At 59.2% G+C, this 56,749-nt stretch carries 55 protein-coding genes (1 of these 55 cut by a window edge); 27 read left to right on the top strand and 28 right to left on the bottom strand.

The annotated features are described in order from the left end of the window. Positions 1-102, top strand: the final stretch of a protein-coding gene (locus GIW69_RS15130; RefSeq protein WP_236483482.1) for an SbcC/MukB-like Walker B domain-containing protein. 3,540 nt of this gene lie to the left of the window's left edge; only the last 102 of its 3,642 coding nucleotides appear in the window; the start codon falls outside the window, past its left edge; it ends in the stop codon at positions 100-102. Next, entirely contained in the window at positions 99-695 is a 597-nt protein-coding gene (locus GIW69_RS15125) for a glutathione S-transferase (protein WP_236483481.1), read from the top strand. The genes GIW69_RS15130 and GIW69_RS15125 overlap by 4 nt, the downstream gene beginning before the upstream one ends. Positions 696-729: 34 nt before the next feature. Here GIW69_RS15125 and GIW69_RS15120 read toward each other — a convergent pair whose 3' ends face one another. From GIW69_RS15120 to GIW69_RS15085, 8 genes are all read right to left on the bottom strand, one after another. After that, positions 730-987 (bottom strand): hypothetical protein, encoded by a 258-nt coding sequence (locus GIW69_RS15120; protein WP_236483480.1) that lies wholly within the window; start codon positions 985-987, stop codon positions 730-732. Then, positions 984-1,196, bottom strand: a complete 213-nt coding sequence (locus GIW69_RS15115) for a hypothetical protein (RefSeq protein ID WP_236483479.1) — start codon at positions 1,194-1,196, stop codon at positions 984-986. The genes GIW69_RS15120 and GIW69_RS15115 overlap by 4 nt, the downstream gene beginning before the upstream one ends. 250 nt (positions 1,197-1,446) lie before the next feature. Continuing rightward, a complete protein-coding gene (locus tag GIW69_RS15110; RefSeq protein ID WP_236483478.1) occupies positions 1,447-1,626 on the bottom strand; it encodes a hypothetical protein in 180 nt (59 codons plus the stop codon). A 156-nt stretch (positions 1,627-1,782) separates the two neighbouring features. Then, complete coding sequence (locus GIW69_RS15105) at positions 1,783-2,958, bottom strand: lactonase family protein (RefSeq protein WP_236483477.1); 1,176 nt, start codon at positions 2,956-2,958, stop codon at positions 1,783-1,785. Then, on the bottom strand, positions 2,945-3,238 hold the full coding sequence (locus GIW69_RS15100) for a DUF5629 family protein (protein ID WP_236483476.1): 294 nt from the start codon (positions 3,236-3,238) through the stop codon (positions 2,945-2,947). The genes GIW69_RS15105 and GIW69_RS15100 overlap by 14 nt, the downstream gene beginning before the upstream one ends. A 149-nt stretch (positions 3,239-3,387) precedes the next feature. Further along, positions 3,388-4,968, bottom strand: a complete 1,581-nt coding sequence (locus tag GIW69_RS15095) for an aldehyde dehydrogenase (NADP(+)) (protein WP_236483475.1) — start codon at positions 4,966-4,968, stop codon at positions 3,388-3,390. 9 nt (positions 4,969-4,977) lie between these two features. After that, positions 4,978-5,970 (bottom strand): AraD1 family protein, encoded by a 993-nt coding sequence (gene araD1, locus GIW69_RS15090; RefSeq protein WP_236483474.1) that lies wholly within the window; start codon positions 5,968-5,970, stop codon positions 4,978-4,980. Between the two features lie 159 nt (positions 5,971-6,129). Continuing rightward, complete coding sequence (locus tag GIW69_RS15085) at positions 6,130-7,452, bottom strand: MFS transporter (RefSeq protein ID WP_236483473.1); 1,323 nt, start codon at positions 7,450-7,452, stop codon at positions 6,130-6,132. A 193-nt stretch (positions 7,453-7,645) separates the two neighbouring features. Here GIW69_RS15085 and GIW69_RS15080 point away from each other — a divergent pair, with 193 nt between their 5' ends. Together GIW69_RS15080 and GIW69_RS15075 are read left to right on the top strand one after the other, a co-directional pair. Continuing rightward, entirely contained in the window at positions 7,646-9,382 is a 1,737-nt protein-coding gene (locus GIW69_RS15080) for an IlvD/Edd family dehydratase (RefSeq protein ID WP_236483472.1), read from the top strand. 118 nt (positions 9,383-9,500) lie between these two features. Then, positions 9,501-10,220: a FadR/GntR family transcriptional regulator gene (locus GIW69_RS15075; RefSeq protein ID WP_236483471.1), complete on the top strand. Its 720-nt coding sequence runs from the start codon at positions 9,501-9,503 to the stop codon at positions 10,218-10,220. Between the two features lie 178 nt (positions 10,221-10,398). Here the strand turns inward: GIW69_RS15075 and GIW69_RS15070 are convergent, their stop codons facing one another. Together GIW69_RS15070 and GIW69_RS15065 are read right to left on the bottom strand one after the other, a co-directional pair. Further along, on the bottom strand, positions 10,399-12,783 hold the full coding sequence (locus tag GIW69_RS15070; protein ID WP_236483470.1) for an efflux RND transporter permease subunit: 2,385 nt from the start codon (positions 12,781-12,783) through the stop codon (positions 10,399-10,401). A 28-nt stretch (positions 12,784-12,811) separates the two neighbouring features. Next, a complete protein-coding gene (locus GIW69_RS15065) occupies positions 12,812-13,840 on the bottom strand; it encodes a YCF48-related protein (protein WP_236483469.1) in 1,029 nt (342 codons plus the stop codon). Between the two features lie 362 nt (positions 13,841-14,202). Between GIW69_RS15065 and GIW69_RS15060 the strand changes: the two genes are divergently transcribed. Genes GIW69_RS15060 through GIW69_RS15030 form a run of 7 tightly spaced genes read left to right on the top strand, consistent with a single transcriptional unit; the run spans position 14,203 to position 19,478 of the window. Beyond that, positions 14,203-14,793, top strand: a complete 591-nt coding sequence (locus GIW69_RS15060) for an amino acid synthesis family protein (RefSeq protein WP_007968626.1) — start codon at positions 14,203-14,205, stop codon at positions 14,791-14,793. A 45-nt stretch (positions 14,794-14,838) separates the two neighbouring features. Further along, positions 14,839-15,672 (top strand): alpha/beta fold hydrolase, encoded by an 834-nt coding sequence (locus tag GIW69_RS15055; protein WP_236483468.1) that lies wholly within the window; start codon positions 14,839-14,841, stop codon positions 15,670-15,672. Further along, a complete protein-coding gene (locus GIW69_RS15050; protein WP_236483467.1) occupies positions 15,669-17,150 on the top strand; it encodes an aldehyde dehydrogenase in 1,482 nt (493 codons plus the stop codon). Before GIW69_RS15055 ends, GIW69_RS15050 begins: the two co-directional genes overlap by 4 nt. A 12-nt stretch (positions 17,151-17,162) precedes the next feature. Continuing rightward, on the top strand, positions 17,163-17,648 hold the full coding sequence (locus tag GIW69_RS15045) for a flavin reductase family protein (RefSeq protein ID WP_236483466.1): 486 nt from the start codon (positions 17,163-17,165) through the stop codon (positions 17,646-17,648). A 52-nt stretch (positions 17,649-17,700) separates the two neighbouring features. After that, on the top strand, positions 17,701-18,090 hold the full coding sequence (locus GIW69_RS15040) for a carboxymuconolactone decarboxylase family protein (RefSeq protein ID WP_024013190.1): 390 nt from the start codon (positions 17,701-17,703) through the stop codon (positions 18,088-18,090). Positions 18,091-18,148: 58 nt separating this feature from the next. Next, a complete protein-coding gene (locus tag GIW69_RS15035) occupies positions 18,149-18,913 on the top strand; it encodes a GntR family transcriptional regulator (protein ID WP_236483465.1) in 765 nt (254 codons plus the stop codon). Position 18,914: 1 nt separating this feature from the next. Continuing rightward, entirely contained in the window at positions 18,915-19,478 is a 564-nt protein-coding gene (locus GIW69_RS15030) for an NUDIX hydrolase (RefSeq protein WP_236483464.1), read from the top strand. 146 nt (positions 19,479-19,624) lie between these two features. On the opposite strand, the gene GIW69_RS15025 is transcribed toward GIW69_RS15030, so the two are convergent. Then, positions 19,625-19,918, bottom strand: a complete 294-nt coding sequence (locus tag GIW69_RS15025; protein ID WP_236483463.1) for a DUF1330 domain-containing protein — start codon at positions 19,916-19,918, stop codon at positions 19,625-19,627. A gap of 70 nt (positions 19,919-19,988) precedes the next feature. Here GIW69_RS15025 and ribBA point away from each other — a divergent pair, with 70 nt between their 5' ends. From ribBA to GIW69_RS15000, 5 genes are all read left to right on the top strand, one after another. After that, a complete protein-coding gene (ribBA, locus tag GIW69_RS15020) occupies positions 19,989-21,098 on the top strand; it encodes a bifunctional 3,4-dihydroxy-2-butanone-4-phosphate synthase/GTP cyclohydrolase II (protein ID WP_236483462.1) in 1,110 nt (369 codons plus the stop codon). A 241-nt stretch (positions 21,099-21,339) separates the two neighbouring features. After that, positions 21,340-22,365 carry an ABC transporter substrate-binding protein gene (locus GIW69_RS15015; RefSeq protein ID WP_236483461.1) on the top strand — a complete coding sequence of 342 codons (1,026 nt, stop codon included), beginning with the start codon at positions 21,340-21,342 and terminating at the stop codon, positions 22,363-22,365. Beyond that, positions 22,362-23,306, top strand: coding sequence for an ABC transporter permease (locus tag GIW69_RS15010; protein WP_236483508.1), 945 nt, complete (start codon positions 22,362-22,364; stop codon positions 23,304-23,306). The genes GIW69_RS15015 and GIW69_RS15010 overlap by 4 nt, the downstream gene beginning before the upstream one ends. A 6-nt stretch (positions 23,307-23,312) precedes the next feature. Further along, the gene (locus GIW69_RS15005) at positions 23,313-24,122 is read left to right on the top strand and encodes an ABC transporter permease (RefSeq protein WP_236483460.1); all 810 of its coding nucleotides are present in this window, start codon (positions 23,313-23,315) and stop codon (positions 24,120-24,122) included. Positions 24,123-24,139: 17 nt separating this feature from the next. Beyond that, positions 24,140-25,294, top strand: a complete 1,155-nt coding sequence (locus tag GIW69_RS15000; RefSeq protein ID WP_236483459.1) for an ABC transporter ATP-binding protein — start codon at positions 24,140-24,142, stop codon at positions 25,292-25,294. A 138-nt stretch (positions 25,295-25,432) separates the two neighbouring features. Here the strand turns inward: GIW69_RS15000 and map are convergent, their stop codons facing one another. The 3 genes from map to GIW69_RS14985 form a co-directional block, all read right to left on the bottom strand. Next, entirely contained in the window at positions 25,433-26,224 is a 792-nt protein-coding gene (gene map, locus GIW69_RS14995; RefSeq protein ID WP_236483458.1) for a type I methionyl aminopeptidase, read from the bottom strand. Further along, positions 26,221-26,448 (bottom strand): ParD-like family protein, encoded by a 228-nt coding sequence (locus GIW69_RS14990; protein WP_236483457.1) that lies wholly within the window; start codon positions 26,446-26,448, stop codon positions 26,221-26,223. The genes map and GIW69_RS14990 overlap by 4 nt, the downstream gene beginning before the upstream one ends. Positions 26,449-26,542: 94 nt before the next feature. Further along, on the bottom strand, positions 26,543-28,336 hold the full coding sequence (locus tag GIW69_RS14985) for a thiamine pyrophosphate-requiring protein (protein WP_236483456.1): 1,794 nt from the start codon (positions 28,334-28,336) through the stop codon (positions 26,543-26,545). Positions 28,337-28,520: 184 nt separating this feature from the next. Here GIW69_RS14985 and GIW69_RS14980 point away from each other — a divergent pair, with 184 nt between their 5' ends. After that, the gene (locus tag GIW69_RS14980) at positions 28,521-29,423 is read left to right on the top strand and encodes a hypothetical protein (protein ID WP_236483455.1); all 903 of its coding nucleotides are present in this window, start codon (positions 28,521-28,523) and stop codon (positions 29,421-29,423) included. Between the two features lie 129 nt (positions 29,424-29,552). Here GIW69_RS14980 and catA read toward each other — a convergent pair whose 3' ends face one another. The 8 genes from catA to GIW69_RS14940 form a co-directional block, all read right to left on the bottom strand. Next, the gene (catA, locus tag GIW69_RS14975) at positions 29,553-30,479 is read right to left on the bottom strand and encodes a catechol 1,2-dioxygenase (RefSeq protein WP_236483454.1); all 927 of its coding nucleotides are present in this window, start codon (positions 30,477-30,479) and stop codon (positions 29,553-29,555) included. 45 nt (positions 30,480-30,524) lie between these two features. Next, complete coding sequence (catC, locus tag GIW69_RS14970) at positions 30,525-30,815, bottom strand: muconolactone Delta-isomerase (protein WP_236483453.1); 291 nt, start codon at positions 30,813-30,815, stop codon at positions 30,525-30,527. Between the two features lie 20 nt (positions 30,816-30,835). Then, positions 30,836-31,957, bottom strand: coding sequence for a muconate cycloisomerase family protein (locus GIW69_RS14965; protein WP_236483452.1), 1,122 nt, complete (start codon positions 31,955-31,957; stop codon positions 30,836-30,838). 22 nt (positions 31,958-31,979) lie between these two features. Beyond that, entirely contained in the window at positions 31,980-32,741 is a 762-nt protein-coding gene (locus GIW69_RS14960) for a 1,6-dihydroxycyclohexa-2,4-diene-1-carboxylate dehydrogenase (RefSeq protein ID WP_236483451.1), read from the bottom strand. Between the two features lie 48 nt (positions 32,742-32,789). Beyond that, the gene (gene benC, locus GIW69_RS14955) at positions 32,790-33,803 is read right to left on the bottom strand and encodes a benzoate 1,2-dioxygenase electron transfer component BenC (RefSeq protein WP_236483450.1); all 1,014 of its coding nucleotides are present in this window, start codon (positions 33,801-33,803) and stop codon (positions 32,790-32,792) included. A 68-nt stretch (positions 33,804-33,871) separates the two neighbouring features. Next, the gene (gene benB, locus GIW69_RS14950; protein WP_236483449.1) at positions 33,872-34,360 is read right to left on the bottom strand and encodes a benzoate 1,2-dioxygenase small subunit; all 489 of its coding nucleotides are present in this window, start codon (positions 34,358-34,360) and stop codon (positions 33,872-33,874) included. Further along, a complete protein-coding gene (benA, locus tag GIW69_RS14945) occupies positions 34,357-35,715 on the bottom strand; it encodes a benzoate 1,2-dioxygenase large subunit (protein WP_236483448.1) in 1,359 nt (452 codons plus the stop codon). Before benA ends, benB begins: the two co-directional genes overlap by 4 nt. A gap of 300 nt (positions 35,716-36,015) precedes the next feature. Next, positions 36,016-36,972 (bottom strand): AraC family transcriptional regulator, encoded by a 957-nt coding sequence (locus GIW69_RS14940; RefSeq protein ID WP_236483447.1) that lies wholly within the window; start codon positions 36,970-36,972, stop codon positions 36,016-36,018. A gap of 365 nt (positions 36,973-37,337) precedes the next feature. Here GIW69_RS14940 and GIW69_RS14935 point away from each other — a divergent pair, with 365 nt between their 5' ends. The 4 genes from GIW69_RS14935 (at position 37,338) to GIW69_RS14920 (ending at position 41,339) form a co-directional block, all read left to right on the top strand. After that, positions 37,338-38,954 carry an arylsulfatase gene (locus tag GIW69_RS14935; RefSeq protein WP_236483446.1) on the top strand — a complete coding sequence of 539 codons (1,617 nt, stop codon included), beginning with the start codon at positions 37,338-37,340 and terminating at the stop codon, positions 38,952-38,954. Between the two features lie 72 nt (positions 38,955-39,026). Next, positions 39,027-40,295, top strand: a complete 1,269-nt coding sequence (locus GIW69_RS14930; RefSeq protein WP_236483445.1) for an outer membrane protein transport protein — start codon at positions 39,027-39,029, stop codon at positions 40,293-40,295. A 52-nt stretch (positions 40,296-40,347) separates the two neighbouring features. Continuing rightward, complete coding sequence (locus GIW69_RS14925) at positions 40,348-41,022, top strand: DUF3313 domain-containing protein (RefSeq protein WP_236483444.1); 675 nt, start codon at positions 40,348-40,350, stop codon at positions 41,020-41,022. Positions 41,023-41,081: 59 nt separating this feature from the next. Beyond that, positions 41,082-41,339, top strand: a complete 258-nt coding sequence (locus GIW69_RS14920; protein WP_236483443.1) for a hypothetical protein — start codon at positions 41,082-41,084, stop codon at positions 41,337-41,339. Between the two features lie 10 nt (positions 41,340-41,349). Here GIW69_RS14920 and GIW69_RS14915 read toward each other — a convergent pair whose 3' ends face one another. The 4 genes from GIW69_RS14915 to GIW69_RS14900 form a co-directional block, all read right to left on the bottom strand. Beyond that, positions 41,350-42,003, bottom strand: a complete 654-nt coding sequence (locus GIW69_RS14915) for a response regulator transcription factor (protein WP_236483507.1) — start codon at positions 42,001-42,003, stop codon at positions 41,350-41,352. A gap of 92 nt (positions 42,004-42,095) precedes the next feature. Continuing rightward, positions 42,096-42,662 carry a lecithin retinol acyltransferase family protein gene (locus GIW69_RS14910; RefSeq protein ID WP_236483442.1) on the bottom strand — a complete coding sequence of 189 codons (567 nt, stop codon included), beginning with the start codon at positions 42,660-42,662 and terminating at the stop codon, positions 42,096-42,098. Between the two features lie 100 nt (positions 42,663-42,762). Then, positions 42,763-48,237 carry an ATP-binding sensor histidine kinase gene (locus GIW69_RS14905; protein WP_236483441.1) on the bottom strand — a complete coding sequence of 1,825 codons (5,475 nt, stop codon included), beginning with the start codon at positions 48,235-48,237 and terminating at the stop codon, positions 42,763-42,765. Positions 48,238-48,461: 224 nt separating this feature from the next. Next, positions 48,462-49,394, bottom strand: a complete 933-nt coding sequence (locus GIW69_RS14900; protein WP_236483440.1) for a LysR family transcriptional regulator — start codon at positions 49,392-49,394, stop codon at positions 48,462-48,464. 331 nt (positions 49,395-49,725) lie between these two features. Here GIW69_RS14900 and GIW69_RS14895 point away from each other — a divergent pair, with 331 nt between their 5' ends. The 5 genes from GIW69_RS14895 (at position 49,726) to GIW69_RS14875 (ending at position 54,505) form a co-directional block, all read left to right on the top strand. Further along, positions 49,726-50,124, top strand: coding sequence for a response regulator (locus GIW69_RS14895; RefSeq protein ID WP_236483439.1), 399 nt, complete (start codon positions 49,726-49,728; stop codon positions 50,122-50,124). 189 nt (positions 50,125-50,313) lie between these two features. After that, positions 50,314-51,516, top strand: coding sequence for an FAD-dependent oxidoreductase (locus GIW69_RS14890; RefSeq protein ID WP_236483438.1), 1,203 nt, complete (start codon positions 50,314-50,316; stop codon positions 51,514-51,516). A gap of 42 nt (positions 51,517-51,558) precedes the next feature. Then, positions 51,559-52,530 (top strand): MBL fold metallo-hydrolase, encoded by a 972-nt coding sequence (locus GIW69_RS14885; protein WP_236483437.1) that lies wholly within the window; start codon positions 51,559-51,561, stop codon positions 52,528-52,530. 141 nt (positions 52,531-52,671) lie between these two features. Further along, on the top strand, positions 52,672-54,003 hold the full coding sequence (locus GIW69_RS14880) for an amidohydrolase (protein WP_236483436.1): 1,332 nt from the start codon (positions 52,672-52,674) through the stop codon (positions 54,001-54,003). A 61-nt stretch (positions 54,004-54,064) separates the two neighbouring features. Further along, positions 54,065-54,505, top strand: coding sequence for a thiol-disulfide oxidoreductase DCC family protein (locus GIW69_RS14875; RefSeq protein WP_236483435.1), 441 nt, complete (start codon positions 54,065-54,067; stop codon positions 54,503-54,505). A 58-nt stretch (positions 54,506-54,563) separates the two neighbouring features. On the opposite strand, the gene GIW69_RS14870 is transcribed toward GIW69_RS14875, so the two are convergent. Continuing rightward, entirely contained in the window at positions 54,564-55,433 is an 870-nt protein-coding gene (locus GIW69_RS14870; protein ID WP_236483434.1) for a LysR family transcriptional regulator, read from the bottom strand. Between the two features lie 143 nt (positions 55,434-55,576). Between GIW69_RS14870 and GIW69_RS14865 the strand changes: the two genes are divergently transcribed. After that, positions 55,577-56,551 carry a hypothetical protein gene (locus tag GIW69_RS14865; RefSeq protein WP_236483433.1) on the top strand — a complete coding sequence of 325 codons (975 nt, stop codon included), beginning with the start codon at positions 55,577-55,579 and terminating at the stop codon, positions 56,549-56,551. 17 nt (positions 56,552-56,568) lie between these two features. Here the strand turns inward: GIW69_RS14865 and GIW69_RS14860 are convergent. After that, positions 56,569-56,749, bottom strand: a 181-nt coding sequence (locus GIW69_RS14860; RefSeq protein ID WP_236483432.1) for a hypothetical protein, incomplete at its 5' end; no start/stop codon positions are given.

The raw sequence follows: 56,749 nt of genomic DNA, 5'->3' as shown, positions 1-56,749 counted from the left end.
GTTGCGGTGATTTCCCACGTGCAGGAAATGCACGAACGGATACCGGTGCAGATTCAGGTGCAGCGCCAGGGCAATGGTTTGAGCACGCTGGAGGTGAAATGAACACGCTGTATTCCTTCCGGCGCTGCCCTTACGCCATGCGCGCGCGAATGGCTTTGCGCTATTCGGGCGTGGCGCTGAATATCGTTGAGGTCAGCCTCAAGGCCAAACCTGCCGAGATGCTCGCGCTGTCGCCCAAAGGCACGGTGCCGGTGCTCGATGCGAGTGGTCAGGTGCTGGAGGAAAGTCTGGAGATCATGCGCTGGGCGCTGGCGCAACATGATCCGGATGATTGGTTGCTCAAGGACGATCCGCAGGGAATGGCCCGCATCAATGGATTGATCGAAGCCAACGACCAAGCGTTCAAGGTGCACTTGAATCGCTACAAATACGCCGAGCGCTATCCAGAGCAACCGATGCAGGTGTATCGCGCTGAAGGTGCGTTGTTTCTCAACCAACTCGATGAACGATTGAGCGGTCATGACTACTTGCTGGGCGATCAACCCTGCCTGGCGGATGTGGCATTGATGCCCTTCATCCGTCAATTCGCCCACGTTGATCGCGACTGGTTTGCACAAACGCCTTACCTACGTTTGCAGGCCTGGCTGCAGCGCTATATCGAATCCGACCTGTTCACGTCCATCATGAAAAAATAGCCACCGTGTAGGGGCTGCCGAAGGCTCGGGGGGTTCAGGCTAAGGCGGCGCACATGTTCAGCGCGCCGCAATCGATTTCGAACGGGCCGAGGAATGGGGCCGACGCCCTGCACGGCGGATTGCCCGACAGCATCGCCGACGCGTTGGCCCGCTCGATGTCATGAGCAATGGTGTGCCTGGCTTCGATGGCCCGAGCCAGTGATCCGACCGAGCCCTGGCCAATCCCCAGCAGCGCCGTGCCGTTGGTGATGAAGGCGAGCGTCGCGATCACCCAGAGTCTGTACCCTTTCATACCCCGAGTGCTTCTGTGAGTTCAGCGTGATCGACCGCTGCGTTTTGCGTGCGGTGTTCAAACTGGATGCCGGGGCTTGCGACGTCTATCGGCGCGTTGAAGCTGTGTTCGAGCTGGGACGAAATGCTGACAACCACGACCAGCGCCAAATACAGACCGATGGCCACATAGGCGCCGCGTTTGGCGGAAGTGATGAGTGCGCTGGCCATGATCTTCTCCATTGGCGGGTTGCGATGGCCACAGAATCGATCAAATAAGCGGAACGAACCACTCAGCGTTTCCCATACCAAGTATCAGCTTCGTTAATCATTAAGCGACACTATCCGGCCGCTAAACAAAACCTATCGCCCTCAATCGCACGCGCGTGTAAGGGCTGCCGAAGGCTGCGATCTTTTGATTTCATAAGATCAAAAGATCGCAGCCTCCTGCAGCCCCTCGGGGAGTGCGGATTCGGTCATTTCAGTGTTGGATTTTGTGATCCAGCGCGGCATAGAAGTTCGCGCTCTGTTGCAGGTATTTTTGGGTGTAGCTTTGCGCGTGGGATTTTTTGCTGCTGACTTCAACGCTGGCACTGGCTGGCAGAGCGACGGTGGCGGAGATGGCGGAAGCGGCGATAACGGAGAAAAGATTGAAGTTCATGGCGGTAACCCTCGTGTTCGTTTGGTTTGCTTGCCCGTTTGGGCCGTGGAGCAAACGTAACGCTCGAGGGTTGGTTGCCTGAAATGCTTTGAAACACTAGCGATTATCAGCGTCATCGATACACCGCTTCAGGCCCCGTAAACCGGGACCTGCGGCTCATTGACGCACGATAAACTTCACATCGCTCGGCGCGTCCATCGGCAACTTTTGCACGGTTTTACCGAGCAGACCGGTGTTGGCATCGCGCTCGACGACGACGATCTGGTTGCTCTTCTGGTTGGCAATCAGCACAAAGTTGCCGCTCGGATCGAGGCTGAACTCACGGGGATGATCGCCTTCAACGGAGCGTCGCTGCAGCTCTTTGAGCTGACCGGTCGCCGGGTCGATGGCGAACACCAGCATCTGGTTGGCGGTACCACGGTTACTCACATAAAGGAATTTGCCGTCGCTCGATGTGTGCAACGCGGCGGCTGCCTTGTCCGAGGTCGGCTGGCCGGCGGCGAGGTCGACCATTTGGGTCTGCTTCAGCACGCCGTCGTTGTAATCGAACACTGCCACCTGCGCGCTCATTTCCATGGTCAGCCAGGCGTGTCTGCCATCGGCGCTAAACAGCAAATGACGCGGGCCGCTGCCCGGCGGCAAGGCTACAAACGGTGTTTTCGCCGGGGTCAGCGGCAGATCTGGATTGGCTTGCGGGTCGAGTTGGTAGATGAACACCTTATCCGCGCCGAGATCGTTGGAGAACACGTAACGGCCGTCCGGCGACGATACGGTCGAGTGAACATGGTTCGACGCCTGGCGTTCGGCATTCACGCGACTCGCCGGGTGAGCACTCATCTGCACCACAGGCTTGAGTTTGCCGTCACCACCCACCGGCAACACTGCGAGGGTGCCGCCCGGATCTTCCACTACAGAGTAGTTGCTGACGAACAAATGGCTCGCATCGCCGCTCAGACTCGAATGGGTGGGTTCGTTACCCAGGCTTTGTACTTGATTGATCAGGCTGATCTCGTGTGTTTTCGGGTCGATCGCATAGCTGCTGACGCGGCCGACCGGATCTTTCTGGCCCGGGCCGTTTTCGTTGACCACGAATAGCCGTTGCTGATCCCGGGACAGGGTCAGCCAGGACGGATTTCCGCTCTTAATCACTTGCAGCGGCTTGGCGTCGATCTGTCCGGTGGCGCTGTCGAAATTCATTCGATAGATGCCCTGACTGGTGTTGGCGGTGTAGGAGCCGACCAGCAGTTGAAAGCTTTCGGCGGATGCGCTGGAAATACCCATCGCGCCGACGCTGCCGGCCATCAGCAGCGGCCAGAATTTACGCATTGTCATTGTGTTCTTCCTCGTCGTCATCACTGCCGCCGAAGGCCTCAATCAGCACCAGGCGATGTTCGCCAAACTCGCCGACAATCACCCAGCTTTGCAGGTCGTTGTCGAAGGTGGCGGCTCTGACTTGTTCGGGGGTGAATTCCCAGTGTTTCGACAAGCGACCGTCCATGAGTTCGATGTGCAGCCCGTCGTCTTCATAGAGGGAGAATTCAAAGGCGTGCAAGCCATCGATTTCGACCATGTCGCAGTGTTCGAGGGCTTGGAGAAGTGTGGTGGCAGTCATGGCAGTCGGTCTTTCAGGGGGAAAGGGCCAATGATAGCTCAATGTGACCGCCGCCCCTCTGGACGGGCGGCCGCAGGCTGCGATCTTTTAACGCCGAGCGTTCCGAAATGCATTCCCACGCGGCGCGTGGGAATGCTCACCGGTTGGGGTCAGAGGGCTTCGCGTGACGGCTTGCCGTCGACGAGGCGCTGGATCTGCAACGGATTAGCGTTTTTCAGCGGTTCCGGCAGCAGGCTGTCGGGGTAGTTCTGGAAACACACCGGACGCAGGAAGCGGTCGATGGCCAGCGTGCCCACCGAAGTGCCACGGGCATCGGAGGTTGCCGGATACGGCCCGCCGTGGACCATCGAATCACAGACTTCGACACCGGTTGGGTAACCGTTGAGCAGGATGCGCCCGACTTTTTGCTCCAGCAGTGGCGTCAGTTCGGGGAACTGCTCGAAATCTGCCGGCTCGCCGATGATCGTCGCCGTGAGTTGCCCGTGCAGGCCGTGAAGCGCGGCGCTCAGTTGCGCCTGATCCGCCACTTCGACAATCACCGTGGTCGGGCCGAACACTTCTTCCTGCAACGCTTCGTCGCCATTGATCAGCAGACTGGCGTCAGCCTTGAACAACTGCGGCTGCGCCTGATTGCCCTGTTGCGGATTGCCGGCCAGATGCTCAATGCCGGAATGCGCCAAAAGTTTTTGCAAGCCTTTGCCATAGCTGCCGAGGGTGCCGGCGTTGAGCATGGTTTGCGCAGGCTGGTCGCCGATCAACGAGGCAACTTGCTCAACGAATGCGGTGAACTGCGGCGAGCGAATGCCGATGACCAGGCCCGGGTTGGTGCAAAACTGGCCGCAGCCTTGCACCACCGAAGCGGTCAGGTCGCGGGCAACGGTTTCGGCCCGGGCAGCCAGGGCTTGAGGCAGCACGATGACCGGATTGATGCTCGACATCTCGGCGAACACCGGAATCGGTTGCGGGCGTGCGGCGGCCATGTCGCACAGCGCGCGGCCACCCTTGAGCGAACCGGTAAAACCAACAGCCTGAATCGCCGGATGCTTGACCAGCCATTCACCGACGCCACCGCCGTAAATCATGTTGAACACACCGGCCGGCATCGCGGTTTTTTCCGCTGCGCGAATGATCGCATCGGCGACCAGCTCCGCCGTCGCCATATGTCCACTGTGGGCCTTGAACACCACCGGGCAACCGGCGGCCAGCGCCGACGCGGTATCGCCTCCGGCCGTGGAAAACGCCAGCGGAAAGTTACTCGCGCCGAATACGGCGACCGGGCCGAGGCCGATACGGTATTGGCGTAGATCCGGACGCGGCAGCGGCTGACGATCCGGCAACGCTAGATCAATACGTGCTCCGTAGAAATCACCGCGACGCAGCACTTTGGCGAACAGGCGCATCTGCCCGCTGGTGCGGCCGCGTTCGCCCTGAATACGCCCTGCTGGCAGTGCGGTTTCGCGGCAGACCACGGCAACGAAGTCATCGCCCAGTGCGTCGAGCTCATCAGCGATGGCGTCGAGAAATTGCGCGCGGCGTTCAGCGCTGAGGCTGCGATACGCTGAGTAGGCAGACGCGGCGGCTTTGGCGGCGGCGTCGACTTCTTCGGCAGTGGCCTGGATGAAATCGTGGGGCAGCTGCTCGCCGGTTGCGGCGTCAACGCTTTGCAATTTGGTGGTACCGGCCGCGCTGCGCTGCCCGCCGATGTAGTTGTGACCGAGAATCTGAGTCATGGGATCTCCTTAAAGGGTGCCGATGCTGTCCGGTTCAAATGCCGCTGCAACCGGGACGATGCCGTTGACCAGCGGTGCGCCGAATTCAGCCTGGCTGATTTCGAACACATCGCCCGGTTGCGTGCGGATGCCATCGGCGAACGACAGGGTCGCGGTGCCGAAAAAGTGAATGTGCACGTCGCCCGGGCGCAGGAACTGGCTGTATTTGAAGTGGTGATATTCGAGGTTCGCCAAACTGTGGCACATGTTCGCCTCGCCACTGAGGAACTCGTTTTGCCACAACACTTCGCCGTCGCGCAAGATGCGACTGCTGCCTGCCAAGTGTTGGGGTAGCTCACCGACGCGAAGTTCCGGACCATAACTGCAACTGCGTAATTTCGAGTGGGCCAGGTACAGGTAGTTCTTGCGTTCCATCACGTGGTCGGAGAACTCGTTACCGACCGCGAAGCCCAGCCGATAAGGCTTGCCGTCGTTGCCGATGAGATACAGGCCGGCCATTTCCGGCTCTTCGCCGGCGTCTTCGGCAAACGGCGGCAGCGGGAACGGTTGGCCCGGACGCACGACGATGCTGCCATCACCTTTGTAGAACCATTCCGGTTGCACACCGGCTTGCCCCGCCGCCGGTTTACCACCCTCCACGCCCCATTTGAAAATGCGCATGGTGTCGGTCATTGCCGCTTCATCACCGGCGTGCTGGTGCATTTTGTCCCGCGCCGAGGCACTGCCCAAGTGGGTCAGACCGGTGCCGCTGACCAGCATGTGCGCCGGATCCGGATGATCCAGCGGTGGCAGAATGCGCAGGTTGGCGAGCAGCTCGGCGTAATCATGGCTGATGCCCAGACCGAGGGATTGCACTTGCTGCGCCAGGCTATTGCCGGCCTCGATGGCGGCCAGGGCCAGATCGCGCACGGTATGGGCGTCCTGGACTTCGCGAACCGACCCACCCTCGACCACACCAACGCGGCGCTCGCCATTACTCAATTCGAATTGAACCAGATGCATTGAATTTTCTCCCGTGAGCAAAATTTCTGAACCCCGAAGAACTCTGTGGGAACTGGCTTGCCAGCGATGGTGGCGGCACATCCAGAACAAATGTGTCCAACAGATGGCTATCGCTGGCAAGCCAGCTCCCACAGGTCCGGTGGTGATGGATGTCTTGTGTCAGGTTCGGGTCGCGCCTCGTGCGCTCGCGGCAAATTGGTCGGTCGGCAGCACGTGTTTGCGTTCAAGCACGCGATAGACGACGCCGGTCAATATCAACCCGAACACCATCACCCCCGACAAGAAGTACAGCCCCGAGGCCAGAGTGCCGGTGTATTCCTTCAACGCACCGATCACGAACGGACCGATGTAACCGCCGAGGTTGCCCACCGAATTGATCAACGCGATGCCTGCCGCCGCACTCGCACCGGCAAAGAACCGCCCCGGCAACGTCCAGAACACCGCCGTGCAGGAAAAGAGCGCGAACGCCACCAGACACAGCGCCGCCAGTTGCGCGACCGGCAGCGACAGCCAGGCACTGAGGAACAAGCCGATGGCGCCCAACACATAGAGCACCGCCAGATGCCCATATCGGTCATTCAGCCGGTCGGAACTGCGCGGGATGATCAGCAGACCAATGATCCCGAAGATGTACGGCACCGAAGACACGAAACCGGTGGTCAGGTCGCTGCCGCCGAATTGTTTGATCAGCGTCGGCAACCACAATCCCAGGCCATAAATACTCAGGGTCACCGGCAGATAAAACAGCGCCAGCAGCAACACGCGTTTGTCTTTGAGCGCATGCAATGGATTGCCATGGCGGGTCTGCCCGTATTCCTGCAGATCCTTTTTAAGCTCGCCCGTCAGCCAGTCCTTTTCCGCCTGATCCATCCATTTCACCTGGTGCGGGCCGTCCGGCAACCAGCGCAGTACCGGCCAGGTCAGCAGGATCGCCGGAGTGCCGATGACGATGAACAGCCACTGCCAGCCGTGCAGGCCGAGTACGCCGTCCATACCCAGCAAACCACCGGATACAGGCCCGGTGATCATCATGGCAATCGGTTGCGAAAGGATGAACAGTCCGAGGATCTTGCCGCGATGGCGCACCGGAAACCATTGAGTGATGTAGTACAGAACGCCGGGGAAGAATCCCGCCTCCGCCGCGCCAAGCAGAAAGCGCATGACATAGAAGCTGTACGGCCCCTGGACGAACGCCATGCCGATGGTGATCGCGCCCCAGGTGATCATGATCCGCGCGAACCAGCGCCGTGCGCCGAAGCGTTCGAGCATCAGGTTGCTGGGGATCTCCAACAGAAAGTAGCCAATAAAGAACAGCCCGGCACCGAGGCCATAGGCGGCATCGCCGATGCCGATGTCGGCGCCCATGTGCAACTTGGCGAAGCCGACGGCGGAGCGATCCACATAGGCGATCAGGTACAGCAAGATCAGGAAGGGAATCAGTTTGAGGGTGATGCGACGAATAAGCCGCAGTTCCTGGCTCATGAGATCGGTCTCCGATTGTTGTTGTTATAGAACCTCGGGGGACGCCTCTCGCGAAAATCGCCAGGGCCAATCCCTCCGTTGAAAACGACTATATAGTAATACTATTTGAGCAACAACACTTCCAAAGCGGCGAATTTGCGCTTATGTTAAGCCACAGCTCGAACACTATAGTCATACAATAAGAGAATCGATCATGACTGATAAGAAACCCACCCTGCGTTCCGCCCAATGGTTTGGCACGGCCGACAAGAACGGCTTCATGTACCGCAGCTGGATGAAGAATCAGGGCATCGCCGACCACCAGTTTCATGGCAAGCCGATCATCGGCATCTGCAACACCTGGTCGGAACTGACCCCGTGCAACGCGCACTTCCGTCAGATCGCGGAGCACGTCAAACGCGGGGTGATCGAGGCCGGTGGCTTCCCGGTGGAATTCCCGGTGTTCTCCAACGGCGAATCGAACCTGCGCCCGACCGCCATGCTCACGCGCAATCTGGCGAGCATGGACGTTGAAGAAGCGATTCGCGGCAATCCGATTGACGGCGTGGTACTGCTGACCGGTTGCGACAAAACCACGCCGGCACTGTTGATGGGCGCCGCCAGTTGCGACGTCCCGGCCATCGTCGTCACCGGCGGGCCGATGCTTAACGGTAAGCACAAAGGCAAGGACATCGGCTCAGGCACCGTGGTCTGGCAGCTCAGCGAACAGGTCAAGGCCGGCACCATCACCATCGATGATTTCCTCGCCGCCGAGGGCGGCATGTCCCGTTCGGCGGGCACCTGCAACACCATGGGCACCGCGTCGACCATGGCTTGCATGGCCGAAGCACTGGGCACTTCGCTGCCGCACAACGCGGCGATTCCAGCGGTGGATGCACGCCGTTATGTGTTGGCGCACATGTCCGGCATGCGCGCGGTGGAAATGGTGCGCGAAGATTTGCGCCTGTCGAAGATTCTGACCAAGGAAGCCTTCGAAAACGCCATTCGCGTCAACGCGGCCATCGGCGGTTCGACCAACGCGGTGATCCACTTGAAAGCCATTGCCGGTCGCATCGGCGTCGAGCTGGATCTGGACGACTGGACGCGCATCGGTCGCGGCATGCCGACCATCGTCGACCTGCAACCGTCCGGGCGCTTCCTGATGGAAGAGTTTTACTACGCCGGTGGTTTACCAGCGGTGCTGCGTCGTCTCGGCGAGGCCAATCTGATCCCGAATCCGGACGCGCTGACGGTCAATGGCAAATCCCTCGGCGAGAACACCAAGGACGCGCCGATCTACGGCGAAGACGAAGTGATCCGCACCCTCGACAACCCGATCCGCGCCGACGGCGGTATTTGCGTGCTGCGCGGTAACCTCGCGCCATTGGGTGCAGTGCTCAAGCCGTCCGCCGCCACTGCCGAACTGATGCAACACCGTGGCCGCGCTGTGGTGTTCGAGAACTTCGACATGTACAAGGCACGGATCAACGATCCGGAGCTGGACGTTGATGCCAACTCGATTCTGGTGATGAAGAACTGCGGGCCGAAGGGTTATCCGGGCATGGCCGAAGTCGGCAACATGGGCTTGCCGGCCAAATTGCTGGCACAAGGCGTGACCGACATGGTGCGTATCTCGGACGCGCGGATGAGCGGCACGGCGTACGGCACCGTGGTTTTGCACGTGGCACCGGAAGCCGCAGCCGGCGGGCCTTTGGCGACGGTCAAGGAAGGCGACTGGATCGAGCTCGACTGCGCCAGTGGCCGTTTGCACCTGGACATTCCGGACGCGGAACTGGCGGCGCGCATGGCCGATCTGAAGCCGCCGCAGCAGTTGCTGGTGGGCGGTTATCGTCAGCTGTACATCGACCATGTGCTGCAGGCGGATCAGGGTTGCGATTTTGACTTCCTCGTCGGTTGCCGTGGGGCTGAAGTGCCGCGCCACTCCCACTAACCCCGTCGACTGATCGTTCCCACGCTCTGCGTGGGCACGATCATCGTTGCCCCTCCAGTTTGGTCGCGCCTGCTATGATGCGCGGCATCTTCATCGCCTCAGGATCGCGCCGTTCCCCATGGATTACCGCAAACCGTCCGACCGCAAAAGCATGCACTCGCGCATCGTCCAGGAACTGGGCATGCAGATCGTCTCCGGACGCTTCAAGCCCGACGACAAACTGCCCGCCGAAGCCTTGTTGTGCGAAGAGTACGCAGTCAGCCGGCCGGTGTTGCGCGAGGCCACCCGAGTGCTGGTCGCCAAAGGCCTGGTGTATTCGCGGCCTCGGGTCGGCACGGTGGTCAAGGCGCGACGCGAGTGGCACATGCTCGATCCGGATGTGCTGCACTGGTTGATGCAAAGCAGCCCGCAGAATGAATTCTTCAACGTGCTGACCAGTGTGCGCAGCATCATCGAACCCGCTGCGGCCGCCCTCGCCGCCCAGTTCGCCACCGACGCGGACATCGCCTCCATCAACGAAGCCTACCAACGCATGGAAGCCGCCCCGACCCCGGAGGCCTTGCTGCAACCGGATCTGGATTTCCACAGCCGGATTGCCGACGCGACCCACAACGACTTGCTGGCCAATCTGTGCAACATGCTGTCGGTGGCAATTGCCGAAGCGTTGAAGCATTCGAACCAGCGGCCGAATTTGCATGAGTTGGCGTTGCCACGGCACAAGGCGATCCTGACGGCCATCGAGAACCGTGATGCGCTGGGGGCAAGACATGCAACGCTGGTGCAACTGGATGATGCGCGCAGTGCACTGAGTGATGTGCTCGGCGCCGAGCTCTCCTGAACGACAAAAAACCTGTGGGAGCTGGCTTGCCAGCGATGGCGGCTTAACATTCAACATGGGTGTTGGCTGTTAGTCCGCTATCGCTGGCAAGCCAGCTCCCACAAGGTTTATATGATCCTTCAAATGTAAAAAGCCGCGACCTCTCAAGGTTGCGGCTTTTTCATTTCAGCTCGGCAGATCAGTGGGCAAACAACGAATTCCCCTTCTGCCCCGCCAACTTCTCCGGCTTGATCAAGAACTTCGCCAGCGCCGGCAGCAGCCACAACGCACCGAACATGTTCCACAGCAGCATAAAGGTCAGCATCAGCCCCATGTCCGCCTGGAACTTGATCGCCGAGAAGATCCACGTGCACACGCCGATTGCCAGGCACAGACCGGTGAACAGCACGGCTTTACCGGTGGATTTAAGCGTCTGGTAATAGGCTTCCTGCAACGGCAACCCGGCCCGCAGGAAAGTTTCCAGTCGGCTGTAGATGTAGATGCCGTAATCGACGCCAATCCCCACGCCCAGCGCCACCACCGGCAACGTCGCGACTTTCACCCCGATGCCCATGAACGCCATGAGCGCGTTACCCAGCACCGAGGTCAGCACCAGCGGCAGGACGATGCACAGGGTCGCCGCCCAGGAGCGGAAGGTGATCATGCACATGGTCGCGACGCAGATGTACACCAGGATCAGGATGGTGAGTTCCGATTCCTTGATGACTTCGTTAGTGGCCGCTTCGATCCCGGCGTTACCGGCAGCGAGGATGAATTCCAGGCCGTCCCGGTTGTGTTCCTTGGCGAATTCCTGCACGGCATGCACCGCGCGATCCAGGGTTTCGGCCTTGTGATCGTTGAGGAACACCAGCACCGGTGCCAGTGAGCAACTGTTGTTGTACAGGCCATCGGCCCGGGCGATGGAATTGTTCAGCACGTCCGGGTTACGCGACAGGGTTTCCCATTTCAGGTTGCCCTCGTTCATGCCCTTGATCATTTGCTTGGACACGGTCACCAGCGAGATCGCCGACTGCACGCCCTCGGTGTTCTGCATCTTCCACATCAGCTCGTCGATCGGCGCCATTGCCTCGTAGCGCGAGCAGCCTTCGGACTGGGTCTTGACCATCACCACCAGCACGTCGGAACTGGTCGAGTAGTTGCTGATGATGAAGTTGTTGTCCTTGTTGTAGCGCGAGTCTGGACGCAGCTCCGGCGCACCTTGGTCAAGGTCACCGATTTTCAGGTTCTGGCTGTACCAGAGGCCGCCGCCGAAGGCGACCAGCGCCAGGGCAATGGAGATCGGTGCGACTTTCGGGCTGGCGAAGGCCGACAGCAGGCGCCAGAACGGATGCTCGCGGGTTGCATCTTTTTTGCTCTTGGCGATGGCGCGCTTGCTGATGCCGACATAGGAAATCGCCACCGGCAGCAGGATCAGGTTGGTGAATACGATCACCGCCACGCCGATGGACGCACCGATGGCCAGCTCGCGGATCACGCCGATGTCGATAATCAGCAGCGTGATGAAACCGACAGCGTCCGCCAGAATCGCGATCATGCCCGGCAAAAACAACTGCCGGAACGTGCGCCGCGCCGCTGTCAGTGCGTTATCCGCCTCGCTGGATTGCAGGGCAATACCGTTGATCTTCTGTACGCCATGGGAAATGCCGATGGCAAAGATCAGGAACGGCACCAGCATCGAATACGGATCAAGCCCGAAGCCGAAAAAGTGCATCAACCCCAGCTGCCAGACCACCGCCACCAGCGTGGTGCTCAACACCGCGATGGTGCTGCGCAGGCAGTTGGTGAACCACAGCAGCAGGATCAGCGTAATGACGAAGGCGATGCCGAAAAACATCACCACCATCACCAGACCGTCGATCAGGTCACCGACCTTTTTGGCGAAGCCGACGATGTGGATCTTGACGTTAGGGTTCTGCGCTTCGAACTTGTCGCGGATTTTCTCTTCCAGGTCGTGGGAGAACTTGCGGTAGTCCAGTGGCAACAATTTGCCCTGATCCTGCGGATCCGGGTAGGACTCCAGCAGCGGAATGTCGACAATGCTCGACTTGAAGTCGTTGGCCACCAGTCGCCCGACCTGTCCGGACTTGAGCACGTTGTTGCGCAGCAGATCGAGGCTGTCCTGGGAGCCGTTGTAGCTCTGCGGGATCACTTCGCCGCCTGCAAAACCCTCTTCGGTCACTTCGGTCCAGCGTACGCTCGGACTCCACAGCGACTTGAGCCCGGAACGGTCGACGCCGGAGATGTAGAACACTTCGTCGTTGATCTGACGCAGGGTCTCCATGTACTCCTTGGAGAAGATGTCGCCATCCTTGGCTTCCACCGAAATACGCACGGTGTTGCCAAGGTTCGCCAGGTCGTTGCGGTGCTCCATCATCTTTTCAATGAACGGATGCTTGAGCGGGATCATTTTTTCGAAGCTGGTGGACGGACGGATCAGCGTCGCCTGCCAGAACAGGAAGATGCTGACCAGCAGGCAGATGACGATCACTGCCGGGCGGTTATTAAAGATCAGGCGTTCAAGAAACGTCGCCTTGTCCTGGTGATGAGTGCTCAAGGAAGTCATAGCTGCGCCTTCTTATTATTGATCCGGCTCATTTGCCCAACTCGGCGCCGTTTGGCGAAGTCGTCCGCACACCGCCCTGCCCGGTCAGGATCAGGTTGCCGTTGCCGGCGGCGGTGACCGACGACAGGGAAATACGATCCGGACGGTTGAAGACACTGAAGCTTTCGCCGTTGTCACTGCTGCTGATCACCGAGCCGCCGTTGCCGACAATCACGATGGAGCCGTCGTCGAGCAGGGTTGCGCCGGACAGGCCGAATTCCAGCGCACCGCGTGTAGCCTTGAGCTCGACCTGCTCCCAAGTGCTACCGAAATCGGTGGAGCGGTAGAGGTTACCGCGCAAGCCGTAGGCCAGCAGGGTCGAGGGTTGCGCCGTGCCGATCACGCCAAACAGCGAGCCTTCGTAAGGGCCTTCGATTTTTTCCCAAGTCTGGCCTCCGTCAGCGGAGCGGAACATGCTGCCCGACTCGCCGACGATGAACAGCCCGGCGTCCTTCACCGCTGCGATGGCGTTGAGGTGGAATTGATCTTCGTTGTCGAGGCGGTCACTGACGTCTTGCCAGTTTTTGCCGCCGTCGGTGGTTTCCAGCAATGCACCGTAAGCGCCCACGGCGAAGCCGCTGCTGACGTCCTTGAACCAGACGTCGAGCAGCGGCGATTCGCGGTTGAGGTCTTCAAACTGTTTGGTCCAGGTCAGGCCACCGTCTTCGCTGGCGAGGATCTGCGCGTCGTGGCCGACCGCCCAACCGTGTTTGTCGTCGACAAAGAACACAGCCGTCAGCAGTTGCCGGGTCGGCACCTTGGCTTGTGCCCAGGTCTTGCCCTGGTCATCGGAATAGAGGATGTGGCCGCGATCTCCGACCGCTACCAGCCGCCTACCGGCGTGAACGACATCGAGCATCAGGCTTTTCGCAGCTTTGGCCGATTCGATGGAATACACCACGTCGGCAGGCGCTTCGGCCGCCATCACGGGCGCCGACAGTGTGGCAAAGCCCAGCAGCGAGAGTGCTGTGGCCAGCAACGCGGTTTTGCGTAACGCCGGCGGGCGGCAACGACTCATAGACCTTCCCCTATTTATTATTGTTAGGCCATTTGGCCTTCAAGGGCGCCGCAAGGGTGATCCCGAAGGCTGCCGGATCAGAAGCATAGTCCTGAAACCCGCAACCCAGAGCCCCTTCGGAAGCTGACTCATCCTAGGGGGCTTGGATTCGTCTGACAATCGGCGCCACGTTATCTTTTGTTAACCAAATCAGCCGGCGATTTCACCTGTAGGAGTGGTGTTTGCGGAAATTGGGGTTGGCGGTGAATACACGGCCATTCGCCGGATCGATGACGCGAATCTTGCGTGGGGGACTTGCATAACCGGTATTATGGTATACCATCAGACCGACAGACACTCTCAATCCCCCAACGGAGCAGCTCATGAGTTTCGAAATTCGCAAGATCGTCAGCTATGTCGAAGAAACCTTCATCGAAGGCGGCAAAGCCACCGACAAGCCTGTGACCATGGTCGGCCTCGCCGTCGTGATGAAAAACCCTTGGGTGGGTAACGGTTTCGTTGAAGACCTCAAGCCGCAGATCCGCGCCAACTGCTCCGACCTCGGCGCCATGATGGTCGAGCGTCTGGTGGGCATCATCGGCGGCGCCGAGAAAATCGAGGCCTACGGCAAAGCCGCGGTCGTCGGCGCCGATGGCGAAATCGAGCATGCCTCTGCGGTCATTCACACCCTGCGCTTCGGCAACCACTACCGCGAAGCCGTGAAAGCCAAGAGCTACCTGAGCTTCACCAACAAGCGCGGCGGCCCGGGCACTTCGATTCAGATCCCGATGATGCACAAGGACGACGAAGGCCTGCGCTCGCACTACATCACCCTGGAAATGCAGATCGAAGACGCCCCGCGCGCCGACGAAATCGTCGTGGTACTGGGTTGCGCCGACGGTGGTCGTCTGCACCCGCGCATCGGTAACCGCTACATCGACCTGGAAGAACTGGCCGCTGAAAAAGCCCAGTAATCGACCAGTAAAACGACAAGAAAAAGGCACATGCAGGAGCGCTCCATGATTCGGCTCACCGCTGAACGCACCCCGGCTGGCACCAGTTATCTGGCGACCGGCCAAGGCCAGCCCGTGGTTTTGATCCACGGCGTGGGCCTGAACAAAGAAATGTGGGGCGGCCAGATCGTTGGCCTGGCCACGCAGTACCGCGTGATCGCGTACGACATGCTCGGCCATGGCGCCAGTCCTCGACCGGCCAGCGGCACCGCCCTGCTCGGTTACGCTGATCAGTTACTGGAGCTGCTCGATCACCTGCAATTGCCGTTGGCCTCAGTCATCGGTTTTTCCATGGGCGGCCTCGTGGCGCGGGCGTTTGCTTTGCACTACCCGGAACGCTTGAAAAGCCTGGTGGTGCTCAACAGCGTGTTCAATCGCAGCGAAGAGCAGCGCGCCGGCGTCATTGCCCGCACCGCTCAGGCCGCCGAACACGGCCCGGACGCCAACGCCGAAGCCGCGTTGTCACGCTGGTTCAGCCGCGAATATCAGGCTGCCAATCCGGCGCAGATCGCCGCTCTACGCCAGACTTTGGCGAATAACGATCCGCAGGGTTACCTGACTACTTACGAATTGTTCGCCACTCAAGACATGTACCGCGCCGACGACCTGGGCAGCATTCAGGCACCGGCGCTCATCGCAACTGGCGAGCTCGATCCAGGTTCGACCCCGGAAATGGCCGAGCAACTGGCCCGGTGCATTCCCGGCGCACAGGTTGCCGTGCTGCCCGAGCAACGGCATATGATGCCGGTAGAGTCGCCGCGCCTGGTCAATCAGGTGCTGCTCGAATTCCTTGAAAACGCACACTCCCGACAAAACCATATAAAGGGGATCGTTGCATGACACTCGCACGCTTCCAGATGTGCATCGGCGGAGAATGGGTCGATGCCCTCTCAGGCAAGACTTTCGAAAGCCTCAACCCTGCGCTGGCTGAACCGTGGGCTCAATTGCCCGACGCTGATGAAGCTGACGTCGAACGCGCCGTTCAAGCCGCACAAACCGCGTTCGACAACCCGGCCTGGCGCGGTCTGACCGCCACGGCGCGGGGCAAATTGCTGCGCCGCCTCGGTGACCTTATCGCCGAAAACAAAGAACAACTGGCGCAACTGGAAAGCCGCGACAACGGCAAACTGATCCGCGAAACCCGTGGCCAGGTCGGTTATCTGCCGGAGTTCTTTCACTACACCGCAGGTCTGGCGGACAAGCTTGAAGGCGGCACCTTGCCGCTGGATAAGCCGGATCTGTTTGCTTATACCGTGCACGAAGCCATGGGCGTGGTTGCCGCGATCATTCCGTGGAACAGCCCTTTGTATCTGACCGCGATCAAATTGGCGCCGGCCCTCGCTGCCGGCAATACCATCGTGATTAAACCGTCCGAGCACGCTTCGGCGACCATTCTGGAGCTGGCGCGCCTGGCGCTTGAAGCCGGGATACCACCGGGCGTGGTCAACGTCGTCACCGGCTATGGCCCGAGCACCGGCGCCGCCCTCACCCGCCATCCGCTGATCCGCAAAATCGCCTTCACTGGCGGTGCGGCCACTGCGCGGCATGTGGTGCGCAGCAGTGCCGAAAACTTCGCCAAGCTGTCGCTGGAACTGGGCGGCAAATCGCCGAACATCATCTTCGCCGACGCCGACCTCGACAGCGCGATCAACGGCGCTATCGCCGGGATCTACGCGGCGTCAGGTCAAAGCTGTGTTTCCGGCTCGCGCCTGCTGGTGCAGGACGAGATCTACGACGAATTCGTCAGCCGGCTGGTGGAGCGTGCTCAGCGCATCCGCATCGGCAACCCGCAGGACGACGGCAGCGAAATGGGCCCGATGGCCACCGCGCAGCAACTGGCCGTGGTTGAAGGGCTGGTCGCCGATGCCATCGCCGAAGGCGCGCGTCTGCGTCTGGGTGGCAAGCGTCCGAGCGGCGTGGGCGACGGCTGGTTCTACGAGCCGACACTGTTCGAATGCGACCGCAACTCGATGAAGATCATGCAGGAAGAAGTCTTTGGCCCGGTGGCCTCGGTCATCCGTTTCAAGGATGAAGCCGAAGCGCTGGCCATCGCCAACGACTCGCAGTTCGGCCTCGCTGCCGGCATCTGGACCCGCGATCTGGGCCGCGCCCATCGTCTGGCCCGTGACGTGCGTTCGGGGATTATCTGGGTCAACACGTACCGCGCCGTCTCGGCCATGGCACCCATCGGTGGCTTCAAGAACAGCGGCTATGGACGCGAAAGCGGCATCGATTCGGTGCTGGCCTACACCGAGCTGAAAACGGTGTGGATCAACCTGTCCCAGGCGCCGATGCCTGATCCATTTGTGATGCGCTAGGAGTCCAGTGAAATGATCGAACCCGGCATTTACAAAGACGTCATGAGCTCGTTCCCGTCCGGCGTCACGGTGGTCACCACCCTCGACCCGGAAGGCGGGATCGTCGGCATCACCGCCAGCGCCTTCAGTGCGCTGTCGATCGATCCGGCGCTGGTGCTGTTCTGCCCCAACTACGCCTCCGACACGTACCCGATCCTGCGCGACAGCAAGAAATTCGCGATTCACTTGCTGTCCGCCGACCAGACCGCCGAGGCCTACGCCTTCGCCGGCAAGGGCAAGGACAAGGCCAAAGACATCGAATGGCACCTGAGTGAACTCGGTAACCCGATCCTCGCCAAGGCCACAGCCATCATCGAGTGCGAATTGTGGCGCGAATACGACGGCGGTGATCACGCGATCATCGTAGGGGCGGTGAAGCATCTGATCCTGCCCGAGCAGCCAGTGACGCCGATGATCTACCACAAGGGCAAGCTGGGCCCGTTGCCCACCCTGACCTGACAGATTCACACAACCTCACTCCTAAAAAGGAAATTGGGTGACTGGAGGATTTATGAGTAACGAGAAATACGAAAAAGGCCTGCAGATTCGCACTCAGGTATTGGGTGAGGCCTATGTGCAGCGCTCCATCGAAAACGCCGACGATTTCACCCGTCCACTGCAGGAAATGGTCACCGAATACTGCTGGGGCCACGTCTGGGGCCGCGAGGGGTTGTCGCTTAAAGAACGCAGCATGATCAACCTGGCGATGATCTCTGCGCTCAATCGGCCGCACGAACTGAAACTGCATGTGCGTGGCGCCTTGCGTAACGGCCTGAGTCGTGAGCAAATACGCGAAATTCTGCTTCAGGTCGGCATTTATTGCGGCGTCCCCGCAGCCGTGGACAGTTTCCGGCTTGCCCGGGAAGCCTTCGCCGAAGCCGACGCCGAGGCCTCCAGTTAACCCCTCGGCTGTTTTGATGCCCGTCTGGCATGGACAGCCATAGTAAAGAGCGGACCCCATGAAACGCCTGCCACTCGACGACAGCTTCAAGGTCAATCGCAACCCCGTTACCCTGCGCGAAATCGTGCTGGATAAACTGCGTAGCGCCATCATGAACTTCCAGCTCATGCCGGGCGACCGTCTGGTCGAACGCGATTTGTGTGATCGTCTCGGCGTCAGCCGCACCTCCGTGCGCGAAGCCCTGCGTCACCTCGAATCCGAAGGCCTGGTGGAATTCGCCGACGCCAAGGGCCCGCGTGTTGCCATCATTACCCTGGACGATGCCGTCGATATCTATGAGCTGCGCTGCGTGCTTGAAGGGCTGATCGTCCAGTTGTTCACCCTGCGTGCCAAGGCCAAGGACATCAAAGCCCTGGAAAAAGCCCTCGAAGAGAACCGCAAGGCGCTCAAGGATGGCGAGCTGCAAACCGTGATCGACTCGGTGCAAGGCTTCTACGACGTATTGCTCGAAGGCTCGGGCAATCGTGTTGCGGCCACTCAATTGCGCCAGTTGCAGGCGCGCATCAGCTATTTGCGGGCAACCTCGGTGTCCCAGCAAAACCGTCGCGGCGCAAGCAACCAGGAGATGGAAAAAATCGTCGAAGCGATCAAGAGCGGTGATCCGCTGGCGGCGCATCAGGCATCGGTCGATCACGTCCGCGCTGCCGCCGCTGTCGCGATGGATTACCTCAAGCGCAAACAGGAAGAATCCGGCGTCGCCACCTCGGCCCCCGCCGCGATCATCCTGCCCATTGCGTTGAAAGAACCGCGTATAGGCCGCTGACATGTTCAGCCCGAGCTTTTGCCCGAAGTGTGGCGGCCCTGACCTCAGTCAGCAGTTGCCGCCGGGCGATACGCACGAGCGCCTGATGTGCAGTGGCTGCGGCTACATCCATTACGTCAATCCGAAAATCATTGCCGGCTGCATCATCGAGCAGGACGGCAAATACCTGCTATGCCAACGGGCGATCCCCCCGCGCCCGGGCACCTGGACGTTGCCGGCAGGCTTCATGGAGGCCGGCGAAACCACCGAGCAGGCGGCCTTGCGCGAAGTCTGGGAAGAAAGCGGCGTGCGCGCGGAAATCTTCTCGCCTTATTCGATTTTCAGCGTGCCGAAGATCAGCGAGGTCTACATCATCTTCCGCGCCGTCGCGCTGCAGATCACCGGCGAATACGGCCCGGAAACCCAGGACTGCAAATTTTTCGCCCCGGAGGACATCCCCTGGGAGCAAATCTACTACCCCGCCATCCGGCAGATCCTCGAACGCTACATCGAAGAACGCCAGGCTGGGGTGTATGGCATCTACATGGGCAACGACGACAGCGGCAAGATTCACTTCATGCGCTGATACCCAGCCTGTCGGCGCTGCGGAACGCTGCGATCTTTTGACGTTATCAGGAACGCGGAGCGTCCCGGGCGGCATTCCCACGCGGGGCATGGGAACGATCAAACGTCAACAGATCGCAGCCTTCGGCAGCTCCTACGGGGGCGGTGTCAGGGAGCGATGCCTTCTACGATGATGATCTCTGCGCTCGCCCATTCTTCGCGATAGCTTTTCGCTTCCTGGTACGCCGCCGAGCGGTAGCAGGCCACGGCTTGTTCGTAGGAATCGAATTCAATCACTACGCTTCGTTGAGGTGTCTTGCGTCCTTCCATCGCCTCGCTGCGCCCGCCACGGGCGAGGAACCGTGCGCCGTATTCGGCGAACGCACTGGGCGCGCGCTGGGTGTATTGGCTGTAATGATCCGGGTCGGTGATGTCCACATGAGCAATCCAGTACGCCTTCATAGATGACCTCTTTGTTTATTTTGTATTATGGTATACCAATACTATTTCCATCCCACACTGAGAGTCCAGCATGGCCTTCAACAGCATCGAAGAAATCATCGAAGATTATCGCCTCGGCAAAATGGTCTTGCTGGTCGATGACGAAGATCGGGAAAACGAAGGCGACCTGCTGCTGGCCGCTGACCGTTGCACGCCCGAGGCGATCAGCTTCATGGCCAGGGAAGCGCGTGGGCTGATCTGCCTGACGCTGACCGACGACCACTGCCAGCGCCTGGGCCTTGAGCAGATGGTGCCGAGCAATGGCAGCGTGTTCAGCACTGCGTTTACCGTGTCGATCGAGGCCGCCGTCGGCGTCACCACCGGCATTTCCGCCGCCGACCGCGCCTGCACTGTGGCTGCTGCGGTGGCGCCGAATGCCTGTGCGGAAGACTTGGTGCAACCCGGTCACATCTTTCCGTTGCGTGCCAAGGAAGGTGGCGTGCTGACCCGTGCCGGGCACACCGAGGCGGGATGCGATCTGGCGCGGTTGGCGGGTTTTACCCCAGCGTCGGTCATCGTCGAAGTGATGAACGATGACGGCACCATGGCGCGGCGTCCGGATCTGGAAGTGTTCGCGCGCAAGCACGGGATCAAAATCGGCACCATCGCCGACCTGATCCACTATCGCCTCAGCACCGAGCACACCATTGAGCGAATCGGTGAGCGTGAACTGCCAACAGTGCATGGCACATTTCGGCTGATTACATTTGAGGATCGCATCGAGGGCGGCGTGCACATGGCGATGGTCATGGGCGACTTGCGGCAGGAAGAACCGACGCTGGTGCGCGTGCACGTGATCGATCCGCTGCGCGATCTGGTCGGTGCCGAGTACAGCGGGCCGACGAACTGGACGTTGTGGGCGGCATTGCAACGGGTTGCGGCCGAGGGCCAGGGCGTTGTCGTGGTGTTGGCCAATCATGAATCGTCGCAAGCATTGCTTGAGCGCGTGCCGCAATTGACCCAGCCGCCACGGCAATTCAGCCGGTCGCAGTCGCGGATTTATTCGGAAGTGGGCACCGGAGCGCAGATCCTGCAAAACCTTGGGGTCGGCAAGCTGCGTCACCTCGGCCCGCCGCTCAAATACGCAGGGTTGACGGGATACGACCTGGAAGTGGTCGAGAGCATTCCGTTCACCGAATAAACCATATTCCCCTGCAGGAGCGAGCAGGCTCGCTCCTGCAGGGTTTGCGTTTCGACTCAGTCCGCTGATCTAAAACAGCTCCAGCAGATAGCCGGTAAGGCAAAGTGCTTGCACAATGTTTGGAATACCATAATATGATATTCCATAGACCGGACGATCCAACCGATACGTTCAGCTACTGCTCCCGACAGGCGGGCAACAACGCAAGCCCGCTCAAAAACACAACAATGAGGGCGTAAAAATGGTGTTGAACAAAGCTGCAACCGCGATTCTTTTTGCGGGACTGCTCAGCGTCACCGGCCAGTCCGCCATGGCGGCCGAGAGCGTGAACTTCGTCAGCTGGGGTGGCAGCACCCAGGAAGCGCAGAAACAGGCGTGGGCTGATCCGTTCAGCAAGGCCAGCGGCATCAAGGTTGTCCAGGACGGCCCGACCGACTACGGCAAACTCAAGGCCATGGTCGAAAGCGGCAATGTTCAGTGGGACGTGGTCGATGTCGAAGCCGATTTCGCCCTGCGCGCCGCTGCCGAAGGCCTGCTCGAACCCCTCGATTTCAAAGTCATTGACCGCGACAAGATCGACCCGCGCTTTGTTTCCGATCACGGCGTCGGTTCGTTCTTCTTCTCCTTCGTCCTCGGCTACAACGAAGGCAAGCTCGGCGCCAACAAGCCGCAGGATTGGGCCGCGCTGTTCGACACCAAAACCTACCCCGGCAAACGCGCCCTCTATAAGTGGCCAAGCCCCGGCGTGCTTGAACTCGCCCTGCTTGCCGACGGCGTAGCGGCCGACAAGCTCTACCCGCTGGATCTGGATCGCGCGTTCAAAAAACTCGACACCATCAAAAAAGACATCGTCTGGTGGGGCGGCGGCGCGCAGTCGCAGCAACTGCTGGCCTCCGGTGAAGCGAGCATGGGCCAGTTCTGGAACGGCCGGATTCATGCGCTGCAAGAAGACGGCGCGCCGGTCGGCGTGAGCTGGAAACAGAACCTGGTCATGGCCGACATTCTGGTGATTCCAAAGGGTTCGAAAAACAAGGACGCGGCGATGAAGTTTCTGGCCAATGCCAGCAGTGCCAAAGGCCAGGCCGACTTCTCCAACCTGACCGCCTACGCCCCGGTCAACGTCGACAGCGTGGCGCGCCTGGACTCGGTGCTGGCCCCGAACCTGCCGACTGCCTACGCTAAGGATCAGATCACTCTTGATTTCGCGTACTGGGCCAAGAACGGTCCGGCCATCGCGACACGGTGGAACGAATGGCTGGTCAAATGAAAATGGCGGCCACCGCCACCCGTCCCTCCACTGCCACCGGGAGCGCCACTGGCGCTGCCGGCTCGGCGTCCGGCAAGGCGGTTGCGATGCAGCAAGCCCCATCCCTCAAGCAACGCTGGCGTGGTGCCGGCAACCTGGTTCCGGCCCTGCTGTTCCTCGGGCTGTTCTTCCTCGCGCCGCTGATTGGTTTGCTGCTGCGCGGCGTGCTGGAACCGACGCCGGGCCTGGGCAACTACGAACAGTTGTTCGCTAACTCGGCCTACGCGCGTGTGTTGCTCAACACGTTTTCGGTGGCGGGTCTGGTGACATTGTTCAGCCTGCTGCTCGGCTTCCCGCTGGCCTGGGCGATCACTCTGGTGCCGAAAGGTTGGGGCCGCTGGATTCTCAGTATCGTGCTGCTGTCGATGTGGACCAGCCTGCTGGCCCGCACCTATTCGTGGCTGGTATTGCTGCAAGCCTCGGGGGTGATCAACAAGGCGCTGATGGCGATGGGCATCATCGATCAACCGCTGGAAATGGTGCACAACCTCACCGGTGTGGTGATCGGCATGAGCTACATCATGATCCCGTTCATCGTGCTGCCGTTGCAGGCGACCATGCAGGCCATCGACCCGATGATTTTGCAGGCCGGCTCGATCTGCGGCGCGAGCCCATGGACGAACTTCTTCCGGGTGTTCCTGCCACTGTGCCGGCCGGGGCTGTTTTCCGGTGGTCTGATGGTGTTCGTGATGTCGCTCGGTTACTACGTCACCCCGGCACTGCTGGGCGGGGCGCAGAACATGATGCTGCCGGAGTTCATCATTCAGCAGGTGCAATCGTTCCTTAATTGGGGCCTGGCCAGCGCCGGTGCCGCGTTGCTGATCGTGATCACCCTGGTGTTGTTCTACTTCTACCTGAAGCTTCAGCCGGAATCCCCGGTTGGCGCCAGCAACGCGAGGTAAGCCGTCATGCTCCTGACTCCCAATGCCATGAGCGGCCGGATGCGCTTCGGCCTGTATGCAACCACTGGACTGATCGGTTTGTTCCTGCTGTTGCCGATCGTGTTCATCATCCTGCTGTCGTTCGGCTCGTCCCAGTGGCTGGTGTTCCCACCGCCGGGCTGGACGCTGAAGTGGTACGCGCAGTTCTTCGCCAATGCCGACTGGATGAACGCGGCGATGGCCAGTTTCAAGGTGGCCGTGCTGACCACCGTGTTCGCCGTCGCGCTCGGCCTGCCCACTGCGTTCGCCCTGGTGCGTGGCCGCTTCCCCGGCCGGGAAATGCTCTACGGCCTGTTCACCCTGCCGATGATCGTGCCGCTGGTGATCATTGCCGTGGCGGTATACGCGCTGTTTCTCAAGCTCGGCTACACCGGGACGATGTTTGCCTTTGTCGTCAGCCACGTGATCGTCGCGCTGCCGTTCACGATCATCTCGATCATCAATTCGCTGAAGCTGTTCGATCAGTCGATTGAAGACGCGGCGGTGATTTGCGGCGCCTCGCGTCTGCAAGCGGTGTTCAAGGTGACCTTCCCCGCGATTCGTCCGGGCATGGTCGCCGGCGCCCTCTTCGCCTTCCTCGTGTCGTGGGATGAAGTGGTGCTGAGCGTGATGATGGCCAGCCCGACCCTGCAAACCCTTCCCGTGAAAATGTGGACCACCTTGCGTCAGGATCTGACCCCCGTGATTGCCGTCGCCTCGACGCTGCTGATCGGTTTGTCAGTGCTGGTCATGGTGATCGCCGCCGCCCTGCGCCGGCGCAACGAAATTCGCGCCTGAGCGCCGAGGAGAACGACATGAGTGCCGTGATCAAAGATTCCGCCCAGCAGAACGACCAACCCCTCGTCAGCCTGCGCAACCTGAACAAGCACTACGGCGACTTCGCCGCCGTGGACAACATCTCGCTGGACATCAAGGACGGTGAATTCCTCACCTTCCTCGGCTCCAGCGGCTCCGGCAAAAGCACCACGCTGTCGATGCTCGCCGGTTTCGAAACACCGAGCAGCGGCGAGATCCTCGTCAATGGCCAGTCGCTGGTCAACGTGCCGCCGCACAAGCGCGACATCGGCATGGTGTTCCAGCGTTATTCGCTGTTTCCGCATCTGTCGGTGCGCGACAACATTGCGTTCCCTTTGGCGATCCGCAAACTCGCGGCAGCCGAACGGGACAAGCGTGTCGATGCCATGTTGAAACTGGTGCAACTTGAGCCGTTCGCCCATCGCCGCCCGTCACAATTGTCCGGCGGCCAGCAGCAGCGGGTCGCCATTGCCCGCGCGCTGGTTTACGAACCGCGCATTCTGCTGATGGACGAACCCCTCGGCGCGCTGGACAAAAAGCTGCGTGAAGACTTGCAGGATGAGTTGCGTCAACTGCACCGCCGTCTCGGCATTACCATCGTCTATGTGACGCATGACCAGGAAGAAGCCATGCGGCTGTCGCAGCGCATTGCGATTTTCAGTCACGGCAAGATTGTCGGGTTGGGCAGCGGTTATGACCTTTATCAGAATCCGCCGAATGCGTTTGTCGCGTCGTTCCTGGGCAACTCGAACTTCCTCAAGCTCAAGGCCCAGGGCAACGGTGCGGCGAGTTTCGAAGGGCAATCGTTGTCGATTCGCCTGACGGCCGGTTTGAACACCGACCAGGATGTTCTGCTGATGGTGCGTCCGGAGAAAGCGCTGGCGTTGAGTGCGCAACAAGCTGCGGCTGAACCGTTGGCGGCGGGTTGGAATGAAGTGTCGGCGAGTGTGGTGGAAGTGCTGTTTCTTGGTGAAAGCCAGACGTGCAGCGTGGTCACATCGGGCGGGACGTCGATGAAGGTCAAGGCGCTGTCTGCCGCCGGCATGCCGCTGAAAACGGGCGACCCGGTGAAAGTCCGCTGGGCCACCGCAGACGCCTGCGTATACACCGAATGGACCGAAAGCGACCTGAACAAAGCGGCCGGCGCTCACTGACCGCCCCCTGTCAGGAGCTGCCGCAGGCTGCGATGTGATTGTTCCCACGCTCTGCGTGGGAATGCAGCCCGGGACGCTCCGCGTTCCCGGCGATCAAAAGATCGCAGCCTGCGGCAGCGCCTACAAGGGTCGTGTGCGTCAGGTGATCGGGGTGAAGCCTTCAATTTGATCCGGCCACGCCGTCAGCACTTCAAACCCGTCCTCCGTCACCGCGACCATGTGCTCCCACTGCGCCGACAGCGAGCCATCCCTGGTCAGCACCGTCCAGCCATCAGGCATGTTTTTCACCTGGCGCTTGCCGGCGTTAAGCATCGGTTCGATGGTGAAAATCATCCCGGCCTTGAGCTTCATGCCCTGGTTCGGATAGCCGTAATGCAGGATCTGCGGCTCATCGTGATACACCTTGCCGATGCCGTGCCCGCAATACTCGCGCACCACGCTGAAGCCTTCCTTCTCCGCCAGGCTCTGGATCGCATGACCGATGTCGCCAAGCGTTGCGCCAGGGCGTACCACGCGGATGCCGGCGCACAACGCGTCATAAGTGGTTTTGATCAGATGCTGCGCTTCAGCGCTCACTTCGCCGACCACGTACATGCGGCTGGTGTCGCCGAACCAGCCGTCCTTGATCACCGCGATGTCGAGGTTAAGGATGTCTCCGTCCTTCAACGGCGTACCGGACGGGATCCCGTGGCAAACCACATCATTGACCGACGCGCAGACGGTTTTCGGAAAGCCGTGATAACCGACGTTGGCCGGAATCGCTTTCTGCACGTTGACGATGTAGTCGTTGCACAGTTGATCCAGTTCATCGGTGGTCACGCCCGCCCTGACGTGCGGCACCAGCATCGCCAAAACGTCGGCGGCCAGTTGTGCGGCGATGCGCGACTGTTCGATCTGTTCGCGGGTGTTGATCTTGATCTGGTTCTTCATGCCGTGACCGCTTCCCGAGTCAGTTGCTGCAAATCAAGGCCACCGGCCTGTTCGGCACGAATCAACAAGCGGCAAATCGCGCTGTGATCAAGGTTGGGGTGCAACTCGGCGAGCATGCCGATGCGCATCCAGTGCTCGGCCTGCGCGTTGATCGAGCGGCTGAGCGCATTGCTGGAGATGCGCAGTTTCTCGTGCATGTCTTCTGAAATCTTTACGATGCCCATGGCAAAATCCGATACGAAATGTATATGGATCGTATATTAGCCGGGCATCCGGAAAAATTGCAACCGGACGCATTTACTGCGGGCAAAGTTGCCGTCAGTCCTTTTTACCCCGAGGCAGGACGGCACTGATGACCTGCTTGGCTGTTTGCACGATGACGCCGGCTTGATCCGGATCGCCCTGCAGCAGCGTAGAGGCGAATTTTTTCGCCTGTTCCAGCTTGATGTGCGGCGGCAGCGGCGGGACGTTGGGGTCGGTCTTGAATTCGATCAGCACTGGCACATCCGATGCCAACGCCTCATCCCATGCCGCTGCAACGTCCTCTTCGCGGTCGACGAAGATACCCTTCAAGCCGATGGAAATCGCAAACAGGTGATACGGCACGTCGGGAATGCTTTGCGATGCTTCGAACTTCGGATCGCCCTCCATCACCCGTTGCTCCCACGTGACCTGATTGAGGTCTTCGTTGTTGAACACCGCACAGATCCACTTGGGGCTGTCCCATTGCCGCCAGTATTTGGCGACAGTGATCAGTTCGGCCATGTTGTTCATCTGCATCGCGCCATCGCCGACCAGCGCAATCACCGGCCGCTGCGGATGGGCGAACTTCGCTGCAATCGCATACGGCACCGCCGCGCCCATCGATGCAAGCCCGCCGGACAGCGAACACATCATGCCGCGCCGAATTTTCACATCACGGGCGAACCAGTTGGCGCAGGAACCCGAGTCGCTGGTGATGATCGCCATCTCCGGCAGACGCGGTGACAGCTCGAATGCGACCCGTTGCGGATTGATCGGATCAGCTTTCACCAGCGCACGTTTTTCCAGGGTTTTCTCCCAAGTACCGCGCCAGCCTTCAACCTCCTTGCGCCACTTGCGCGAGGTCTTGTGTTCGAGCAACGGCAGAAGCGCCGCAAGCGTTTCGCTGGCGTCACCGACCAGATTCACCTCCATCGGGTAGCGCAAGCTCAGCATGTCGGGCTGCAAGTCAATCTGCACCCCGCGCGCCTGCCCTTCCTTGGGCAGGAATTCGGAATACGGGAAGCCCGAGCCGATCATCAGCAAGGTGTCGCATTCGGTCATCAGTTTGTAGCTCGGTTCGGTGCCGAGCAGGCCGATGCTGCCGGTGACCCAGGGCAGATCGTCTGGTAACACAGCTTTGCCGAGCAGTGCCTTGGCGGCGCCGGCACCGAGTTTCTCAGCGATGGCGATGACTTGATCGGTAGCGTTCAATGCGCCGGCACCGACCAGGATTGCGACTTTTTCACCCGCGTTCAAAACTTCCGCCGCCCGCAACAAATCCGCTTCGTAAGGCACCACTTTCGGCTTGGTGTAGCCGACGCCCGAATGCACCGTTCCGTGGGCCCGGGCCGGCGGTTCGTATTCGGCCTCCTGCAAATCGTTGGGCAAGATCAGCGCCGTGACGCGCCGCTCACCGACTGCCGTGCGCACGGCCCGGTCAACCAAGTGGCGAACCTGCGAAGGCGCCGAGGCTTGCTGCACGAAAGCGCCGGCCACGTCTTTGAACATCGAGACCAGATCAAGCTCTTGCTGGTAGTGACCGCCCAGCGCCGCGCGGGCCTGCTGGCCGACAATCGCCAGCACCGGCATGTGATCCATCCGCGCGTCGTAAAGCCCGGTGATCAAATGCGAAGCGCCAGGGCCGGACGTGGCGATGCACACGCCCAGCTCGCCGGTGAACTTGGCATGGGCCGAGGCCATGAAGGCGGCCATTTCCTCGTGCCGGGCCTGAATGAATTCGATCTTGCCTTTGGCCCGGCTCAGGGCGCCAAACACGCCGTTGATGCCATCACCCGGGTAACCAAAGATGCGTGTCACGCCCCATTCACTGAGCCGTTCGACCAGGAAATCTCCCACTGTCGTCGTCATGTCTCGCCTCGCCTCTGCCGGTTCGTCGATCATTCCCGGCGCCACTGTCCGCCGGAAGGTGTAAAGGTCTGGACATTGAGGCCGATAACGAAGTTCGGATGGATTTCCCCGCTCAGGTGGCTTGTAGATCCCTGATCTGTTAGAAATCGCTGCCTCTGCCAACACGACAACAGGAATTGGCCACATGGACTTTTTCACGGCGCTGCGCCCGAGCACTTCGGGCTATACGACATTGCAATCGGTGGCCGCGACCGCGCAAACCGAATCCGGCACCAGCGCAACGTCGCAGCAAACCCAGTCGACCGCGTCGTCCAGTGGTGACACCGCGAGCATTTCCCGCACCGCCAGCAACTACAGCACCACCAGCGCCTACTACGCGAAATTTTTTCCGTCCCGCGAAGGCATGAGCAGCGATGCGATCCTCAACGGCATCCTGCACCCGGGTAACAGCACCAGTTCGCAAGGCAAGACTTTTCCGGACGTGGCCATCGACGCCCGTCAGCGCATGGACGATAAATACGCGCAGATGACAAGCGGTGAGCCGTACGACAGCTCGAATCTAAAAGACGTCTATTCGTTGATGGGCGATCTGGATCGGCGTTCGCTGTATGCGGTGAGCAGCAATGAAGGTGGGTTGTTTACCGATGAAGAACAGCAAGCGGCGTCCTTCATCATGAATCAACAGCAAAGCCTGGCGACCGGCATTTACAGCGGCATCGCGGAACTGGAAAAAGATTTCGTCGACCCGTTCGGCACGGATCTGCTGGGGCGCATCAAGGCTGGCCTCGACTTTCTCACCAGCGCCAGCCCCGAGGAAAAGCAGTCCTCCTACTGGCAGAACCAGCGCGCCACACTGGTCAGGGCCTTGACCGATGAAGCCCAGGCGCCAGGCACCGACGGCACGGCTGATACCGGCAAGAGCGATCGGCACATGATCCTCGCCGAGCTGCTGGCGCAGTGGTCGTCGGGTTCGGCCGAAGCGTCCGAGAAATCAGAAAACAAGAGCAAGAACACCGACGCGAGCGTCCAGGCAATCTACGACAAAATCACCGGCCAGGACTCGACTACGCCAGCCACCGCGCAGTAATCCCTCCAGTGCAGGAACTGCCGCTGGCTGCGATCTTTTGATCTTAAAAAACCACATCAAAAGATCGCAGCCGGCGGCAGCTCCTACAACGGTATCTCTGCGTCGCGAAGATCTTCACCTCTACGACAATCAAGCCTCCTGCAATGCCCGTGGGCGATGGCTGCGCTGTTCGGCGCTCTCGTCCACCGCAGGCTGCAAACGGAAGTCGAATTTGAGTTCGGCGTATCGCCCCGCCACGCCCCGCGCTCCGTCGTCACTGAATTGCACCTCGCCGACCAGTCCTTCGCGGGTGGCGTAGGCGAAGTCGTCCCACAGGTATTGATCGCCGGCCAAATTAATCTGCGTGGTCAGGTGCCGATGCCCCGGCGCGGAAATGAAAAAGTGCACGTGGGCCGGACGCTGACCGTGGCGGCCGAGCAAGTCCAGGCATTCCTGAGTCGGCCCTTGCGGATCGCAACCGTAGCCGGACGGCACGATGCTGCGGGCACGGTAGCGACCCTCGGCGTCGGTAATGATGCGCCGACGCAGGTTGTATTCAGACTGGCTCGTGTCAAAGAACGAATACGTGCCTTTGGTGTTGGCGTGCCACAAATCCACGGTCGCGCCGGCCAGTGGCTGACCGTCCAGATCGAAGACTTGGCCTTCGAGGAACATCACCGTGGCAACGCCCTCCTCGCTACCATCGTCCATGCGCGCCTCGCCTTCGCAAATCGGCGCGCCGGCCACGTACAACGGCCCTTCGATGGTGCGTGGAGTGCCGCCGCCGAGGCCGATTTCGGCATCTTTGGCATCTTGCAGCAAATCAAGGAAGTGCTCGATGCCAAGCCCGGCAACCAGCAGGCCAGCCTCTGAGCGGCCGCCCAAGCGATTGAGATAATCCACCGTTTTCCAGAATTCGTCTTCGGTGATTTCCAGGTCTTCAATCAGTTTTGCGGTGTCCTGTAACACGCGCAGCATGATGGTTTTCAGGCGCGAGCTGCCGACGTCATTGTCGAAGCCGGCGGCTTCCTTGAAGAAGGCTTGCAGGTCAGCGGTGTGGGCAATTTTCACGGTCATGGTGTTCACCTCATCTTGTTGTTTTGTCTGCGACGCAAGCGTTGATCAGCGATCGTCAGCGTGGATAGACGACGGGTGACGGCAGAGGCCGTCGACTTCGATGTCCATGTAGGGAAACAGCGGCAATTGCATCAGGGTGTCGTGCAGCGCCTCGACACTGGGCACATCGAACACGCTGTAATTGGCGTAGTGCCCGGCGATACGCCACAGATGACGCCAGATGCCATCGCGTTGCAGGCGCTGGGCGAGTTCTTTTTCGTCAGCCTTGAGCCGCGTGGCCAGGGCCGGGTTCATGTCGCGGGGCAATTTCACGGTCATTTTTACGTGGAACAGCATGGTGTTCTCCTTCGATCGGTTCAGGGACGGCGAAACCGCGCCAGACGCTCTTCGTCCAGCGTCAGGCCGAGGCCTGGCGTGCGGGGGATGTGCAGCTGAAAATCGCGATAGACCGGCGTTTCGATGACGATGTCTTCGGTCAGCAACAAGGGGCCGAACAGTTCGGTGTCCCAGGTCAATTGCTTGAGAGTAAGGAAGGCATGGGCCGAGGCCAGCGTGCCGACCGAGCCTTCGAGCATGGTGCCGCCGTACAGCGCGATGCCCGCCGCTTCGGCGATCTGCGCGGTCCGCAATACAGCGCGAGGGCCGCCGTTCTTGGCGATTTTCAGGGCGAACACACTGGCCGCGCCGTCCGCCGCGAGGCTGAAGGCGTCTTCAACGCTTTCGATGGATTCGTCGGCCATGATCGGAGCAAGGCTCTGCTGATTGAGGCGAATCTGCCCAGAGCGGTTGACTCGGGAAATCGGTTGCTCGATCAGGTCGATACCGTTCTCACCGAGCACCCGGCAGCCACGAATCGCCTGGGATTCGTCCCAATACTGGTTGACGTCGACCCGCACACTGGCGCGGTCGCCCAAGGCTTTCTTGATCGCGACGACGTGCTTGAGATCCTGCTCCAGCGGGTTGGCGCCGATCTTCAGCTTGAAAATGCGATGACGGCGCGCGTCGAGCATGTGCTCGGCCTCGGCGATGTCGCTGGCGGTGTCGCCGCTGGCCAGTGTCCAGGCCACTTCGAGGCTGTCCCGCACGCGGCCGCCGAGCAGTTCGCTGACGGGCAAACCGAGGCGTTTGCCCTGGGCATCGAGCAAGGCGCTTTCGATGCCGGATTTGGCGAAGGTGTTGCCCTTGGCGATCTTGTCGAGTTTCTGCATGGCGGCGTTAATGTTGTCCGCCGCCATGCCGACCAGCGCCGGCGCCAGGTGCACGTCGATGTTCGCCTTGATGCTCTCCGGGCTCTCGTAACCGTAGGCGAGGCCGCCGATGGTGGTCGCTTCGCCGATGCCTTCGATGCCGTCGCTGCAATGCAGACGCAGGATCACCAGCGTCTGTTTCTGCATCGTGTGCATCGCCAGTTTGTGCGGGCGAATGGTCGGCAGGTCGACGATGATGGTCGTCACGCCCTGGATCAGTATGTCGCTCATGAGGATCGTCCAGTCAAAGGGTTCAACCGAGGTCACCGCCGCCCACAGGCAGGGTCACACCGGTGATATAGGAAGCGTCGTCGGAGGCCAGAAACAGGATCGCGCCGACCTGTTCGTCAATCGTGCCGTAGCGGTGCATCGGGCTACTGTCCAGGGTTTGATCGACGATTTGCTGATACCAGATTTTCTCTTGCGCGCTCTGCTCAGCGGCGTTGCGCGGGATGCGGCGCGGCGGCGCTTCGGTGCCGCCCGGCGCAGTGGCGTTGACGCGAATACCACGCCCGGCGTTTTCCAGGGCGAGACACGCGGTCAAGGCATTCACGCCACCTTTCGCCGCGCCGTAAGGCACGCGGTTGACACTGCGCGTGGCAATCGACGACACGTTGACGATGGCGCCCGAGCCACGTTCGAGCATGTAAGGCAATGCCGCGTGGCAGCACCACAGCGTCGGAAACAGCGAGCGGCGTACTTCCGCCTCGATCTGCTCGACCTGGTAATGCTCGAAAGGCTGGGCCCAGATCGTCCCGCCGACGTTATTGATCAGCACGTCGAGCCGGCCGAAGGCATCCACGGCGGATCTCATCACCCGCGCGCAATCGGCGTATTGCTCAAGATCGGCGGTCAGCGTCAGCACGCCCTCGCCTTGCAGTTCGTGAACCAGTTCGGAACGGTCGACCGCAACCACTTGCGCGCCTTCAGTCAGTAACCGTTCGCAGACGCGACGGCCGATGCCCTGCGCGGCGCCGGTGACCAGCGCGACTTTGTTGGCGAATCTGTTGTTCATGACAACCTCGAATAAACAAGGGGCCACACGAAGCCCCAAAAAAAGGTTTCAGGCAGCGGCGGCCGCGAATTTTTCGTAGTAGAAATTCGCCGGAGTGATGCCTTGCTCGCGGATGTACAGGCTGACCGCCTCGACCATCGGCGGCGGCCCGCACAGGTACACGTCGACATCGCCGTCATTCAGGTGCTGCGGCTCGATGTGTTGGGTGACGTAGCCCTTGAGCGGATGCTGGCTCGCCGGGTTGGCGACGCAGGCGCTGAAGGTGAAGTTGGGGATGCGCGCCGCGAAGGCTTCGAGGCGTTCGAGCTCGACCAGGTCGAAGTCGTTGGTGACGCCGTAGATCAGGTGCAGCGGATGTTCGCTGCCCTCCCCGGCGATTTTGTCGAGCATCGCGGTGAACGGCGCCAGCCCGGTGCCGCCGGCCAGCAACAGGAGCGGCCGCTTGATTTCGCGCAGGTAAAAACTGCCCAACGGCCCGGCCAGGGTCATGTTGTCGCCAGCCTTGGCGAGCCCTGTGAGAAAACTGCTCATCAGCCCGCCCGGCACGTTGCGGATCAGGAAACTGACCTCGCCGTCCTGCTGCAACGAACTGAAGGAATAAGCACGGCTTTGCTCGCTGCCCGGCACTTGCAGGTTGACGTATTGCCCAGGCAGGAACGCCAGTTTGCTCAGGGCTTCGCCCTTGATCGACAGCGCGATGGTGCTCTCGGAGAGCTGGCGGACATCGCTGATCGCCGCTTCGAAACTGGCCTGTTGGGTCTTGCAGACTTGCGACGACGCCGGCACTTTCACCACGCAATCGCTGGCCGCACGCATCTGGCAGGTGAGCACGTAACCTTGGGCAAGTTCGTCATCGCTGAGGGCGTCTTCGATGAAGTTATCGCCCATCTCGTAGCGCCCGGCTTCGGCGAAGCATTTGCAAGTGCCGCAAGCGCCGTCACGGCAGTCCAGCGGAATGTTGATACCTTGGCGGTAGGCGGCGTCGGCAACCGTTTCGTGGCCGGCAGCCTCGATGAAACGGGTCACCCCGTCTTCGAAATTCAATGCGATCTGAAAGCTCATGGTGCACCTCACTGGCGTGACAAACCCGGCCGCGAACACGCGTCGGCGGCGGCTCGCAACGGCGATGATCAGATGTGGTAGATGTCGATGACCTGACGGACGTAATCGTTTTTCAGCACGACTTTCTTGGCCTTGATCAGCGGCTGTTCGCCGCGCAGGTCGAGGGTGTAGAAACTGTTGCCGAAGTACGTGTCGACGGTCTTGTAGCGAAAGCTCAGGGTGTACCAGTTGAAGCGCACTTGGCACTGGTCTTCGCTGTGCTCGACGATCTCGATGTTGCTCAGGTTGTGCGAGGTGCGGGTGTCAGGAATGGTCGCGCTGGAGCGCTCGGTCTTGATCCGGAATATCCGGTCTTCAAGGCCGCCACGGTTGCCGTACCAGATCAGCGAGATTTCGCTTTGCGGATTTTCGGTCAACTGGTCGTTGTCGTCCCAGGCCGGCATCCAGAAGCTGGCGTCAGCGGCGTAGAGTTCGAGCCATTCGTCCCACTGGCCGTCATCGAGATAACGCGCTTCGCGGTAGAGAAAATCCCGCACGGTGTCGTAGACGCTGTTCATGGCACGTCCTCCACGGGGATCAACTGCGGCTCGGTGGACGCTGCCTTGAGCATGGTTTCCTGCCAATACTTGTGTTGCAGCACGAACAGCCCTTCATCTTCGGTGCGCACGCCGGACAACAATGGCTTGAGGTCGATTTCCTCTGCCGCCGCGTCAGCGCCTTCGACCCAATGCGTCGCGCCACGGGACATGTCGTTCCAGCCTCGGCCAGCACCGTAACCGGTCTGGCAGGAGCGGAATTCTTCCAGGTCATCCGGCGTGGCCATGCCGCTGACGTTAAAGAAATCTTCGTACTGACGAATGCGCCGGGTGCGTGCGCCGGCGCTCTCGCCTTTGGGGGCAATGCAGTAAATGGTGATCTCGGTTTTATCGACGGAAATCGGCCGGGCGATGCGGATCTGCGAGCTGAACTGATCCATCAGGTAGACGTTCGGGTACAGGCACAGGTTGCGCGAATTCTCGATCATCCAGTCGGCGCGGGCCTGGCCGAAATCCCGGGCAAGTTCGTCGCGACGCTCGTAGGCCGGACGATCCTGCGGGTTGGCCCAGCGTGTCCAGAGCAGCAAGTGGCCGTGGTCGAACGAATAGAAACCGCCGCCGCCCTTGGCCCAACTGCCGGCGCTCATGGTCTTGATTTCTTCGCCGGCCTCGCGTTGCTGGCGCTGGTTCTGGGTGGCCGCGTAGTTCCAGTGCACGGAGCTGACGTGATAACCATCGGCGCCGTTTTCGGCGGTGAGTTTCCAGTTGCCTTCGTAGATATAGGAGCTGGCACCGCGCAGCACTTCCAGACCTTCAGGGGACTGGTCGACGATCATGTCGATGATTTTGGCGGACTCGCCCAGGTGCTCGGCGAGGGATTTCACGTCAGCGTTGAGGCTGCCGAACAGAAAACCGCGATAGGACTCGAACCGGGCGACTTTGGTCAGGTCATGGGAGCCTTCGCAGTTGAAACTGTCTGGGTAGCCGGCTGCGCTTGGATCTTTGACCTTGAGCAGTTTGCCGCTGTTGTTGAACGTCCAGCCGTGGAAGGGGCAGGTGTAGCTGGAACGGTTGCCGGCCTTGTGGCGGCAGAGCATGGCGCCGCGATGGCTGCAGGCGTTGAGGAATGCGTTGAGCTCACCGTCCTTGTTACGCGCGATGAAAATCGGCTGGCGGCCCATTGTGGTGGTCAGGAAGTCGTTTTTGTTCGGGATCTGGCTTTCGTGCGCCAGGTAGATCCAGTTGCCCTCGAAGATGTGCGTCATCTCCAGTTCGAACAGGCGCGGATCGGTGAACATTTCCCGCTTGCAGCGGTAGACGCCTTTTTCGGGATCGTCTTCGAGCATGGCATTCAAGTAATCGATTCCCAGGGACATGGCCAGGGCCTCCATTGTTATTGTTCAGGCCAGGTCAGGTTAGGGAGGTGATGGGCGCGGCAATAGCCGAATCGTGCAGATCGTTATCCGTTTTGTGCAGAGGGTGTTACGAACATCAACCAAACCTGCAGGAGTCTGGCTTGCCAGCGATGGCATCAACTCAGGCGATATTTGTGTTGAATGTGTCGGCCTCATCGCTGGCAAGCCAGCCCCCACAGGGTTATGGGCAGGGACACACAATTTTGTAGACACCGCCGAACCGCTGTAGGAGCGAGCCTGCTCGCGATGGCGACCTGACTTTTAGTGGCGGCGTTTGAAGGTTTGGGAGGGCAGTTCGCCGAATTGCATACGGTAGCTTTCAGAGAATCGGCCCAGGTGCAGGAAGCCGTAGTCCAACGCCAGTTCGGTGAGGTTTCTGACCGGGCAACTCGGGTCGTTGAGGCAGGTGTGGATGCGTTCGAGCTTACGCTGGCGGATGTATTGCAGCGGCGTCACGCCGAGTTGGCGTTCGAACAGCGCATACAACGAGCGCGGGCTCATGCTGGCCTGCGCGGCGAGGTCTTCGGCGCGCAGGTCGAGTTTCAGGTTGCGCTCGATGTAATCGAGGATGCGCTCGAAACTGACGCTGGGTGAACTGAGGGATTCGCGGATGATGTTGGTGCTCATCAACGACAGCAACTTGCTGCCGACAATCTGCGCGTAATGCTCTTGCACCCGCAACAGCGGATCGCTCGCCTCCGCCTCCAGACACACCATCGCGAGCAAATTGGTAAACCCTTCCAATTCATCCAGCCGATAATGATTGCGCAAAAACCGCACGCCACTGCCCGGACGCTGCCAACGCTGGTCATCGCACACCGATTCGAGCACCGTCGCCGGCACCTTCAGAATGAATTTCTCGCAATCTTCCGAATACGTCAGATCCACCGGATCATCCGGATTGATCACCAACAACTCGCCCGGCACCAGATAATGCTCGCGTTTGTGCCCGCGCCACAGGCAATTGCCTTGCAGCAGCACTTGCAGGTGATAGACCGTTTCCAGCGCCAGCGAAGTAACGCGCACGCTGCCACCGTAGCTGATGCGGCACAGATCCAGGTCAGCGAGTTTGCGGTGATTGAGGCTGGCTTGGGGACGAGAGCTTTTGGACAGACCGATGAAGTGCTGGCCGACATGCTGGTTCACATAATCGGAGACGGCATAGGGATCAGCGTGAAGGAACACGCTGCTGCGGTCACTCAGCAGGCGACTGTCCATGGGCAAGGCACTCGATGTTGTCGTTATTTTTGTCACCTGCCGCTGATCACAAAGGCAAGTGCAGGTTCACAGTTTAGTCACGAAGCTTAGCGAACGAATCACTGGCAAGATCGGCTTCATTGGTCACAGTACGCCTGAGCCGCAACAACGACAATTGGACCAAAGACTGGACGCTCGATAATCGAACACTTTGATCACACTCATCACGACCCTGACCCTGTAACGCCCGTGATACAACGGCTCCACGCTTGAAATATTTTCTGGCGAATCCCCGGATCCAACCTACTCTGACCCCGGGGATTCGATTCCCAAGAAAGGTCGGGGGGCCTGTCTTCGGTACTGACGCAAGTACGCAGGAGCTGCTCATGAACCCGACAAGATTGTCCGCGTTGTTCGCTGCTTCACTGTCGTTATCCGCTTTGACGGTACCCTTCATCACTCACGCCGCCGATAAGCCGCCGCCCAATATCGTGGTGATCATGGGCGACGACGTCGGCTGGTCGAACATCGGCGTTTACAACCAAGGGATGATGGCCGGCCGCACGCCCAACCTTGACCAGCTCGCCGCCGAAGGCATGCGCTTCACCGATTATTACGCCGAAGCCAGTTGCACCGCCGGGCGCGCCAATTTCATCACCGGTGAACTGCCGATCCGCACCGGCATGACCACCGTCGGCCAGGCCGGTTCGCCCATCGGCATTCCCGCCGAAGCGGTGACCATCGCCACCGTGCTCAAATCCATGGGCTACAGCACCGGCCAGTTCGGCAAAAACCACTTGGGCGACCTTAACGAATTCCTGCCCACGGTGCACGGGTTCGACGAGTTCTTCGGCTACCTCTACCACCTCGACGCCATGGAAGACCCGGCGCATCCCAACTATCCAAAGGATCTGCTCGACACCATCGGCCCGCGCAACATGGTGCACAGCTGGGCCACCACCAGCGACGATGCGACCGTCATGCCGCGCTGGGGCAAGGTCGGCAAACAGAAAATCGAAGACGCCGGCACGCTCTATCCTGAGCGCATGAAAACCGTCGACGACGAAATCCGCGACAAGGCCTTCGCTTTTGTCGACAAAGCCAAGCAGGACAACAAACCGTTCTTCCTCTGGCTCAACCCGACGCGCATGCACATCGTCACGCACCTTTCGGACAAATACGAAGGCATGCGCAACGCACAAAACGGCTGGTCGGAACAGGAAGCCGGTATGGCGCAACTTGACGACATTGTCGGCGACGTCATGACCAAGCTGAAAAACGACGGCATGGCCGACAACACCATCTTGGTGTTCACCACCGACAATGGCGCGGAAAACTTCACTTGGCCGGACGGCGGCACAACGCCGTTCGCGATGGGTAAAGGCACGGTGATGGAAGGTGGGTTCCGCGTGCCGGCGATCATCCGCTGGCCCGGCCAGGTGCCGCCCAACACCATCGGCAACGGCATCATGTCCGGCATGGACTGGTTCCCCACTTTTGTCGCTGCGGCGGGTAATTCGGCCATCACTACTGAACTGCTCAAAGGCAAACAACTGGGCGACCGAACCTACAAAGTTCATCTGGACGGCTACGACCAGACGCCCATGATCACCGGCAAAGGCCCGTCAAATCGGCACGAAATCTTCTACTTCGGCGAGAGCGCACTCGGGGCCATTCGCATTGATGATTTCAAGTACCGCTTCATCGATCAGCCCGGCGGCTGGCTGGGCGCGAAAGTCACCCTCGACATGCCGATCCTGACCAACCTGCGGCTTGACCCGTTCGAGCGTGCCGGCTGGCCGGAAAACATGGCGGCCAGCGGTTCCCTGGAATATTTCGAGTGGTTCAAATTCCAGTTCTGGCGTTTCGTTTTCGTCCAGCAGCAGGTGGTGAAACTGGCTGAAACGGCCATCGAGTATCCGCCGATGCAGAAAGGCGCGAGTTTCAATCTCGAAGCGGTCAAGGCCAAGATCGAAGCGGCACGGGGTGCCATGGGCAAATAACACGTCACGCGAAAGGCGGATGACCTTCTTCGGCCATCCGCCTCATTGACGCACGTTGATCGAGGTCAGCCCATGAACATCAGCAAAAGCGCCCTGCCCACCGTCACCCTGCTTGCCTTGTGCATCTCGCAAGCCCAGGCCGGCGGCATCATGCTCTACGAAATCGGCACCGATAACACTGGCTTGGCGAATGCCGGCGCGGCTGCCCGCGCGCAAGGCCCGTCGACCATCGCCAGCAACCCGGCCGGCATGAGTTACCTGCCCGCCACGCAAATTACCGGTGGCCTGCAAGTGATCTACGGCAACCTGACCTTCAACCGCGACGCCAACACCAACGGCACCGGCAATGGCAGCGGCAATGCGCTCGACCCGATTCCCGGCGGCAGTTTCTTCATCAGCCATCAACTCGATGAACACTGGAGCGTCGGCTTCGGCAACTACGGCGATTTTGGCCTCGCCGCCAATTACGACAACAACTGGTCGGGGCGTTACTTCGCCCAGAACGCCAGCCTCGCCGGACTCTCTTTTGTCCCCAGCGTGGCCTATCGCTTCAATGAGCAGTGGTCGGTCGGCCTCGGCGTCAAAGCCATGTACGGCATGCTTCAGGCGCAGACCGCCATCGACCGCTCGCCGTTCGGCCTGACCGACCGTAGCGACGGCCAGTTCAAATACAAGGACAACGACTGGGGATTCGGCGCCAACGTCGGCGTGATCTACGCGCCGCAACCCGGCACCCGCATCGGCCTGGCCTACACCAGCAAAGTCGATCTGGACTTCGAGGACGGACTGGACGTCAAAGGCGACGGCCCGTTGCTGCGGCAGCTGGACGGCATCGACACCCAACTCGACATGACCGTGCCGCAAACCGCGACCCTGAGCCTGTTTCAACAACTCGATGCGCAGTGGGCCTTGCTGGCCTCGGTCAACTGGCAGGACTGGTCGGAATTCGGCGACATCGCCGTGCAAGTCGACACCACAGCGGTCGGTGCGCAATCGACCACCATCGACGCGCATTTCAAAGACACCTGGCAGCTGGCCCTCGGCGCCCAATATCAAGCCACCCGACAACTGCTGTGGAACGTCGGCATCGCCTACGACAGCAGCGCCGTCTCCGACGGCAATCGCACCTTCACCGTCCCTATGGGCGAATCCTGGCGCCTGGCGACCGGCGCCACTTACGCCATCAATAAAGACACCGACGTCAACGTCAGCTGGGCGCTCGTCTGGCTCGGCGACATGCCGGTGGATCAGACCAAATCGACGTCGGGCACGCGAACTTCCGGTCAGTTCGACAACGCCTGGATTCAAGCCGTGACCGGCAACATGACCTGGCGTTTTTGACGCCATTTCACCCCCAAAAAAATACGACTGAATCCACGGAGCACACACCACCATGAACCTGTCCCGAAAACTGTTTGTCAGCACAGCGCTGGCCCTTGTCGTGCTCGGCGGTTGCACCTCGAAAGTCACCGAGCGCGCGCAATATTCCGGCTTCCTGCCCAACTACAACAACCTTGAGGAAGTGACCACCACCAGCGGCGAAAAAGCCATGCGCTGGGTCGCGCCGTCGTGGAACCCGAATGCCTATGACACCGTGGTCTTCAACCGACTCGAGTTGTACCCGGCGCCGCAACCGAACGAGCGCGTCAACCGCCAAACCCTCGATGACATCCAAAACTACATGACCAGCAAGGCCAAAGGCGTCCTGGGTCAAAAATATCGGGTCGTAACCCAGACGACTTCCGTGCCTGCCGGCGCCAAAGCCTTGATCCTGCGTGCCGCGATCACCGGGGTAAACGCCGAGAACGAAGGCATGAAATGGTATGAAGTCGTCCCCGTCGCCGCCGTCGTCGGTGGCGTCAGCGCCGCCACCGGCCATCGCGATCAAGACACCACGCTGTTCATCGAAGCCGAACTGATCGACGCCAGCAACAACCAGACCGTCGCCAAAGTGGTGCGCAAAATCTTCGGCAGTCAGCTGTCGAACGCCAGCCAGAAAATCACCGCGAAAGACTTCAAAGCGGCGATTGATAAGTTGGGGGCGGATCTCCAGGCGTTTATCCGTTAACGACCGGCCGCCATTGTCGGGTTTAATGCAGGCCTGCTTTTGGAGATAGAAGATCCGTAATGATTAGAACGTGCTGCTCATGTGCCCTGCTCGCCCTCTGCCTGTCGATGGCCGGATGCGCGAGCAAGGCAACCCCGGTGGCAGGCTCGAACTGCTACGCCAAAGCGCTACCGACGGCGGGCGAAGGTGGCTTGGCGTGGGGTTCGACCTTGGGCATCGCGCAGCAGAAATCCCTGAACAACTGCGCGCGTTACGCCGGGCGATCCGGAGGGACGCCGTCGACGTGCAAAGTGGTGTTGGCGCAGTGTAAGCGGTGATGAGGTCACTTCAGGTTTGATGAAGACGCTCGCCCAGTGCCTCGGCCATGCGCACCAGATCGGCAAACGATTTGGCCTGCATTTTTTTCATGGCATGCCCTCGATGGATTTTTACGGTGATTTCACTGAGATTCATCTGGCCGGCGATCTGCTTGTTCATCAGCCCTTTGACGGCCAGGCCCATGACCTCTTTCTCGCGCACGGTCAGCGTCTGGAAAAGGGCATTCAGATCGGAGAACTGCGCCTCGATTTCGCGGCGCCGAACGTCGGCCTGAAGCGCAGCTGACACTGCATCCAAAAGATCCTGCTCACGAAACGGTTTGGCCAAGAAGTCTACCGCGCCGGCCTTCATCGCCTTGACCGACATTTCGATGTCGCCATGTCCGGTGATAAAAATAATTGGAATATTGGTATTGGATTTGGCCAGTTGGCTTTGAAATTCCAGTCCGCTGCTGCCTTGCAGTCTTACGTCCAGCACCAGACAGCTCGCGCCGTCGGTTTTCGCATGCTGAAGAAACTCTGCCGTTGATGCGAACGTTTCGACCTGAATACCGGCGGAACGCAACAGGTTGCTCAAGGCCTCGCGCATGGAGGCATCATCATCCACTACGAAGACCATCGACCCCTTACCCGCCTGCTCACCGGATGGTGAATGACTGCTCATGCACAAGCCCTTCCGTCAAATGGAAAAAAGTGTAACACAGCACTTCCTCCTCTCATGGACGAAGTAAGAAATGTAGACCGCCCACGAAACATTTATGCGAACACCGTTAAGTCCAATACCCAGATTAGTAAAAATAAATAACAAGGGTAATACACAAGCGACCGGACTTGAGCGCTACAACTGGTTCCATTGATGCACCAACTACAGAAGTGCTCGCAGTTGTTGGAAAAGATACGGTACTGACTTTCACCTATACGTGATCGCGCACGCAAGGCAATGTCCTCGTTTGAATATTCACCAAACTCCTCTTTCAGCCAGACCGGCTTACCGTTGGCAAATTGTCCAACAGTGGTCACTTCGACAGGGCCCGCCGTGAAAGAGCCGCTAAAACCCGAATAATGCGCCACCTTTCCGCGCCCGAGATAGATCCCGTGGTGAACATAAAACGGTCGAGGCGTCATCAGATGCGCTCCGACAGGAAAGTCGACAGGGTTCATTTCCGCCAGCATTGATGATGGTACCGCCGGGATGATGCGGCCACAGGCGCACTTGCAACATGCGTACAGGCATGTACTCAAATACCCGCCAACATTCAATGCCGTTCGCGGCACATGCAAAACGGCCACTGCCTTCATCAACTTGTTTGCGAGCGTGTTCATGATAAAAACCTCCACAACCCTTGACGAGTAATGTATCGCCCGCGCTGTGGAACTTCATTTGTACACACGACTACTTTAAATGACCGTTGATATGCACTCTCTAAACCAAAGTATTAACGGGCAGTGTGAATTGAACGGTCGCACCGCATGGCATGTTGGCACTTGCCCACAAGTGGCCGCCGTGAGCCTCGATGATTGAACGACATATCGACAAGCCCATGCCTAATCCAGTGGGTTTGGTGGTGTAAAAAGACGCAAACATCTGCTCGATGTTTTCAGTCGCAAACCCCGGCCCTGAATCGCTTACGCTGACCAGCACGTCACCGTCATCATCCAGCGAGGTACTGATGAGCAGCCGAGGTTCGCATTCGTGTTCAGCACCCATCGCCTCAAGCGCATTCATGATGAGGTTGAGCAGCACCTGTTGCAGTTCGACACGGTCACCTTCTATCAATGGCAAATCGCGTTCCAGCAGCATCTGCACCACCGTTCCAAGCTTGGTGATCTGGCCACGGCTGAACTCGATCATTTCCTCAATCGCCACATTGATATTGACTGGCCCTTTTTGCGGAGGGGCTTTGCGGATATGGCGACGGATTCGGCCCAGAATATCGGCAGCACGATTGGCGTCTTTGATAAGGCTGCCGAGCACTGTGCGAACCTCTTCGATTTCCGGCGGCTGAATGCTCATCCAGCGCAACGCGGCATTAGCGTTGAGGATCGATGCCGCAATCGGTTGATTGACTTCGTGGGCAATCGATGCCACGAGCTGGCCCATGGTTGCGACACGGTTCGCGTGCGCCAATTCGGTTTGCACTTCTCGGTAGCGCCGCTCGCTTTCGCGGATTTTTTCTTCCGCCTGCTTGCGTTCGCTCAAATCCAGTACGAACGCCACACCTTCCTTGCCGCTGGACTCAAACATGGCGAGACCGACGATCACCGGCAACCGACTGCCATCCTTGCGCAAATATTCCTTCTCGTACGGCTGGGCATAACCTGTCTGTACGGCCTTGGCCAGGTAGTGCTCACTAATTTCACGGTACTGCGGTGTGGTCAGGTCTTTCCAGCGCAGGCGACCCGAGACCAGATCTTCGCGCTCGTAGCCGACCATTCGCAGGAATGCGTCATTGGCCTCGCGGATGTCACCGTTAGCGTCCCAAACGAGGATCCCGATGATATTGGCGTCCACCAATCGCCGGATCTTGCTTTCACGCTCTGCGACTTCGCGGTACAAGCGCGCGTTTTCAAGCGAAATGGCCGCCTGCGAAGCCACCAGTTTCAATACTGCAATCCGGGTCGGGCTGAAGACACGCGCCGCCAGATTGTTTTCCAGATACAAAGCCCCGCCCTGCTTGCCCTGATTCATCAGTGGCAGGCAAAGCACCGAACGGGCCTGGTTGCGTCGGATGTAAGGATCTTCGGAAAACGCGGATTCGTGCAGGGCGTCATCCAGGAAAACACTCTCGCCGCTGCGCAAGACATGGTAGAGCAGTGATTCAGGCAGTAATGCCGAGGTCATGGGCATGTCGCGCAATTGCATGGCGTCGCTACCGGTTGTCACTTGTGCGGCGATGCGATGTTCATTGGCGTCCGAAAGGATCAACACCCCACGTTCGGCCCCCGCCTGTTCAATGGCAGTGCGCATGATGATGTCGATGAGTTTTTCCAGAACGATTTCGCCCGACAACGCTTGCGAAACCTTTATCACCGTCGCCAGATCAAGGTGTTCCACTGAAGCGATCATCGTCGTCGTCGCGCCGGGTGCGGGCGGTTCGTTTCTGAGTGACGGATAGCGCATTTCAAGCTGCCGCACTTTGCCGTCCGCGCCCCAGCGCTGGTAGCCATAGCGCGCATCTTGCAAGTAGACACTGGCTACTTTGCCGAGGCCACGCGCCGCGTAAAAACGCGAGGCGAGTTCGTTGGCCAGCGCCTCGACATGCACGAAACCAGACTTCTGCGCGGCGTGGATGGCTTGTTCGTAAAGCATTTCGGCGTCAATCAACCGCCCATCCACGCGCGCAATCTCCGCCTCGACCAACGCAGCACGGCTGGCAAAATTTTCCGGACATTGCTCGGCCCACATTTGAAGCTGGCGATGATTTGCCGCCATGGCAAGCAAGTGCGGCGCACGCTCGGCCACCAATAGGCTGTCGCACCAGCGGGCACGCGCCAGTGCGTCATAGAAGCAAAACTCGGCTTCTTCAAAAAACAGATAGGACGTCCACAGCAAACGCTGGGCTTTAGCGGCGGCTTGCATCGCCGCACCGGGATCGTCGGCCATGTAGCGCGCCTGAAGTTTGCGCACCCAGTACCAACATTCGGCCAATGCCAGATCCGGATTACTGGACAGGTGTTGCTCGGTGGTCGACTCGTCAAACTCACTGCTATCAAAACAACCAAAAACCGGCGTCGAACCCCGCAACATCCGGATGATCGCCAATTGCGTACCGATGAAATCGGTGACCAGCCCGAACCGAACCTTTCTGGCATAAGCCATACCACGCTCCGCCACGTCTTGTACTTCGGACAATGGCTCGCCAGCGAACAGGAAGTCAGAAGTAAAGGCATTACCGGCATACGCGCCATAAGGCAAATCGCCGATTCGATTAGCGGCGGTAAACGAGCGGCGCAGCAACTCGCGACATTGCGCTACAGGTCGCATCCAGCGTACGGCGAAATTCGAGAAGCACAGATAGGTACTCGCTTCGAACTGATTCAGGCCGCGCTTATCCACCAGATCGCACCCCAATTGGCCGAACCGGAAACCGGCCTGGTAGTCGCCAAACCGCCGCCCGGCGACTCTGAACGCATTGGCGTAATGAACACACGACGCATCGCAATTGCCTCGTTCCAGGCAAAGCGTGATGGCTTTGCAGATCGACAGGCACGCCAGGTTCGCGTCCGATTGCAATGCGGGTGGGAAAAGCTTGCTCAGGGCGCTGAGGGTCATTACCGAGACGGTGTCTTCAATCAGCGGCAAATCAATAAGGTCTTCGATGGAACGATCGCCCAACAACGTCCAGATACGGTCATATTCCTCGCGTACCTCCTGATCACTCGGGCGGGCAGACCATTCGATGCCGACATGACGCAAGTAATCCAGACAAACGGAAACGGCGCCGTCGCTACGATCCATCAGCAAATAATCATCCATCAGAAGACACGCGACATTACCTCGCTCGATGGTCGTCGTGGCATGCGCCAACAGTGCCGTCAGGCGTTTGTCAGCAGCCGGTAATTGCCCGGTCAGCAGCTCGCATTCGGCACGGTTCAACTCCAGCTGAAAGTTCAGCTCGTGCAGGCGGGCCCAACTGTCGTCGTCCAGCAACCGCGAGCCCATGGCGAGATAATTGAGCGCCGATGCATAGGCCGTCGATGTCTTGGCCCGTCGACCGGCCAACAGATTGAACGCCGCCAGTTGTTCCCGCTCGGCAGGGTCGATGATCAGCACGGCACCACTGTTGAGCTGGCCGACGATATCGAAAATCACCTCCTCACGTTCCTGTTCAGGCGTCTGCGCCGCCAGCAACCGACCGATTCGCAGGTGAGCCTCGGCACGGGCCGTGCCGGGAATCAGCGAGTAGGCCGCTTCATGAATGCGGTCATGTACAAAGCCGTAGGCATCTTCAAGCCGCTGCACCAGTTCCTGGCGGATGGCTTGCCACATGACGACGTGGATCTGCGCGGGGGCCAGGCCCAGAACGGTTGCGAGTGCTCTGGTACCAGCAACGCTGCCCAGGCAGGCCAGTTGCTGCAGTGCATGTTGCGTTTCAGTCGGTAATCGGGTCAGTTTGCCAACCATCAGATCCACAATGTTGTCCGTGTAGCCCTTGGCATGAATGCGTTCCTCGCTCCAGCTCCAGCGCAATGCCTTATGGTCGAAGGTCAGCAATTGCTCGTCCGCGAGCGTCTGCAGAAACTGGATGACAAAAAAAGGATTGCCCGCAGTTTTTTCCAGCACCAACTGTGCCAAGGGCTCGATACGTACAAGCGCATCACCGAGCGCATCCGCAATCAACCGCTCGATGTGGATTTTGGCAAGCGGCGCCAGGGTGATTTCATCAACCCGCCCTCCTGCTGCTCGAATGGCGTAAAGCTTGCGCGTCAGTGGGTGCGTGGCATCCACTTCATTGCTGCGGTAAGCCCCCACCAGCATGAGATGGCGCACATCTGAACTGGTCAGCAGGTCTTCCAGCAAATCGAGGGTGGCCGCATCGATCCACTGCAGGTCATCGAGAAACAACGCCAGCGGATGCTCGGCCCGGGCAAATACACCGATGAAACGTCGAAACACCAGCAGAAAACGACGCTGCGCCTGTTGCGGCTCCAGAGGCTGCAAAGGGGGCGGATCGCCGATAATCAGCTTCAGCTCCGGAATCAGGTCGGTCATCAAGCCTGCGTGGATATCGAGCGCGTTATGCAAAGCTTCTCGCCAGTGCGCCAGTTCGGCGTCGTTCTTGCCAAGGAGTGTGCGCACCAGGCTTTGGAATGCCTGCACCAACGTCGCATAAGGAATGTCTCGTCGGTATTGATCGAACTTGCCCGTGGCGAAAATTCCGCGTGGCGGCACCAGCGCCTTGTGCAACTCGTTAACCACGGAGGACTTGCCGATTCCGGAGTAACCGCTGACCAGCATGAGTTCAGGTGCGCTGCTCTTAATGATCCGGTCGAATGCGCAAATCAGGGTGCTCACCTCGTTCTCGCGCCCGTAAAGTCTTTCCGGAATCATTAGCCGATCGGACGAGCCCTGCTCGCCCAACACAAACTCATCGATATGACCGCAGCGCTCCCAATCCGCGAGGCATCGCTGCAGATCATGCTCGACACTGGCGGCCGTCTGGTAGCGTTCCTCGGCAGTTTTGGCCAGCAGTTTCATGACGATCGCGCACAGCATGGCGGGCACGGTTTCAACCCGTTCGCCCGGCGGTTGGGGTTTTTTGGCGATGTGGCAATGCACCCATTCAATCGGATCTTTGGCCAGGAACGGCAACGACGCCGTGAGCATCTCGTAAAGCGTGACGCCGAAGGAATACAGATCGCTGCGCGAATCGATCGAGCGATTCATGCGCCCGGTCTGTTCGGGCGCCATATACGCCAGTGTCCCGGCCATGGTATCGAGCGGCTGTCGTTCCCGTGGCAACCACGACGCCAGGCCGAATCCGGTCAGCCGAGCCTGCCCGTCAGCGCAATTCACTAGAATGTGCGAGGGTTTGATGTCCTTGTGTACCAAACCGCGCTGATGCAGCTTTGCCAATGCCTGCACGATGCGGATGGCCAGGTGCAAGAACGTCGGCGTCTGCATGGGGGCCACCAGCAACTGCATCAATGGTGTGCCGCCGCAATCTTCCAGCAGCAGGCTGATCTGCCCGTTTTCCCGCTCCATCTCAAGCGGGAGCACGGCCCAGTCGCGATCCAGTTCGTCCCGCAGGGCAAACTCATGGGCGAACCGTCCAAGGCATGCGGGAAGGGGCTGCTCGGCGGTCGGTCGTGCGACGAGGACATTGCGCTCGCCAGCCACACCCGTGCGCACTTCCCGACAGAAGGTGCGCTCACCATCGTTCCACAGTATCTGCATATCGTTATCCATTGGTGCGGGAACGTATTGTCAGCTTGTAGCCTAGCTTCGGATCAGGGGGTTGTGGTGACTCGGCGCTGGTGGGTCGCCATTGATCTTTGCTGAAACGTATTCTGCTGTTCGTCGTGACCAAGTGCCCGATGATTCGCGGTTTGCGCCGCCATCGCTGCAAATTCGTGGATCCCGCGCAACCGGACTCTACCCGCCCGACACTGGTTTGAGGGTCAAGCACTGGCAGCAAAACCCGCGATGGGCGCGACCCCGAGGTATCGAGCAAAGCGTCCGCGCAACCAGCTTTCCCGCGGATCGTTGTGGGTCGCTCCACGCCACGCCATCGACACGTCCGACGTCGGTAGCGACAACGGTGCGAACTCGGCACGCATGCCTTCCATTCGCGCCATCGCCGTGGCGACGTAATCCGGCACGATCGCAATCATGTCGCTGCCGGCCAGCAATCCGGGTAAGGCACTGAATTGCGCAACGCCGAGGACGACCTTGCGCTGACGCTCCACCAGACCCAAGGCATGATCGACGTCGTCGATGACATTACCCATCGACGACACCACCACATGAGGCCGCCGACAAAAGGCGTCCAGATCCAGCACATGGGAATCCGCATCGGCGCGCAATAGCATCGGCTGCATCGACCGCAGTCGCTTGCAATGAGCGCTGGCCGGCAGTTCATTGGCAAAGCTTATGCCTACCGAAATGTCGCCAGAGGTCAACAAGTGTGGCAATTGCCGATGATCAACCCTTCGCACAACCAGCGTGATGTTGGGCGCCTCATCACGCAGGTGCCTCATGAGGGCCGGAAGCAGCGCATATTCGACGTCATCGGAAAGCCCTACATGAAAAGTTTCGTCGCAGGTCATCGGGTCGAATGCCTGAGTGCAACTGAGCGCGGTTGCAATGCCATCCAGCGCCGGAGTCAGCCGTGCGTGGATTTCGGCCGCACGCGCCGTCGGCTCCATCACCCTGCCCGTGCGGATGAACAGTGGATCATTGAACATCGAACGCAGTCTTCCCAAAGCACTGCTGATTGTCGCCTGGCACAGGAAAAGTCGTTCACCGGCGCGGGTCACGTTGCGTTCGCGCATTACTGTTTCGAAGACAATCAGAAGACTGATGTCGGCTCGCCGCAAATCATTTCTGTTCATCACGTTCACCGTCCAGTTACCAGACCGCAAGACCAAGGCGCTACCCGTTTTTTTCAGGCGGGCAGCAGGGAGTACAAGCTTTGCAAACTCACGCCAACACGTCACTTGTACCTAGGTTCAAGAGGCGCATCCGTTGGTTGCGTTTTCTCGTACTTTTGTATGCTGGATCGAAGGATATTTCATGCGCAGTAAAGTTCGAACGGCTTGATTTAATGGGGTTTAATCAGTGCCGCCAAGCGTTGGTCTTAGAAAACCATACATAAGTATGATTCTTCCCCAATTCACAACGGGTATGTTGTAGTGAAGGCAGAATTCTTCATGGGTAGCCCCAATGAATCAACCTATACAAACACGCCACACCGTCGTTACCTCAATCGTCGATGACGATGACTCCGTACGCTCCGCCATCAAAAGCCTGCTGCGATCCAGCGGTTATAAAGTCCAGACTTATTGCAGTGCTTCGGAGTTTCTCGAAACCAACGGTGCGCGACAAACTGATTGCCTGATTTCCGATATCCAGATGCCCGGGATGAATGGCCTGGAACTGCACAAGCAATTAGTCCGGATGGGCATTCATCTCCCGACCCTGTTCATTACGGCATATCCCGAAGCCTTTCCGCCGATGCTCACCGATTCGCCTGCCCTGATGGCCTATCTGCCCAAACCCTGTGACCCGGATAGACTGTTGAACTTCGTCAAAACCGCCCTGCATTCCACCACTGACATTTGATTCAAACCTCACTGCCCCGACTTATAAACTTTGGTTTACATTCCTGGCACTGACGTATGGTTTTTATGAACCGACGTAGAAGTGCGCATCAAAGACCCTGGCCATACCATCAGTTGACAGCGGGCGACCTGCTGAAACTAACCCAAAGACAACTTCAAGAACATTTGAAAATCTTTTGAGGAACAACTGATGAAACAGCAAATTCTGGTTATTGGTGCTGGGTTCGGTGGCGTGTGGAGTGCGTTGAGTGCCGCTCGCCTTCTGGATCAACACAATCGCAACGACGTCGAAATCACCCTGCTCGCACCGCAAGCACAACTGCGCATCCGCCCACGCTTCTACGAGAGCGACGTTCACACCATGTTTGCGCCGCTGGATGCGCTGTTCGATACCGTCGGTGTGCGTTTCGTCCAGGGCAGCGCCGAGCGTATCGATGAGCTGGCGCGAACCGTAGGTTATCGAGACGAGACCGGGCGCTGGAGCACATTGAGCTACGACCGGTTGATTCTGGCGGCAGGCAGTCAATTGAGTCGTCCGAAAGTGCCGGGCCTTGAAGAATTTGCTTTTGATGTCGATCAGATCGAGGCCGCCACGCGTCTGGAAAAACACCTCGACGAACTCAAAAATCGCCCGGCCAGCGCCGCTCGTAACACTGTAGTGGTCGTGGGCGGCGGTTTCACCGGCATAGAAACCGGCACCGAAATGCCCGCCCGCTTGCGCGCCGCGCTCGGTGGGCATCAGGAAATCCGCGTGATCATCGTTGACCGTTCCCCGGCCATCGGCGCGTCCATGGGTGACGGCATCCGTCCATCGATCATCGAGGCCTGCGAGCATTTGGGCATCGAGTGGGTTGTCGACGCCAGTGTCATGGCGATTGATGCCAACGGCGTCACCCTCGCCGACGGCCGTCATATCGAAAGCCAGACCGTGATCTGGACCGTTGGCTTCCGCGCCAGCCCTCTGACGGAACAAATGACCAGTGCCCGCGATGCCCTCGGTCGCTTGCATGTCGATCAAAACCTCAAGGTGTTGGGTCAGGAGCACGTCTACGCCGCAGGCGATGTCGCCTATGCCGCCACCGATGACCTCGGTAATTTCGCCGCGATGTCCTGCCAGCACGCGATCTGCCTGGGACGACACGCCGGCAACAACGTTGCGGCAGACCTACTCGGAGTCGCGCCGACGCCTTATCGCCAACCCAAATATGTCACTTGCCTGGATCTGGGCAACTGGGGCGCAGTGTACACCGAAGGCTGGGATCGCCAGCTGAAACTGGTCGGGGAAGAGGCCAAGGAACTCAAGTCACAAATCAACAGCGTGTGGATCTATCCGCCGGCCGCCGACCGCGCCACGGCACTGGCCGCAGCCAACCCGATGATTCCGGTGGCCTGACATCCGTTTGAGATTCCTGTCCCTAGCCTTTGGAGAATGACCATGGCCGTGCATTTGAACCACTTCGCCCAAACAACAAACACCCAACAATCCTCAGACCTGAGCCTGCACAACAAACCGATTGCCGGCGCGCCCGGTTTCGAAGATCTGGTGCCTTCTCGCTACGCCGTGCGGATCGGCGACATTGATGTGCTGGTGGTCAGCGACGGCGTGCTGCCGTTACCGACCTCAACCATGTCGACCAACGCCGAGCCCGCCACCCGCGCTGCGTGGTTCAAAAATATGTACCTGGGGCCGGACGCCTTCGACTGGGCGCTGAACGTGCTGGTGGTGCGCAGCGGCGAACAGACAATCCTCGTCGACGCCGGACTCGGCGGGCAATTTCCGGGCTTCCCGCGCGCCGGGCAATTCCCCAAGCGTTTGAAGGCGGCCGGCATCGAACTCGAAGACGTGACCGACGTGGTCATCACCCACATGCACATGGATCACATCGGCGGGTTGCTCGTCGATGACGTGAAGAATCGCCTGCGTCCTGACGTGCGCATTCACGTCGCGGCCACTGAAGTCGAATTCTGGAAGTCGCCGGACTTTTCCCTCACCACCATGCCCGAGCCGGTGCCAGAAGTGCTGCGCTCCACCGCCGAACAGTTCATCGAAGCCTTTCACAGCAAGCTGTGCCTCTTCGACGAAGAGTACGAAGTGGCACCGGGCGTGACCGCTAAACGCACTGGCGGCCATACGCCGGGGCACTGCGTTGTGTACGTGAACTCCGGCGGCGAGCGCCTGACCTTCGCGGGCGACGCGCTGTTCCCGGTCGCCTTCGATCATCCTGAGTGGCACAACGGTTTCGAACATGACCCTGAGGAATCAATCCGCGTTCGGGTGCGCCTGATGCAAGAGGCCGCCGCCAGCGGTGAACTGCTGGTCGCCACCCACCTGCCCTTCCCGTCCGTTGGCAGAGTAGCAATCAACGGCGATACCTTCCGTTGGGTCGCGGCGTTCTGGGACTACTGACAGCGCGTTCACACTTTCAACCGCTGCACACAAAAGCCGTGCGATTAACGGCCATTTGCCCTTGTGCTCTCATCGCCGCGGCTTACCCTTGAGCCGCGGCAACCATTTGGTGCCCCATAAAACCATAAGAGAGAACCCGCCTTGATCCGCCTCGACAAAGCCCCGCTCTGCCTCGCCATTCTGTCCACCCTCATCGCCACCGCCAGCCACGCCGCTGACGCCAACTGGGTCGACGCCGCCGTCACCGCGGTCAACCCGGACGTTATCGACCTGCGCCACACCATCCACCAGCACCCGGAACTCGGCAACATGGAGTTCAAGACCGCCGCGCTGGTCGCCGAACGCCTCAAAGCCTCGAACATCGAAGTACGCACGCAGGTCGGCAAAACCGGTGTCGTCGGCGTGCTCAAGGGCGGGCTGCCCGGCCCGGTCGTTGCGCTGCGTGCGGACATGGACGCGCTGCCGGTGAAAGAGATGACCGACCTGCCCTTTGCCAGCCAGGCCACCGGCGTGCGCCTGGGCAAAAACGTGCCGGTGATGCACGCCTGCGGCCACGACACCCACACCGCCATGTTGCTCGGCGCCGCCAAAGTGCTCGCCGACCACCGTGACCAGATTCGCGGCACCGTGGTGTTCCTGTTCCAGCCCGCCGAAGAAGGCGCGGCCGATGTCGACGAATTCCAGAACGACACCCTGATCGGCGCCCAAGCCATGATCCGCGACGGCGCGCTCGACAAGCCAAAAGTCGAAGCCGTGTTCGGCGTACACGTCATGGCGGGCTACCCGACCGGCCACCTCTATTACAAATCCGGCACCGTGCTCAACAGCAGCGACTCATTCCGCATCACCGTAAAAGGCCACCAAACCCACGGCTCCGCACCCTGGAGCGGCGTCGACCCCATCGTCGCCAGCCAAGGCATCATCGGCGGTTTGCAAACCCTCGTCAGCCGCCGCATCGACCTCACCAAAGGCATGGGCGTCATCAGCGTCGGCACCCTCAACGCCGGATCGGCCAGCAACATCATCCCCGAAACCGTCGAAATGACCGGCACCATCCGCACCAACAACGCCGACATCCGCGCCGCGATCCTGAAAAAAATGCCACCCCTGGTCAACGGCATCGCCACCGCCTACGAAACCGAAGCCAACCTGCTGCTCATCAACAACAACCCCGTCACCATCAACAACCCGACACTGACCGAAGCCATGATCCCGGCCCTTGAACTGGCAGCGCCGGGCAAGGTTGAACGCCTCGACGCGTCCCTGTCGCCGAGCGAAGACTTCTCCTACTACGCACAAAAAGTGCCCGGGCTGTTCGTATTCCTCGGCGCCACGCCAGAGGATCAGGACATGAGCAAAGCGCCGAACAACCACAGCCCCTACTTCACCGCCGACGACGCAACGCTCGCGACCGGCGTGAAGGCGCATGTGCAGTTTGTGCTTAACTATCGCGGGCCGAATCACCAAGGTTGAGCTGTTGGGGGTTGGGCGTTTTGATGAACACACATGACAGCCCCGGACAGGAACCACGCCTATGCCAGCCACTCGAACGCGTCCCACGCCTGCACCGTTGCTGAAGCCGGGGGAAACCGTAGTGTTGTTTGATGGGGTGTGTAAGTTGTGCAATGGGATGGTGCGGTTTTTAATCCGGCATGACCGGGAGAAACGGCTGCGGTTGGCGGCGGTGCAGTCGCCTGAGGGGCAGACGTTGCTGGCTTGGGCGGGATTGCCGTTGGATGAGTTTGAGACGATTGCGGTGATTCGGGATCGGGAGTGTTGGGAACGGTCGGATGGGTTTCTGGAAATCATTGCACTGCTGCCCGGGCGCTGGTTTCCACTTCGACTTTTGCGGGTGTTTCCGCGTTGGGTTCGGGATTGGGTTTATGACCGCATTGCGCTCAACCGCTATCGGCTTTTTGGACGATACGACAGTTGTCTGGTGCCGAATTCTGATCATGAAGAACGCTTTCTTTAGAGGTCATTAGCTATACGCATTACTACCGCATTCGGTCTGGGCCATTTTAGAAGCAGCATCACAGCTGCCTGAAACTCTCTATGAGCAGCTCGGAAAACTTGTCTCTTGCACGGTGAGCGCCCACATTCCTGTTTGATATAAAATAATTTTGAACAGGCTGTAAGTCTTCAAACATATACCCATTGATACTTCCGAGCTGCCCAAACTGCTCAAATATACCTTTCGGAACTAACGAAACGCCTGCCCCGGAACTTACACAGCCAATGATGGTGCCATAACTGGCTATGTTTGTGATGGTGCTTGATACTCCATGCTTCCCCAGCCAACTCACCAACGCCTTCCGGTAAGGACATCCTTCAGGCCACATGAATATATCGACGCCACTCAGATCCTGCGGCTTATCTATCCGCCCGGCTATCGAAGAGGCGATCAACACCAACTCTTCCTTGTAAATCTCGGTACTTTCCAGATCCGGATGTTCGGGTCTGACAGCAATGACTGCTCCGTCAAGTTCATGACTGGCTACATCGTTTGATAATTGCAGCCAATCGCCCGTGCTGAACTGCATTTGCACAGAAGGATAAAGTTGGTGAAAGTTTGACAACAGCTTTGGCATCCGGCCTGTGGCGGATGACTCTATAGCGCCAATTTTCAAGTTTCCCGACGGCGCAGCGCCAGGATCCAGCGCTCTTTTTGATTCCTCACACAAGGACAGGATGTTGTTAACATAGCTTAAAAACAACCGCCCGGAAGGGCTGATTATCAACCCCCTGCCTTTTCTTATAAATAACGAGACGCCAAGCTCGCTCTCTAAAAGCTTTATTCTATTTGTAATGTTAGATGGAACGCAGTGCAATAGCTCGGAAGCACGAATAATGCTTCCCTGGTCGGCTACGACTTTAAACATCTTTAACTGAGACAACTCCATGTCATTGCTCACTAAAAGTGAATGGTGGAGTGAGTATAAGTCAGTTGATGCGAGCATTCAACTCGTATAACTTTCCAGATTGGAGATCATTAAGGCATTACAACCGAATAATCTTGACCAGTCTTTAAGGAAGGAGGCAAATCATGAGTTCAGCATTGCCGCAAGTTCGATACGAGCGAGTTGAATACAAGACCATGCAAGAATTTGGTGAGATTTTTGTCAAGGCGCTGCCAAACTATATACGAAAATTAAAGATTCCCGGTCGAGCGATATTCAACAACGACCGGAGGCAGCCAATGTCAGCGCATATTACTCACATCGACGAAATTCAGATCGCGCTGTCTGAAGTGCTTAGCCATCCGATCACCCAAGAAGCTCAGTTACACTGCGAAAATACATTCAAAGTGCTTCTGGAAAAATCTGCAGCAGACGCGGCAATTTTGAAATTCTTCAATGGGTGGAATGAAACCCATAGAACTACCAGTTTGGTTTCCGCGAAAATTATCATGCGGCTATCCGCAGATGCGATTTCTTTGTCTGCGGAAAAACAGTTGGGTTACCACCGCGTCATGGCGCATATGCATGAAGTGGCAAAAGATGATTTTGGGCTAGGTCATACAGGTCACGACGGTATGTATGGCTACATCACCGCAGCGTTTGGCGCGACAGCTTGGGTTGACGATCAGTACAAGGTTCGTGAATGCAACGACTTTTCAGAATTTCTTTACGATACGGGAGTAGCAAAACATAAGGCGGCTTTGAATTCGGAGGAACATAAAAATTCAATCATGGATGCGATGATGGTTTCTATCGCCTCGGAGCTTTGGAATGGTCGGGAATACAATTTTTTCGCTCAATACATAGAGGAAAAACTGATCTCCCTTAATCCTTCATTGAGCGCAAACTCACAAAGTCTGCGTAACGCCAAGGGATATGTCATGGGCCATTCAGGGGAAGTGGAATACAAACATGGCTTGCATGCGTTAGCCGCGGTACAAGCATTCGGCAGTACGGTGGATATAACATTCAAGCCCGGAAGACTTAAAGCAATCATGCTTAATTACAACGAAAGGGTTGGAAATGCATTTGCGGGCCTGCATTACGCTCTGATCTCATAGGACAGTTCTATAGCCGTCTAAATATTACCGATTAGCGCTTTACAACCGAGCAGCAGGCTGATCGGTATACCTAAGGAAACTCTGAAAAAGACTTTCTGATTTGGCAAAATACCGCGACCCCACCCACCGAGTTTCCCGATGAAGCAGATGACCTTCGCCGACGCCGAGTACGCTGGCAAGCGCAAGCAAACCCGCAAG

Source organism: Pseudomonas syringae (genome assembly GCF_021605415.1).
Classification (GTDB): domain Bacteria; phylum Pseudomonadota; class Gammaproteobacteria; order Pseudomonadales; family Pseudomonadaceae; genus Aquipseudomonas; species Aquipseudomonas syringae_S.
Note: the sequence above shows the minus strand (reverse complement) of the source record. Positions and strands in the feature narration are given on the sequence as shown.

Bases quoted from the DNA above. Each gene is read 5' to 3' on its own strand.
- benC (WP_236483450.1), bottom strand. From the start codon at position 33,803: ATGAGCTTTCAGATCGCATTGAATTTCGAAGACGGGGTGACCCGTTTC.
- GIW69_RS14895 (WP_236483439.1), top strand. From the start codon at position 49,726: ATGAATCAACCTATACAAACACGCCACACCGTCGTTACCTCAATCGTC.
- GIW69_RS14930 (WP_236483445.1), top strand. From the start codon at position 39,027: ATGAACATCAGCAAAAGCGCCCTGCCCACCGTCACCCTGCTTGCCTTG.
- GIW69_RS14925 (WP_236483444.1), top strand. From the start codon at position 40,348: ATGAACCTGTCCCGAAAACTGTTTGTCAGCACAGCGCTGGCCCTTGTC.
- GIW69_RS15050 (WP_236483467.1), top strand. From the start codon at position 15,669: ATGACACTCGCACGCTTCCAGATGTGCATCGGCGGAGAATGGGTCGAT.
- GIW69_RS15025 (WP_236483463.1), bottom strand. From the start codon at position 19,918: ATGAAGGCGTACTGGATTGCTCATGTGGACATCACCGACCCGGATCAT.
- GIW69_RS15125 (WP_236483481.1), top strand. From the start codon at position 99: ATGAACACGCTGTATTCCTTCCGGCGCTGCCCTTACGCCATGCGCGCG.
- GIW69_RS15100 (WP_236483476.1), bottom strand. From the start codon at position 3,238: ATGACTGCCACCACACTTCTCCAAGCCCTCGAACACTGCGACATGGTC.
- map (WP_236483458.1), bottom strand. From the start codon at position 26,224: ATGAAGAACCAGATCAAGATCAACACCCGCGAACAGATCGAACAGTCG.
- benB (WP_236483449.1), bottom strand. From the start codon at position 34,360: ATGAACAGCGTCTACGACACCGTGCGGGATTTTCTCTACCGCGAAGCG.
- catC (WP_236483453.1), bottom strand. From the start codon at position 30,815: ATGCTGTTCCACGTAAAAATGACCGTGAAATTGCCCCGCGACATGAAC.
- GIW69_RS14870 (WP_236483434.1), bottom strand. From the start codon at position 55,433: ATGGAGTTGTCTCAGTTAAAGATGTTTAAAGTCGTAGCCGACCAGGGA.
- GIW69_RS14910 (WP_236483442.1), bottom strand. From the start codon at position 42,662: ATGAACACGCTCGCAAACAAGTTGATGAAGGCAGTGGCCGTTTTGCAT.
- GIW69_RS15085 (WP_236483473.1), bottom strand. From the start codon at position 7,452: ATGAGCCAGGAACTGCGGCTTATTCGTCGCATCACCCTCAAACTGATT.
- GIW69_RS14900 (WP_236483440.1), bottom strand. From the start codon at position 49,394: ATGAACAGAAATGATTTGCGGCGAGCCGACATCAGTCTTCTGATTGTC.
- GIW69_RS15115 (WP_236483479.1), bottom strand. From the start codon at position 1,196: ATGGCCAGCGCACTCATCACTTCCGCCAAACGCGGCGCCTATGTGGCC.
- GIW69_RS15075 (WP_236483471.1), top strand. From the start codon at position 9,501: ATGGATTACCGCAAACCGTCCGACCGCAAAAGCATGCACTCGCGCATC.
- GIW69_RS15005 (WP_236483460.1), top strand. From the start codon at position 23,313: ATGCTCCTGACTCCCAATGCCATGAGCGGCCGGATGCGCTTCGGCCTG.
- GIW69_RS14980 (WP_236483455.1), top strand. From the start codon at position 28,521: ATGGACTTTTTCACGGCGCTGCGCCCGAGCACTTCGGGCTATACGACA.
- GIW69_RS14965 (WP_236483452.1), bottom strand. From the start codon at position 31,957: ATGAGCGACATACTGATCCAGGGCGTGACGACCATCATCGTCGACCTG.
- GIW69_RS15105 (WP_236483477.1), bottom strand. From the start codon at position 2,958: ATGACAATGCGTAAATTCTGGCCGCTGCTGATGGCCGGCAGCGTCGGC.
- GIW69_RS14890 (WP_236483438.1), top strand. From the start codon at position 50,314: ATGAAACAGCAAATTCTGGTTATTGGTGCTGGGTTCGGTGGCGTGTGG.
- GIW69_RS15120 (WP_236483480.1), bottom strand. From the start codon at position 987: ATGAAAGGGTACAGACTCTGGGTGATCGCGACGCTCGCCTTCATCACC.
- GIW69_RS15070 (WP_236483470.1), bottom strand. From the start codon at position 12,783: ATGACTTCCTTGAGCACTCATCACCAGGACAAGGCGACGTTTCTTGAA.
- catA (WP_236483454.1), bottom strand. From the start codon at position 30,479: ATGACCGTGAAAATTGCCCACACCGCTGACCTGCAAGCCTTCTTCAAG.
- GIW69_RS14905 (WP_236483441.1), bottom strand. From the start codon at position 48,237: ATGCAGATACTGTGGAACGATGGTGAGCGCACCTTCTGTCGGGAAGTG.
- GIW69_RS14865 (WP_236483433.1), top strand. From the start codon at position 55,577: ATGAGTTCAGCATTGCCGCAAGTTCGATACGAGCGAGTTGAATACAAG.
- benA (WP_236483448.1), bottom strand. From the start codon at position 35,715: ATGTCCCTGGGAATCGATTACTTGAATGCCATGCTCGAAGACGATCCC.
- GIW69_RS14990 (WP_236483457.1), bottom strand. From the start codon at position 26,448: ATGGGCATCGTAAAGATTTCAGAAGACATGCACGAGAAACTGCGCATC.
- ribBA (WP_236483462.1), top strand. From the start codon at position 19,989: ATGGCCTTCAACAGCATCGAAGAAATCATCGAAGATTATCGCCTCGGC.
- GIW69_RS14985 (WP_236483456.1), bottom strand. From the start codon at position 28,336: ATGACGACGACAGTGGGAGATTTCCTGGTCGAACGGCTCAGTGAATGG.
- GIW69_RS14885 (WP_236483437.1), top strand. From the start codon at position 51,559: ATGGCCGTGCATTTGAACCACTTCGCCCAAACAACAAACACCCAACAA.
- GIW69_RS15110 (WP_236483478.1), bottom strand. From the start codon at position 1,626: ATGAACTTCAATCTTTTCTCCGTTATCGCCGCTTCCGCCATCTCCGCC.
- GIW69_RS14940 (WP_236483447.1), bottom strand. From the start codon at position 36,972: ATGGACAGTCGCCTGCTGAGTGACCGCAGCAGCGTGTTCCTTCACGCT.
- GIW69_RS15060 (WP_007968626.1), top strand. From the start codon at position 14,203: ATGAGTTTCGAAATTCGCAAGATCGTCAGCTATGTCGAAGAAACCTTC.
- GIW69_RS15065 (WP_236483469.1), bottom strand. From the start codon at position 13,840: ATGAGTCGTTGCCGCCCGCCGGCGTTACGCAAAACCGCGTTGCTGGCC.
- araD1 (WP_236483474.1), bottom strand. From the start codon at position 5,970: ATGCATCTGGTTCAATTCGAATTGAGTAATGGCGAGCGCCGCGTTGGT.
- GIW69_RS15035 (WP_236483465.1), top strand. From the start codon at position 18,149: ATGAAACGCCTGCCACTCGACGACAGCTTCAAGGTCAATCGCAACCCC.
- GIW69_RS14920 (WP_236483443.1), top strand. From the start codon at position 41,082: ATGATTAGAACGTGCTGCTCATGTGCCCTGCTCGCCCTCTGCCTGTCG.
- GIW69_RS14875 (WP_236483435.1), top strand. From the start codon at position 54,065: ATGCCAGCCACTCGAACGCGTCCCACGCCTGCACCGTTGCTGAAGCCG.
- GIW69_RS14960 (WP_236483451.1), bottom strand. From the start codon at position 32,741: ATGAACAACAGATTCGCCAACAAAGTCGCGCTGGTCACCGGCGCCGCG.
- GIW69_RS15015 (WP_236483461.1), top strand. From the start codon at position 21,340: ATGGTGTTGAACAAAGCTGCAACCGCGATTCTTTTTGCGGGACTGCTC.
- GIW69_RS15010 (WP_236483508.1), top strand. From the start codon at position 22,362: ATGAAAATGGCGGCCACCGCCACCCGTCCCTCCACTGCCACCGGGAGC.
- GIW69_RS15030 (WP_236483464.1), top strand. From the start codon at position 18,915: ATGTTCAGCCCGAGCTTTTGCCCGAAGTGTGGCGGCCCTGACCTCAGT.
- GIW69_RS15045 (WP_236483466.1), top strand. From the start codon at position 17,163: ATGATCGAACCCGGCATTTACAAAGACGTCATGAGCTCGTTCCCGTCC.
- GIW69_RS15000 (WP_236483459.1), top strand. From the start codon at position 24,140: ATGAGTGCCGTGATCAAAGATTCCGCCCAGCAGAACGACCAACCCCTC.
- GIW69_RS15095 (WP_236483475.1), bottom strand. From the start codon at position 4,968: ATGACTCAGATTCTCGGTCACAACTACATCGGCGGGCAGCGCAGCGCG.
- GIW69_RS14915 (WP_236483507.1), bottom strand. From the start codon at position 42,003: ATGAGCAGTCATTCACCATCCGGTGAGCAGGCGGGTAAGGGGTCGATG.
- GIW69_RS15080 (WP_236483472.1), top strand. From the start codon at position 7,646: ATGACTGATAAGAAACCCACCCTGCGTTCCGCCCAATGGTTTGGCACG.
- GIW69_RS14935 (WP_236483446.1), top strand. From the start codon at position 37,338: ATGAACCCGACAAGATTGTCCGCGTTGTTCGCTGCTTCACTGTCGTTA.
- GIW69_RS15040 (WP_024013190.1), top strand. From the start codon at position 17,701: ATGAGTAACGAGAAATACGAAAAAGGCCTGCAGATTCGCACTCAGGTA.
- GIW69_RS15055 (WP_236483468.1), top strand. From the start codon at position 14,839: ATGATTCGGCTCACCGCTGAACGCACCCCGGCTGGCACCAGTTATCTG.